Source organism: Streptomyces sp. NPDC005423, assembly GCF_040606415.1.
Taxonomy (GTDB): domain Bacteria; phylum Actinomycetota; class Actinomycetes; order Streptomycetales; family Streptomycetaceae; genus Streptomyces.
In genome coordinates, this window is record NZ_JBEXET010000002.1 from 254,884 (window position 1) to 305,581 (window position 50,698).

The 50,698-nt window shown below is 71.8% G+C and carries 45 protein-coding genes (1 of these 45 cut by a window edge); 17 read left to right on the forward strand and 28 right to left on the reverse strand.

Annotation, left to right across the window (positions count from 1 at the left end; genetic code table 11):
- Positions 1-153, reverse strand: the 5' portion of a protein-coding gene (locus tag ABZT12_RS04990) for a hypothetical protein (protein WP_356377373.1). It extends 54 nt beyond the left edge of the window; only the first 153 of its 207 coding nucleotides appear in the window; it begins with the start codon at positions 151-153; its stop codon lies beyond the left edge, outside the window.
- Between the two features lie 115 nt (positions 154-268).
- On the opposite strand from ABZT12_RS04990, the gene ABZT12_RS04995 reads away from it, so the two are divergent.
- The 7 genes from ABZT12_RS04995 to ABZT12_RS05025 all read left to right on the forward strand — a co-directional run bounded on the left by ABZT12_RS04995 (position 269) and on the right by ABZT12_RS05025 (position 8,202).
- A complete protein-coding gene (locus ABZT12_RS04995; protein ID WP_356377376.1) occupies positions 269-1,102 on the forward strand; it encodes a helix-turn-helix transcriptional regulator in 834 nt (277 codons plus the stop codon).
- The gene (locus ABZT12_RS05000) at positions 1,084-1,437 is read left to right on the forward strand and encodes a DUF397 domain-containing protein (protein WP_356377379.1); all 354 of its coding nucleotides are present in this window, start codon (positions 1,084-1,086) and stop codon (positions 1,435-1,437) included. The genes ABZT12_RS04995 and ABZT12_RS05000 overlap by 19 nt, the downstream gene beginning before the upstream one ends.
- Before the next feature lie 180 nt (positions 1,438-1,617).
- On the forward strand, positions 1,618-3,252 hold the full coding sequence (locus ABZT12_RS05005) for an ABC transporter substrate-binding protein (protein ID WP_356377382.1): 1,635 nt from the start codon (positions 1,618-1,620) through the stop codon (positions 3,250-3,252).
- An 18-nt stretch (positions 3,253-3,270) separates the two neighbouring features.
- Positions 3,271-4,230 carry an ABC transporter permease gene (locus tag ABZT12_RS05010; protein ID WP_356377385.1) on the forward strand — a complete coding sequence of 320 codons (960 nt, stop codon included), beginning with the start codon at positions 3,271-3,273 and terminating at the stop codon, positions 4,228-4,230.
- Entirely contained in the window at positions 4,227-6,254 is a 2,028-nt protein-coding gene (locus tag ABZT12_RS05015; RefSeq protein WP_356377388.1) for a dipeptide/oligopeptide/nickel ABC transporter permease/ATP-binding protein, read from the forward strand. Before ABZT12_RS05010 ends, ABZT12_RS05015 begins: the two co-directional genes overlap by 4 nt.
- Positions 6,251-7,267 (forward strand): ABC transporter ATP-binding protein, encoded by a 1,017-nt coding sequence (locus ABZT12_RS05020; protein WP_356377391.1) that lies wholly within the window; start codon positions 6,251-6,253, stop codon positions 7,265-7,267. The genes ABZT12_RS05015 and ABZT12_RS05020 overlap by 4 nt, the downstream gene beginning before the upstream one ends.
- A complete protein-coding gene (locus tag ABZT12_RS05025; RefSeq protein WP_356377394.1) occupies positions 7,267-8,202 on the forward strand; it encodes a dihydrodipicolinate synthase family protein in 936 nt (311 codons plus the stop codon). The genes ABZT12_RS05020 and ABZT12_RS05025 overlap by 1 nt, the downstream gene beginning before the upstream one ends.
- A gap of 110 nt (positions 8,203-8,312) precedes the next feature.
- On the opposite strand, the gene ABZT12_RS05030 is transcribed toward ABZT12_RS05025, so the two are convergent.
- Positions 8,313-9,026, reverse strand: coding sequence for a TerB family tellurite resistance protein (locus ABZT12_RS05030; RefSeq protein WP_356377397.1), 714 nt, complete (start codon positions 9,024-9,026; stop codon positions 8,313-8,315).
- A gap of 205 nt (positions 9,027-9,231) precedes the next feature.
- Entirely contained in the window at positions 9,232-10,962 is a 1,731-nt protein-coding gene (gene leuA, locus ABZT12_RS05035; RefSeq protein WP_356377400.1) for a 2-isopropylmalate synthase, read from the reverse strand.
- 330 nt (positions 10,963-11,292) lie between these two features.
- Between leuA and ABZT12_RS05040 the strand changes: the two genes are divergently transcribed.
- The 4 genes from ABZT12_RS05040 (at position 11,293) to ABZT12_RS05055 (ending at position 15,354) form a co-directional block, all read left to right on the forward strand.
- Positions 11,293-12,408: a M4 family metallopeptidase gene (locus ABZT12_RS05040; RefSeq protein ID WP_356377403.1), complete on the forward strand. Its 1,116-nt coding sequence runs from the start codon at positions 11,293-11,295 to the stop codon at positions 12,406-12,408.
- Positions 12,409-12,437: 29 nt separating this feature from the next.
- Positions 12,438-12,704, forward strand: coding sequence for a protealysin inhibitor emfourin (locus tag ABZT12_RS05045; RefSeq protein WP_356377406.1), 267 nt, complete (start codon positions 12,438-12,440; stop codon positions 12,702-12,704).
- An 83-nt stretch (positions 12,705-12,787) separates the two neighbouring features.
- A complete protein-coding gene (locus ABZT12_RS05050; RefSeq protein ID WP_356377409.1) occupies positions 12,788-14,101 on the forward strand; it encodes a GH1 family beta-glucosidase in 1,314 nt (437 codons plus the stop codon).
- Positions 14,098-15,354 (forward strand): MFS transporter, encoded by a 1,257-nt coding sequence (locus tag ABZT12_RS05055; protein ID WP_356377412.1) that lies wholly within the window; start codon positions 14,098-14,100, stop codon positions 15,352-15,354. Before ABZT12_RS05050 ends, ABZT12_RS05055 begins: the two co-directional genes overlap by 4 nt.
- A 119-nt stretch (positions 15,355-15,473) precedes the next feature.
- Here the strand turns inward: ABZT12_RS05055 and era are convergent, their stop codons facing one another.
- Positions 15,474-16,433, reverse strand: coding sequence for a GTPase Era (gene era / locus ABZT12_RS05060; RefSeq protein WP_356377415.1), 960 nt, complete (start codon positions 16,431-16,433; stop codon positions 15,474-15,476).
- A gap of 164 nt (positions 16,434-16,597) precedes the next feature.
- Here era and ABZT12_RS05065 point away from each other — a divergent pair, with 164 nt between their 5' ends.
- Positions 16,598-17,914, forward strand: a complete 1,317-nt coding sequence (locus ABZT12_RS05065) for an ammonium transporter (RefSeq protein ID WP_356378103.1) — start codon at positions 16,598-16,600, stop codon at positions 17,912-17,914.
- Positions 17,911-18,249, forward strand: a complete 339-nt coding sequence (locus ABZT12_RS05070) for a P-II family nitrogen regulator (protein WP_356377418.1) — start codon at positions 17,911-17,913, stop codon at positions 18,247-18,249. Before ABZT12_RS05065 ends, ABZT12_RS05070 begins: the two co-directional genes overlap by 4 nt.
- Here ABZT12_RS05070 and ABZT12_RS05075 read toward each other — a convergent pair.
- From ABZT12_RS05075 to ABZT12_RS05125, 11 genes are all read right to left on the reverse strand, one after another.
- Complete coding sequence (locus ABZT12_RS05075; RefSeq protein ID WP_356377421.1) at positions 18,143-19,174, reverse strand: DUF916 domain-containing protein; 1,032 nt, start codon at positions 19,172-19,174, stop codon at positions 18,143-18,145. The two genes, ABZT12_RS05070 and ABZT12_RS05075, sit on opposite strands and share 107 nt — an antisense overlap.
- Positions 19,175-19,292: 118 nt before the next feature.
- Entirely contained in the window at positions 19,293-20,609 is a 1,317-nt protein-coding gene (locus ABZT12_RS05080) for a beta-xylosidase (RefSeq protein ID WP_356377424.1), read from the reverse strand.
- A 163-nt stretch (positions 20,610-20,772) separates the two neighbouring features.
- Positions 20,773-21,246: a hypothetical protein gene (locus ABZT12_RS05085; RefSeq protein ID WP_356377427.1), complete on the reverse strand. Its 474-nt coding sequence runs from the start codon at positions 21,244-21,246 to the stop codon at positions 20,773-20,775.
- 178 nt (positions 21,247-21,424) lie between these two features.
- Complete coding sequence (locus ABZT12_RS05090) at positions 21,425-21,778, reverse strand: cytidine deaminase (protein WP_356377429.1); 354 nt, start codon at positions 21,776-21,778, stop codon at positions 21,425-21,427.
- 73 nt (positions 21,779-21,851) lie between these two features.
- Entirely contained in the window at positions 21,852-22,211 is a 360-nt protein-coding gene (locus ABZT12_RS05095) for an MmcQ/YjbR family DNA-binding protein (protein WP_356377432.1), read from the reverse strand.
- On the reverse strand, positions 22,208-23,524 hold the full coding sequence (locus tag ABZT12_RS05100) for a hemolysin family protein (protein ID WP_356377435.1): 1,317 nt from the start codon (positions 23,522-23,524) through the stop codon (positions 22,208-22,210). The genes ABZT12_RS05095 and ABZT12_RS05100 overlap by 4 nt, the downstream gene beginning before the upstream one ends.
- Before the next feature lie 11 nt (positions 23,525-23,535).
- Entirely contained in the window at positions 23,536-24,033 is a 498-nt protein-coding gene (gene ybeY, locus ABZT12_RS05105; RefSeq protein ID WP_356377438.1) for an rRNA maturation RNase YbeY, read from the reverse strand.
- Positions 24,034-24,045: 12 nt separating this feature from the next.
- The gene (locus ABZT12_RS05110) at positions 24,046-25,101 is read right to left on the reverse strand and encodes a PhoH family protein (protein ID WP_356377441.1); all 1,056 of its coding nucleotides are present in this window, start codon (positions 25,099-25,101) and stop codon (positions 24,046-24,048) included.
- A 146-nt stretch (positions 25,102-25,247) separates the two neighbouring features.
- The gene (locus ABZT12_RS05115) at positions 25,248-26,405 is read right to left on the reverse strand and encodes a PfkB family carbohydrate kinase (RefSeq protein ID WP_356377444.1); all 1,158 of its coding nucleotides are present in this window, start codon (positions 26,403-26,405) and stop codon (positions 25,248-25,250) included.
- 593 nt (positions 26,406-26,998) lie between these two features.
- A complete protein-coding gene (locus ABZT12_RS05120; RefSeq protein WP_356377447.1) occupies positions 26,999-28,288 on the reverse strand; it encodes a glucarate dehydratase family protein in 1,290 nt (429 codons plus the stop codon).
- Positions 28,285-29,235, reverse strand: a complete 951-nt coding sequence (locus ABZT12_RS05125; protein ID WP_356377450.1) for a 5-dehydro-4-deoxyglucarate dehydratase — start codon at positions 29,233-29,235, stop codon at positions 28,285-28,287. The genes ABZT12_RS05120 and ABZT12_RS05125 overlap by 4 nt, the downstream gene beginning before the upstream one ends.
- A gap of 94 nt (positions 29,236-29,329) precedes the next feature.
- Between ABZT12_RS05125 and ABZT12_RS05130 the strand changes: the two genes are divergently transcribed.
- Positions 29,330-30,118, forward strand: a complete 789-nt coding sequence (locus tag ABZT12_RS05130; RefSeq protein WP_356377453.1) for an IclR family transcriptional regulator — start codon at positions 29,330-29,332, stop codon at positions 30,116-30,118.
- 41 nt (positions 30,119-30,159) lie between these two features.
- On the opposite strand, the gene ABZT12_RS05135 is transcribed toward ABZT12_RS05130, so the two are convergent.
- The 9 genes from ABZT12_RS05135 to hrcA all read right to left on the reverse strand — a co-directional run bounded on the left by ABZT12_RS05135 (position 30,160) and on the right by hrcA (position 40,641).
- The gene (locus ABZT12_RS05135; RefSeq protein WP_356377456.1) at positions 30,160-31,149 is read right to left on the reverse strand and encodes an adenosine deaminase; all 990 of its coding nucleotides are present in this window, start codon (positions 31,147-31,149) and stop codon (positions 30,160-30,162) included.
- The gene (locus ABZT12_RS05140) at positions 31,149-32,075 is read right to left on the reverse strand and encodes a ribonuclease Z (RefSeq protein WP_356377459.1); all 927 of its coding nucleotides are present in this window, start codon (positions 32,073-32,075) and stop codon (positions 31,149-31,151) included. The genes ABZT12_RS05135 and ABZT12_RS05140 overlap by 1 nt, the downstream gene beginning before the upstream one ends.
- A gap of 6 nt (positions 32,076-32,081) precedes the next feature.
- Complete coding sequence (locus tag ABZT12_RS05145) at positions 32,082-32,435, reverse strand: histidine triad nucleotide-binding protein (RefSeq protein ID WP_356377462.1); 354 nt, start codon at positions 32,433-32,435, stop codon at positions 32,082-32,084.
- Positions 32,436-32,555: 120 nt separating this feature from the next.
- Positions 32,556-35,717, reverse strand: a complete 3,162-nt coding sequence (locus ABZT12_RS05150; RefSeq protein WP_356378106.1) for a S41 family peptidase — start codon at positions 35,715-35,717, stop codon at positions 32,556-32,558.
- Between the two features lie 147 nt (positions 35,718-35,864).
- Positions 35,865-36,434 carry a hypothetical protein gene (locus tag ABZT12_RS05155; protein ID WP_356377465.1) on the reverse strand — a complete coding sequence of 190 codons (570 nt, stop codon included), beginning with the start codon at positions 36,432-36,434 and terminating at the stop codon, positions 35,865-35,867.
- 97 nt (positions 36,435-36,531) lie between these two features.
- On the reverse strand, positions 36,532-37,290 hold the full coding sequence (locus ABZT12_RS05160; protein ID WP_356377468.1) for a 16S rRNA (uracil(1498)-N(3))-methyltransferase: 759 nt from the start codon (positions 37,288-37,290) through the stop codon (positions 36,532-36,534).
- Positions 37,287-38,414, reverse strand: a complete 1,128-nt coding sequence (locus tag ABZT12_RS05165; protein WP_356377471.1) for a nitronate monooxygenase — start codon at positions 38,412-38,414, stop codon at positions 37,287-37,289. Before ABZT12_RS05165 ends, ABZT12_RS05160 begins: the two co-directional genes overlap by 4 nt.
- Before the next feature lie 76 nt (positions 38,415-38,490).
- On the reverse strand, positions 38,491-39,624 hold the full coding sequence (dnaJ, locus tag ABZT12_RS05170; RefSeq protein ID WP_356377474.1) for a molecular chaperone DnaJ: 1,134 nt from the start codon (positions 39,622-39,624) through the stop codon (positions 38,491-38,493).
- On the reverse strand, positions 39,625-40,641 hold the full coding sequence (gene hrcA / locus ABZT12_RS05175) for a heat-inducible transcriptional repressor HrcA (protein ID WP_356377477.1): 1,017 nt from the start codon (positions 40,639-40,641) through the stop codon (positions 39,625-39,627).
- Between the two features lie 168 nt (positions 40,642-40,809).
- Between hrcA and ABZT12_RS05180 the strand changes: the two genes are divergently transcribed.
- Together ABZT12_RS05180 and ABZT12_RS05185 are read left to right on the forward strand one after the other, a co-directional pair.
- Entirely contained in the window at positions 40,810-41,532 is a 723-nt protein-coding gene (locus tag ABZT12_RS05180; protein ID WP_356377480.1) for an MBL fold metallo-hydrolase, read from the forward strand.
- Positions 41,533-41,566: 34 nt separating this feature from the next.
- Complete coding sequence (locus ABZT12_RS05185) at positions 41,567-42,376, forward strand: DUF3097 domain-containing protein (protein WP_356377483.1); 810 nt, start codon at positions 41,567-41,569, stop codon at positions 42,374-42,376.
- Positions 42,377-42,454: 78 nt separating this feature from the next.
- Here the strand turns inward: ABZT12_RS05185 and hemW are convergent, their stop codons facing one another.
- The 4 genes from hemW to lepA all read right to left on the reverse strand — a co-directional run bounded on the left by hemW (position 42,455) and on the right by lepA (position 49,837).
- The gene (hemW, locus tag ABZT12_RS05190; protein ID WP_356377486.1) at positions 42,455-43,687 is read right to left on the reverse strand and encodes a radical SAM family heme chaperone HemW; all 1,233 of its coding nucleotides are present in this window, start codon (positions 43,685-43,687) and stop codon (positions 42,455-42,457) included.
- A gap of 27 nt (positions 43,688-43,714) precedes the next feature.
- On the reverse strand, positions 43,715-45,634 hold the full coding sequence (locus tag ABZT12_RS05195; RefSeq protein WP_356377489.1) for an ATP-binding SpoIIE family protein phosphatase: 1,920 nt from the start codon (positions 45,632-45,634) through the stop codon (positions 43,715-43,717).
- 219 nt (positions 45,635-45,853) lie between these two features.
- Positions 45,854-47,728 (reverse strand): AMP-dependent synthetase/ligase, encoded by a 1,875-nt coding sequence (locus ABZT12_RS05200; RefSeq protein WP_356377492.1) that lies wholly within the window; start codon positions 47,726-47,728, stop codon positions 45,854-45,856.
- A gap of 234 nt (positions 47,729-47,962) precedes the next feature.
- Positions 47,963-49,837, reverse strand: a complete 1,875-nt coding sequence (gene lepA / locus ABZT12_RS05205) for a translation elongation factor 4 (protein ID WP_356377495.1) — start codon at positions 49,835-49,837, stop codon at positions 47,963-47,965.
- 386 nt (positions 49,838-50,223) lie between these two features.
- On the opposite strand from lepA, the gene rpsT reads away from it, so the two are divergent.
- Complete coding sequence (rpsT, locus tag ABZT12_RS05210) at positions 50,224-50,490, forward strand: 30S ribosomal protein S20 (RefSeq protein ID WP_030601710.1); 267 nt, start codon at positions 50,224-50,226, stop codon at positions 50,488-50,490.
- Positions 50,491-50,698 lie beyond the last annotated feature (208 nt).

The following is a 50,698-nucleotide window of genomic DNA, read 5'->3' on the forward strand; positions in this document are numbered from 1 at the left end:
TTCGATACGCGGACAGGGCGCCTCCCGGGCCAGACTCGCCGGATCGATCCGGAGTGACGGCAGGGCAATTCCGGCCTTCGCGAGTACCGCCCGCAATTCCTTCACCATGTCCTCCGTCTCTTCGACGCAGAACGCCGAGTGGTGTGCCTTCACGTGGTTCCCCTCGCTTTTCGCGTTTCACGCTTTCCGACTACAGAGTGGCGTACGAGCCCTACACTCGGCAGCAGTCCGTCGACTACAAGTGCGGGGCAGCGAAAGGGCATTGGCCATGGTCAACGGTTCACGCCAGGCGGCGTGGGAATTCTTCGGGGCGGAACTCAAGCGCAGACGGGAGGGTGCGGGGCTCACGCAGATGGAACTGGGGGCGCGCGTTTTCGTCTCCGGAGGCTACATCGGTCAATTCGAACAGGCTATTCGTAAGCCGCAGTTGGATGTGGCCCAGCGGATTGACGAGGTACTGCAAACCGACGGTATTTTCGAGCGGCTGTGCCTGCGGCTGATCGACGACAGACGGTACGCGGATTACTTCGCGAAGGCGGCGGAGCTTGAGGCGCTGGCTACGAAGATCTGCGAGTTCGCGCACGCGCTGGTGCCAGGACTACTACAGACTTCCGAGTACGCCCGCGCCGTCACCCTCGCGATGAACCCCCTCGCAGCGGACGAGTTCATCGGGGAAAAGGTCCAGGGACGCATGGAGCGGGCCCTGATCCTCAAGGACGCTACACGGCCCGTGTATTGGGCGATCCTGCACGAGAACGTGCTGCGGGTTCCGGTCGGCGGCGCTGATGCCATGGCCAGGCAACTGGATCACCTTGCAATGCTCGCCAGGCAGCGAACGGTGCTGGTCCAGGTACTGCCGTACGCGGCTGGAGCGTACTCACTGATGAACGGGATGGTCACGCTCATGGAGTTCGAGGACGCCCCGCCAACTGCCTATACAGAAGCCGTGTATTCGGGGAATCTGCTGGACGATCCGGCGGTGGTGAAGCACGCGTACGCGGCATACGATCTGCTGAGGGCCGCCGCGCTGTCGCCGGAGGCGTCCCTGGCCCTGGTCGAATCGGCGGCGGAGGACCACAGACGATGCGCGACTACGACCTGACCAACGCAAACTGGCGGAAGAGCACGCACAGCGACGGCAACGGCGGCAACTGTGTCGAGATCGGCTACGACTTCCCCGGCGCCGCCCGCTGGCGCAAGAGCACCCACAGCAGCGGCGACGCCGGGAAGGAATGCGTCGAGATCGCCTACAACTTCCCCGGCGCCGCCCGCTGGCGGAAAAGCACCTACAGCGACGGCAACGGTGGGAGTTGCGTCGAGATAGCCGACGGAGTCCCCGGTGTCGTCCCCGTGCGGGACAGCAAGGTGGTCGCCGGGGCCGTGGTGCTGGTCGGGTCGGTCGCCTGGGCCCGGTTCATCGGCGGCCTCTGCTCGTGAGGGCGTAAGCCGGTCCAGCTCCGCCTCCCTTCGTCGCCGTCAACTCCAGGCGTACGGCGTGCCATTGGTGCGACCTCTGGCGGCCACGCCATTCGTGTGCGCGCCCTTGACCGTCCTCGCGGTGCTTCCTATGGTCACGCTGACCGCCGGACGTAGGACGTCGTACCTCCTGGAGGAACCGTGCGCGATGACGTGGCCCGCGACGTACCCGCGCCGCACCGCCGGACGTTCCTGAGGTACACCGGCGCGCTGGGTGCGGCGGCGGCCGTCTCCTCGTCGCTGACGGCCTGTTCGTCGGGTCCGCAGTCGACGAACGACACCGGCGACGGGGGCAGCGGCAAGGACCGCACGCTGACCGCCGTGATCGGCTACGGCAACGACGGCAGCTGGGACCCCACCCAGACGGCGTCCGCGTTCTGCATGGCCGCCAACAACCACATCTACGAGGGGCTGCTCGACACCGACCCGATCTCGCGCAAGCCGTACCCGGCGCTGGCGACCGCCGTACCCACCGAACTGACCGGCACCTCGTGGAAGTTCACGCTCCGGCCGGGTGCCACGTTCCACGACGGGCGGCCCGTCACCGCCGACGACGTGGTCTTCGTCTTCGACCGCATCCTCGACCCGAGGACGACCACCCTCGCCCAGGGCTTCTTCGCCGGCTGGCTGAAGGAGGTCCGCAGGACCGACGCGCACGGCGTCGAGCTGATCCTCAAGTTCCCCTTCCCGGAGGGGATTTCGCGGCTCACGCTGGCGAAGATCATGCCGAGGCACGTCTTCTCCCGGCCCGGCGCCTGGGACGACGCGATCAAGGGGCTGGCGGTCGGCTCGGGACCGTACCGGCAGACCGCGCACCACCCCAAGTCCAACACCACCTTCGCCGCGTTCGCCGGATACAACGGCCCGCGCCCGCCCGCCTTCAAGACGATGAACTGGCTGACGATCGTGGACGCGGCGCCCCGGGTCGCCAAGATCTCCGGGTCGAGCGCGGGCGCGCAGATCGCCGACAACATCCCCTACGCCAACATCGAGCGGCTGCGCGGCGGCGGCCTGACCGTCGCCGGGGGCGCCGGGATGAACAACCTGTTCCTGATGTTCAACACCCGGCACAAGCCGTTCGACGACGTACGGGTCCGCCAGGCGCTGCACTACGCGATCGACACCGACAAGATGGTCCAGGTCGCCCTCCGGGGACACGGCAAGCCGTCCTCGTCGTTCCTCGACACGGGCAACCCGGCCTACCGGCGGGCGAAGACGGTCTACGACCACGACCCCGACCGGGCGAAGGCGCTGCTGAAGGCGGCCGGAGTCAGCGGGCTCACGGTGGAGCTCATGGCGGTGAACGTCAGCTGGATCGTCGACTGCCTGCCCACCATCAAGGCGTCCTGGGACGCGATCGGCGTCTCCACGACCCTGGCGCCGCAGGAGACCACGGCCGTCTTCTCCAAGATGGACCAGAAACGGGACTACCAGGTCGTGGCCGCCGCCTCGAACCCGAACCAGTTCGGCCTCGACGCCGACCTGATCCTGCGGTACAACCACGGGCCCCGCAACCTGTGGATGGGGTACGCCCGTTGGGCCGGTGACCCGGTGGCCAAGCGGCTCTTCAGGGACATGGACCAGGCCACCCGGGAGCCGGACGCGGCGAAGAAGAAGACGATGATCCAGGAGTGTGTCGACACCATCGCCGAACAGGCCGTGCTCTACCCGGTCGTCCACAACGAGCTGATGACCGCCTGGGACCCGAGGAAGCTCTCCGGCGTCAGAGCCCAGCCCTACCCCGGCATCAACGTCCTCCAGGCCAAGTGGGTCTGACCGCAGAGGAGTTCGTCCGTGGTCACCGTCGTCAGAATCCTGGCCCGCCGTGTCCTGCTGCTCGTCCCGCTGCTGCTCGGCATCGTCCTCTTCGTGTTCCTGGTGATGCGCTTCTCGGACGTCGACCCGGCGTCGGCGTTCTTCCAGGGCGCCAACCCGACCCCGCGCCAACTGCACGACTTCCGGCAGCGCAACGGGCTGCTCGACCCGCTGCCCGTGCGCTACGTCCATTTCGTGGGCGCCCTGCTCCACGGCGACCTCGGCACCAGCGCGCTGACCCGGGCCCCCGTCGTCGACCAGGTCACCACCGCGCTGCCGCTCACCCTCCAGCTCACCTTCCTGGGGCTGGCCGTCGCGGTGGTGCTGTCGCTGGTGGGCGGGGTGACCGCCGCGATCCACCGCGACCGGCTGCCCGACCAGATCATCCGCGTCGTCTCGCTGACCGGCGTGGCCGCCCCGAGTTTCTGGCTCGCGCTGCTCATGATCCAGTACCTGGCCGTCGGCCGGGGCTGGTTCCCGACCGGCGGCTACGTCAACCCGGCGGACTCCCTCACCGGCTGGCTGAGGACGATGGCGCTGCCCGCGCTGGCGCTGTCGCTCCCGGTGGCGGCCCAACTGACCCGCATCGTCCGGACGTCCGTGGTCGAGGAGCTCGACAAGGACTACGTGCGGACGGCGATCGGCAGCGGGCTGCCGCCGCGGGTCGTGGTCGGCCGCAACGTGCTGCGCAACGCGCTCATCAACCCGCTGACCGTACTGGGCCTGCGCGTCGGCTATCTGCTCGGCGGCGCCGTCGTCATCGAGACCGTCTTCGCGCTGCCCGGCATGGGCAAGCTGATGATCGACGCCGTGCAGAACGGCGACCCGGCCGTCGTGCAGGGCGTGGTACTGGCCACCGCGACCGGCTTCGTCGTCGTGAACCTGGTGATCGACATCCTGTACCTGCTGGTCAACCCCCGGCTGAGGACGGCGAGTTGAGGGTCCCTCGGTTCGGCCGCGCGGAACTCGCCGAGGTGCTGTCCCGGCCGGGGATCCGGCTGCGCGGCCGGCGCCGACTGCCGCTGCCGTCCAGGGTCGCGGTGTGCTTCCTCGCGCTCGTGGTGCTGGTGGCGCTCTGCGCGCCCCTGCTCGCACCGGACGACCCGCTCGACCAGCGACTGCCCGTCGACGGCAGCGGCCACCCCTCGGCCGAGCACTGGATGGGCCAGGACAGCCTGGGCCGCGACCTCCTCAGCAGGCTGATGTACGGCGCCCGTTGGTCGCTGGCGATCGGCCTGGGGGCCACCGCGCTGGCGCTCGTCGCCGGTGCCCTCCTCGGGGCGGTCGCGGCGACCGCCCGCAAGGGTGTCGACGAGACGCTGATGCGCTGCCTGGACGTGGTGATGGCGTTCCCGGGCATCGCCCTCGCCGCCGTCCTGGTCGCCGTGTTCGGCGGCGGGATCACGGTGCTGACCTGCGCGATCGCGTTCCTCTTCACCCCGCCGGTGGCAAGGGTCGTACGGGCCAACGTACTTGACCAGTACGGCGAGGACTACGTGACCGCCGAGCGGGTGATCGGCGCCCGCACCCCGCACATCGTCGCCCGGCACGTGGCCGTCAACTGTGCCGCCCCGGTCCTGGTGTTCTGCACCGTGCAGGTCGCCGAGGCGATCGTCTTCGAGGCGTCGCTCTCCTTCATCGGCGCGGGCGTACGGCCCCCGGACCCGTCCTGGGGCAGCGTCATCGCGGACGGCAAGAACATGGTGCTCACCGGGGGCTGGTGGGCGACCGTCTTCCCGGGACTGCTGATGCTGGTCACCGTCCTGTCGCTGAACATCCTCGCCGAGGGCGTCTCCGACGCGTGGGCCGCGCCCGCGCCGCGCGAGGTGGACGGACGGCAGGCCGTACCGCCGGACGTACGGCAGGACACCGACCCGCTCGCCGACCCGCTCGCCGACCCCCGGCCGGCCAGTGGCGAGGTGCTCCCGCTGCCCGGTCTGGCGGAGGCGGCGCTCCGGCTGCGCTCCCGGGCCCGCCCGCTGCCCGACCCGGACGGGCCGGCGCTGCTCGCGGTCGAGAACCTCGCCATCGGCTTCGAGGGCCACCACCACGGCGTGGACGTCGTCGACGGGATCAGCTTCGAGGTGCGGCCGGGCGAAGTCCTGGGCCTGGTCGGCGAGTCGGGCTGCGGCAAGTCGCTGACCGCGCTCGCCGTGCTGGGCCTGGAACCCAGGGGCGCCCGGGTCAGCGGCGAAGTCCGGTTCGACGGGCGGCGGTTGGCGGGCGAGCCGGCGCGGGTGCGGCGGGCCCTCCTCGGCCACGAGATGGCGATGGTCCACCAGGACGCCCTGTCGTCGCTGAACCCCGCGATGACCGTCCGCGCCCAGCTCAGGCAGGTCCTGCGGCGCGGCGGCCGGCGTACCCCCGAAGAGCTGCTGACGACGGTCGGCCTCGACCCCGGACGCACCCTGCGCAGCTACCCGCACGAGCTCTCCGGCGGCCAGCGCCAGCGCGTCCTGATCGCCATGGCCCTCTCCCGGGACCCCCGGCTGCTCGTCGCCGACGAACCGACGACCGCCCTGGACGTGACCGTACAGGCCCAGGTGATGGAGCTACTGCTGCGGCTGCGCGCGGAGTTGGGCTTCGCCCTGGTCCTCGTCTCGCACGACCTGGCGCTCGTCGCGGACGTCACCGACCGGGTGGCGGTGATGTACGGCGGGCAGATCGTCGAGACGGGCGTGACCGCCGACCTGGTGGAGTCACCGGCCCACCCCTACACGCGCGGCCTGCTCGGCAGCGTGCTGTCCCTGGAGTCGGCGGCCGAACGGCTGACCCAGATCAAGGGAGTCGTCCCCTCCCCCGCCGACTTCCCGGCGGGCTGCCGGTTCGCGGACCGCTGTCCGTCGGCGAGCGACCTCTGCCGTACGACCGCGCCCGCCCTGCGGGGCACCCGCGGCCACCGGGCGGCCTGCCACCACCCCGCGATCGACCTGGTGACGACGGAGAGCGAGCCGGTCCCATGAGCGCGCTGGCCGAACTCCGCGACGCCCATGTCGTCCACCGGGCGCGCAGCGGCGGCCTGTTGAGCCGCGACAGGGTGTACGCCCTGACCGGCGCCGATCTCGTCGTCGCGGCCGGCGAGACGGTCGGCGTGGTCGGCGAGTCCGGCTGCGGCAAGTCGACCCTGGCGAGGGTGCTGGTCGGCGTGGAGCGTCCCACGGCCGGCACGGTGGCCTTCCGGGGCCGCGACCTGTGGACGATGCCGGACGGCGAACGCCGGGCCGCCGTGGGCACCGGCGTCGGCATGGTCTTCCAGGACCCCTCGACCGCCCTGAACCGCCGGCTCACCGTCCGGCGGATCCTGCGCGATCCGCTGGACGTGCACCGCCGGGGCACGCGCGAGGAACGGGAGGCCCGGGTCGTCGAGTTGCTCTCCCTGGTCGGTCTTCCGCGCGCCCTCGCCGACGCCCTGCCCGGACAGCTCTCCGGCGGACAGCGCCAACGCGTCGCCATCGCACGGGCGTTGGCCCTCGACCCGGCGCTGCTGGTGGCCGACGAGCCGACCAGCGCCCTGGACGTGTCGGTCCGCGCCCAGATCCTCAACCTCCTGCTGGACCTGCGCGAACGCCTGGGCCTGGCCATGGTCTTCGTCTCCCACGACATCCAGACGGTACGGCGGATGAGCGACCGTGTGATCACCATGTACCTGGGCCGGATCGTCGAGGAGGCCCCGGCCGGCCGGGTCACCGACAGCGCGCGCCACCCGTACACCCGCGCCCTCTTCTCCGCCACGCCCGGCCTGCTGCACCCGATCGACCCGATCCCGCTGACCGGGCCGGTGCCGTCGGCGACCCGTCCACCGAGCGGCTGCCCGTTCCGCACCCGGTGCTGGCGGGCCGACGAGGTGTGCGCGGCCGTCCTGCCGGACTTCTCGGCCGCGTCGGCGCCGGGGCACCGCTACCGCTGCCACCATCCTGTGGAGGAGGACCTGCCGACCCGCGACCTCGTTCGCCAAAGCCGCCCAAGGGAGCCTTGATGACCTTCCCCGCCCCGCTCACCGGTGTCGTACCGCCCGTCTGCACGCCCCTGACACCGGACCGCGAGGTGGACGTCCGCTCCCTGCTGAGGCTGGTGGACCATCTGGTCGCGGGCGGGGTGCACGGCCTGTTCCTGCTCGGCTCGACCTCGGAGGCGGTGTACCTGACGGACCGGCAGCGCAGGTCGGTGGTCGAGACGGTCGTAGGGCATGTGGGCGGTCAACTCCCGGTGCTGGCAGGGGCGATCGACATGACGACGCCCCGGGTCCTGGACCATGTCGCGTCCGTGACGGCGGCCGGCGCGGACGCGGTCGTGGTGACGGCGCCCTTCTATACCCGCACGCATCCGGCGGAGATCGCCCGCCACTACCGCCTCGTCGCGGCCGGCTCACCGGTCCCCGTGATCGCCTACGACCTTCCGGTCGCCGTGCACACCAAACTGCCCGCCGACGTCGTGCTGGAGCTCGCCGCCGAGGGCGTGCTGGCCGGGCTCAAGGACTCCAGCGGCGACCTGGGCGCCTTCCGCGCGGTCGTCACCGGTGCGCGCGGGCGGCCCGACATCACCGGGTTCAGTGTGCTGACCGGCTCGGAACTGGTCGTCGACTCGGCGCTGGCGCTGGGCGCGGACGGCGCGGTGCCCGGCCTCGCCAACGTCGACCCGCAGGGATACGTCCGTCTCGACCGGCTCTGCCGGGCCGGCGACCAGGACCGCGCCCGCGCCGAACAGGAGCGGCTGGGCGCCCTGTTCGGCATGGTGCACGTCGGTGATCCCGCGCGGATGGGGAGCAGTTCGTCGGCGCTGGGGGCGTTCAAGGCGGCACTGCACCTGCTCGGGGTGATCGACTCTCCTGCCACCGCCGAGCCGCAGGTCCCGCTGACACGGGACGAGGTGGCGGAGGTGGGGAAGTTCCTGGCGGCGGCGGGGCTGCTGTGACGGGCGGGTCCCGGACTCCGACCCGCCGGAACCCGGTCCTCTCCTACGGCCCCGCCGTCCCCGTCCCGTGGAGCACGCCCACCGTCGCGCCCCCTTGCGGGGAGCGTGTCCTACGAGGGGGTGCGGGCCGCCGCCAGCAGCCGGGTCACGTCGTCCGTGCAGAGGGTGAGGGCGGCCCCCACCGTCACCAGGGCGTCGCGTTCGGCCGGGGTGTAGGGGCCGTCGGCGAGGGCGATCCGGGCGCCCTGGAGGAGGATCGCCTCCCGGCCGGCCGGGGCGAGGTGTGGGGCGAGCGGGTCGAGGGCCTCGTGCAGCTCTATCGTCAGGCCGGCCACGCAGGGTTCGCCGAAGACCCGGCCGGTGTCGGCGGCGAGGGCCTCGACGAGGGCGCCGAGCTGCTCCTCGGTGCAGTCCTGGAACCCGGCGGCGCGGACCGTGCCGGCGGCGGTCGCCAGGGACGTACGGGCGCAGGAGCCGCCTGCGGCGAGGACGGCGAGGGCGACCGTGTGGACGGCGTCGCGGAGCATCGCGGAGAAGCGGTTGGTGGTGGGGTGGTCGAGGACGTCGGTGCCGAAGTGCCGCCCGCAGGCGGCGCACTCGACGACCGGGCCGGTCTCGCCGCGCGGCAGCACCGGCAGGCCGAGCAGGGTGAGACGGCGGCGCCCGGTGAGCCGCTGGTAGTTGCGGTCGCCCCCGCACTCGGGGCAGAAGAACTCGCCGTCCCCGACGCTGGTCCACGCGGTACGGATGCCCACAACGCGCGCCGCACGGCCCTCGTGGGCAACTCGGCCGTCCCGGCCGTCTCGTCCGCTGACTGGCAGCACGTCGCACCTCCGTAACCTCGCGGCAACATCGCCACGCAGGCGTGATGTTAGCCACATTGTGGAGCCGGAGTCAGTACCCGGGAAGAGACCTTTCCGTTACCCGCACACGGAATGGCCGAGAAACGACGGGGACGACGGGGCCCCGCCTGCCGGAGTTCGGCGGACGGGGCCCTCGGAACGCGGATAAACCCCCGGTCGGGCTGGTTCAGCGGGCCGCTCGGTTGACGGCCGAGACGACCGCCTTCAGCGACGCACGTGTCGTGTTCGCGTCGATCCCGATTCCCCACAGAACCTTGTCGCCGATGGCGCACTCGATGTAGGAGGCGGCCTGCGCGGAGGCGCCCTCGCTCATCGTGTGCTCCTGGTAGTCCAGCAGCCGTACGTCGATGCCGACCGACTGGAGGGCGTCGAAGAAGGCGGAGATCGGGCCGTTGCCGGAGCCGGTGAGGACCGTGTCCGTGCCGTCGACGGTGGCCTCGACCGTCAGGGTGTCGACGCCGTCCTTGTCCGTGGTCGACTGGCCGTTCTTGACCTGGATACGGCCCCAGGGGTTGCCGGGGTTGGGCAGGTACTCGTCCTGGAACACCGCCCAGATGGCACCGCCGGTGACCTCGCCGCCCTCGGCGTCCGTCTTGGCCTGGATCAGCCGGGAGAACTCGATCTGCATCCGGCGCGGCAGGTCCAGCTTGTGGTCGTTCTTCAGGACGTAGGCGATACCGCCCTTGCCGGACTGGGAGTTGACCCGGATCACGGCCTCGTAGGAGCGGCCCACGTCCTTGGGGTCGATCGGCAGGTACGGCACCGCCCATTCGAGGTCGTCGACCGTGACGCCCCGGGCGGCGGCGTCCGCCTCCATCGCGTCGAAGCCCTTCTTGATCGCGTCCTGGTGCGAACCCGAGAAGGACGTGTAGACCAGATCGCCCACGTACGGGTGGCGCGGGTGGACCTCCATCTGGTTGCAGTACTCCCACACCCGGCGGATCTCGTCGATGTCGGAGAAGTCGATCTGCGGGTCCACGCCCTGCGAGAACAGGTTCATGCCCAGCGTGACCAGGTCCACGTTGCCGGTCCGCTCGCCCTGCCCGAACAGGCACCCCTCCACCCGGTCCGCGCCGGCCATCAGGGCCAGCTCGGCGGCGGCGACGGCCGTACCGCGGTCGTTGTGCGGGTGCACCGACAGGCACACGTACTCCCGGCGGGAGAGGTGCCGGCCCATCCACTCGAACCGGTCCGCGTGCGTCGACGGTGTCGAACGCTCCACCGTGGCGGGCAGGTTGAGGATGATCTCGCGGCCCGGACCCGGCTGCCACACGTCCATCACCGCCTCGCAGACCTCCAGCGCGAAGTCCAGCTCGGTGTCGGTGAAGATCTCGGGGCTGTACTGGTACCCGAACTCCGTCTCCGGGCCCAGCAGCTTCTCCGCGTACTCCATCACCAGCCGGGTGCCGTCGACCGCGATCTGCTTGATCTGCTCCTTGGAGCCGCGGAAGACGACCCGGCGGAAGACGGGAGCGGTGGCGTTGTAGAGGTGCACGGTGGCGCGCCTGGCGCCCTTCAGCGACTCCACGGTCCGCTCGATCAGGTCCTCGCGGGCCTGGGTCAGTACGGAGATCGTGACGTCGTCCGGGATCGCGCCCTCGTCCTCGATGATCGAGCGGACGAAGTCGAAGTCGGTCTGTCCCGACGCCGGGAAGCCGACCTCGATCTCCTTGTAGCCCATCGCGACCAGCTGGTCGAACATCCGCCGCTTGCGCTCCGGCGACATCGGGTCGATCAGCGCCTGGTTGCCGTCGCGCAGATCGGTGGAGAGCCAGCGGGGAGCGGCGGTGATCCGCCGACCGGGCCAGGTGCGGTCGGGGATGTCGACCTGGTCGTAACGGCCGTACTTGTGGACCGGCATGGACGTGGGCTGCTGGCGATTGGCTTGGTGGGCCATGATGCGTGGGCTCCTCGTGGTGTCCTGAAGGACGGCCGACGGCGCAACGCCAGACTCCGCGGGGAGGGGGTCGGCCTCGACTACAGGCCCTCGCCGCGGCAGCTAAGGAGAAGCAGCCCGATACGCATGATGCTCCGCAGCCTAGCGGAGCCGCGCTTCGTGCGGGGGGCCGTATCAGTATGCGGGACCGCTCGGCCGGAAAGTGACCAACCGGGGCAAAGAGCACTCCATACCACGCTGCGTTACGGGAGCGTGACGAATGTCCGCCTATTTCACCAATCATGGTTGCCCCTAGTGACACCGGCGTCACTCGGTGCCAGGGTGCCGGGCATGACGACCAACGGGGGCTTCGAGCCCGTCTTCTGCACGATCGTCCCACCGCACGTCCTCGACAAGCTCGCCCAGCACGAGGACCCGGCCCTCTCCGGCCCCGCCCGCCAGACCCTGGAGCGCGACGCCTACGAGCGCACCCACCGCCGGCTGACCACGGTCATCGGCGCGCCGTCCGTCGCCGCCCCCGCGGGCAGCGACGGCGGAAAGCCGCGGCGCACCATCTACGACGCCCGGCACAAGCAGGACCTGCCGGGCCGCAAGGTCCGCGCCGAGGGCTCCCAGCCCGGCCGGGACGCCAGCGTCAACCGCGCGTACGCCGGCCTCGGCGCCACCTTCGAGCTGTACCTGAAGGCCTACGGCCGCGACTCCATCGACGGCAGCGGCCTGCCGCTCGACGCCTCCGTCCACTACGGCGTCAACTACGACAACGCCTTCTGGAACGGCGAGCAGATGGTGTTCGGCGACGGCGACAACGAGCTGTTCCTCGACTTCACCATCCCGCTCGACGTGATCGGCCACGAACTCACCCACGGCGTCACCCAGTACACCGCCAACCTGACCTACTACGGCCAGTCCGGCGCGCTCAACGAGTCGGTCTCCGACGTCTTCGGCTCGCTCATCAAGCAGTACGCGCTCGGCCAGAGCGCGGCCCAGGCCGACTGGCTGATCGGCGCCGGGCTGCTCGCCCCGCGGGTGCACGGCGTGGCCCTGCGGTCCATGAAGGCCCCGGGCACGGCGTACGACGACCCCGCCCTCGGCAAGGACCCGCAGCCCGCGACGATGAAGGACTACGTCAGGACGGGCCGGGACAACGGCGGGGTGCACCTCAACTCCGGCATCCCCAACCACGCCTTCTACCTCGTCGCCGAGGCCCTCGGCGGCAACGCGTGGGAGCGGGCCGGGCAGGTCTGGTACGACGTGCTCACCGGCGGCCGACTGGAGAAGGACGCCCTCTTCGCGGACTTCGCGCAGCTCACGGTCGAGGCGGCCAAGGCCCGCTACCACGAGGGCGACGAGCTCCAGGCCGTGCTCAAGGCGTGGGAACAGGTCGGCGTGCCGACCGCACCGGCCGCGTCGACCCCGCCGGCCGCGCCCGCCCCGGCCGTCTCGTGAAGACACCGTTTCCGTACTAGACAGGACCCATGCGTATTCAAGTGAGGCGCACGGGCGGGTTCGCGGGCATCGAGCGCCGTGCCGAGGTGGACATCTCGGGGCGGCCGGACGCGCCCGAGTGGCGGGCCCTGGCCGAGCGGGTGATCGCCGCCGGCCGGGGCACGCCTCCGGAAGGTGTCCCGGACGGCTTCAGCTACCGGATCACGGTGGACGGGACGACGGTCTACGCCGCCGACCCCCGGCTCACCGAGGAGCAACGCACGCTCATCTCACGGGTGTTGAAGGAAGGCGCGTGACGGGCCCCGATCCGCCACACCGCGACCACCCCTTCTCGCAGACTGGTTGACACCCCTTACCGCCGGTACGCATGATCCGGCGCATGGCGACTGATGCGGGCGACCCGCTTCCCCGGTTCCCGGCCGGCTTCCTCTGGGGCGTCTCGACCTCGGCCCACCAGATCGAGGGCGCGGCGGACCGGCGCGACCCCTCCGTGTGGGACGCCTTCGAGGCCGCACCGGGACGGGTGAAGGACGGCTCGACGGCGGCGGTGGCCTGCGACCACTTCCACCGCCACCGCGAGGACGTCGCCCTGCTGGCCGGCCTCGGCGTCGACGCGTACCGCTTCTCGGTCTCCTGGCCGCGGGTGAACTCGCCCGGCGGCCTCGACTTCTACGACCGGCTCGTCGACGACCTGTGCGCGGCGGGCGTCCGGCCGGTCCCGACCCTCTTCCACTGGGACCTGCCGGTCACCGAGGACTGGCTCGACCGGGACACCGCGGCGCGGTTCGCGGAGTACGTGTCGGTGGTCGCGGACCGGCTCGGCGACCGGGTACGGAAGTGGATCACCCTCAACGAACCGGCCGAACACACCCTGCTGGGCCACGCGTTGGGCGCCCACGCGCCCGGCAGGAAGCTGCTGTTCGACGCGCTGCCGGTCGCCCACCACCAACTGCTCGCCCACGGCCTCGCCGTACGGGCGCTGCGCGCGGCCGGGGCCGGGGACATCGGGATCGCCAACTCGCACGGACCGACCTGGCCCGCTTCGGACGAGCCGGCGGACACCGAGGCGGCGGACTTCTACGACCTGCTGCTGAACCGGCTCTTCGCCGACCCGCTGCTGCTGGGTGAATACCCGGGCGGACTGGGCGACTTGATGCCCGGCGATGTCGAGGCCGACCTGAAGGTGATCGCGGAACCGATCGACTGGTACGGCGTGAACTACTACGCGCCGACCCGGGTGGGCGCTCCGCAGGGCGCGGAGATCGAGTTCGGCGGACTGACCCTGCCCGCCGAACTCCCCTTCTCGGTACGGGAGATCGAGGGCGTGCCGGTCACCGACTTCGGCTGGCCGGTGGTCCCCGAAGGGCTGACGGAACTCCTCACCGGCTTCCGTGAACGCTACGGCGACCGGCTGCCGCCCGTCGTCGTCACCGAGAACGGCTGCTCCTACGAGGGCCTCGACGACCAGGACCGGATCACCTTCCTGGACGGGCATGTCCGCGCGCTGCACCGGGCGTTGGCGGCGGGCGTGGACGTACGCGGGTACTTCGTGTGGTCGCTGCTCGACAACTTCGAGTGGGCGGAGGGCTACCAGCGGCGGTTCGGGCTCGTGCACGTCGACTACCCGACGCTGAAGCGCACCCCCAAGGCGTCGTACGCGTGGTTCCGGGACATGCTGCGGGCCCAGAGATGACCACGACCGGGCGGGCCGTGGACGCCCTCGCGGAGCCCGTGGAGCGCGTCGGGCGGGGCTGGACGTCGGCGCTCTCGCTCGCCAACGGGGCGATCTGGGTGGGCTGGTACGGCCCCCTGCAGATCCTGCTGGCCTCGCAGGCGGGGGACTTCGCGCCCGGCTCCGGGATGTCGAAGGAGACGATGCTGGCGTGGGTGACCGGCGCGGGCGCGCTGGTGTCGCTGGTCGCCAATCCGCTCTTCGGGGCGCTCTCCGACCGCACGACGGCGCGCCGGGGCCGCCGTACGCCGTGGATCGTGGCCGGGGCGGCGGGCGGCGCGCTGTCGCTGCTGCTGCTCGCGGGAGCGGGCGGGGTCTGGACGATGGCGGCCGGCTGGTGCCTCGTCCAGCTGACCCTGAACGCGGCCTTCGCGGCGGTCACCGCGGCCGTCCCCGACCGGGTGCCCAGACTCCAACGGGGCTCCGTGGGCGGCTGGTTGGGTGCCGCGCAGATCCTCGGCGTGGTCGGCGGGACGGGCCTGGCGACGGCCGCCGGGGGCATCGGGGCCGGCTACGCGGCGTGCGCGGTGTGCACGCTGGCGGGGGTGGTGCCGTACGTCTGGCGCTACCAGGACCTGCGGCTGCCGGCCACGGAAAGCCCGCGGTGGTCCTGGCCGGGCTTCCTGCGCGGCTTCTGGCTGAGTCCACGCCGCCACCCCGACCTGGGCTGGGCGTGGCTGACCCGTTTCCTGATGAACCTGAGCAACGCGCTGGTGCTGCTCTACCTCCTCTACTACCTGCGCGACCGCCTCCATCACGACGACCCAGGTCAGGGCGTGCTCGTCCTGACGGCGGTGAACGGCCTCACCCTGCTCGCCACCGTCGTGGTCGGCGGGGTCTGGTCGGACCGGACGGGCCGCCGCAAACCGTTCGTCATCTGGTCCGGCGTACTGATGGCGGTGGCGACAGCGCTGCTCGCCTGCTGGCAGACCTGGCCGGGCGCGATCGTCGCGGCGGCGGTCCTCGGCGTCGGCTTCGGTGTCTTCACCTCGGTCGATTTCGCCCTGATGACCGACGTACTCCCCAAGGCCCTGGACCGCGGCAAGGACCTCGGCGTCATCAACGTCGCCAACGCCCTGCCGCAGGTCGCCGCCCCCGCCCTGGCCGCGCCGATCGTGACGTACCTGGGCGGCTACCGGACGCTGTACCTGGTGTCGGCGGTGATCGGGCTGGCGGGGGCGCTGCTGGTGCGGCGGATCAGGGGTGTGGAGTAGACCTCACAGCGCCCCGGCGTCCGGCGGCCCACGAAGCCTTCCGTCATCCGCGGGCCGGTCCGCTCGAACCGGACCACCCGGGCCGGAAGCCCGGCCCGGGAGACCCGCCCAGAACTCGCCTAGAACCCGAGCTTCCGCAGCTGCCGGGGGTCCCGCTGCCAGTCCTTCGCCACCTTGACGTGCAGGTCGAGGAAGACCGGGGTGCCCAGCAGCGCCTCGATCTGCTTGCGGGACTTGATGCCGACCTCCTTCAGGCGCTTGCCCTTGGGGCCGATGACGATGCCCTTCTGGCTGGGGCGCTCGATGTAGACGAAGGCGTGGATGTCGAGGAGGGGGCGGTCGGCGGGCCGGTCCTCGCGGGGCAGCATCTCCTCGACGACGACGGCGATGGAGTGCGGCAGCTCGTCGCGGACGCCCTCCAGCGCGGCCTCGCGGATCAGCTCCGCGATCATGACCTGCTCGGGCTCGTCGGTGAGGTCGCCCTCGGGGTAGAGGGGCGGGCCCTCCGGCAGGAGCGGCGCGATCAGGTCGGCCAGCAGGTCCACCTGCTGGTCGGCGACGGCGGAGACCGGCACGATCTCGGCCCACTCGAAGCCGAGTTCCTTGCCGAGCTGGTCGACCGCGATGAGCTGCTCGGCGAGGGTCTTGGAGTCCACCAGGTCGGTCTTGGTCACGATGGCGATCTTCGGCGTCTTCTTGATCGACGCGAGTTCCTTCGCGATGAACCGGTCGCCCGGACCGAGCTTCTCGTTGGCGGGCAGGCAGAAGCCGATCACGTCGACCTCGGCCCAGGTGGTCCGCACGATGTCGTTGAGCCGCTGGCCGAGCAGGGTGCGCGGCTTGTGCAGGCCGGGAGTGTCGACCAGGATCAGCTGGGCGTCGGGCCGGTGCACGATGCCCCGGACGGTGTGCCGCGTGGTCTGCGGCTGGTCCGCGGTGATCGCCACCTTCTGGCCGACCAGAGCGTTCGTGAGGGTGGACTTGCCCGCGTTGGGGCGGCCCACGAAGCAGGCGAAGCCGGCGCGGTGGGAGGCCTCGGACGGCTTGGATGACGGATTACGAACGCTCATGGCGCCCATTGTCCCTGATCCACAAGCCCCCGCCGCACAACAGTCCGCACACACCCCGTCCGGTGAGCTTCCGGTAACCCCCACGCAACGAAACATCGCGGAAACACATCCGTACGCAACCGGAAACGCCGAGCGGTGAACCTTCGTCGAGCCCCCACACCGATGGAGTGACCGTGATCCTGGCCGCCACCCACCTCGACACGGGCGACACCGCCTGGCTGCTCGCCGCCACCGCCCTCGTCCTGCTGATGACCCCGGGCCTGGCCCTCTTCTACGGCGGCATGGTCCGCGCGAAGAGCGTCCTCAACATGCTGATGATGAGTTTCGTCTCCATCGCCCTGGTGACGGTGGTCTGGCTGGTGTGCGGCTACTCCCTCGCCTTCGGCCACGACCTGGGCGGCGGTCTCATCGGCGGCCTGGAACACGCCGGCATGGCGGACCTCGGCCCGCGCAGCGTGCGGGGCAGCGTCCCCACCCTGCTCTTCGCCACCTTCCAGCTCACCTTCGCGATCGTTACCGCCGCCCTGGTCAGCGGCGCGATCGCCGACCGGGCGAAATTCGGCGCGTGGCTGGTCTTCGTGCCGGTCTGGGCGCTGCTCGTATACGTTCCGGTCACCCACTGGGTGTGGGGCCCGGGTGGCTGGATCGCGCACCGGCTCGGCGCCCTCGACTTCGCGGGCGGCCTGCCCGTCGAAATCACCTCGGGCGCCTCGGGACTGGCGCTCTGCCTGGTCCTGGGCCCGCGGCTGGGCTTCAAGAAGGACGCGATGCGTCCGCACAACCTCCCCATGGTCATGCTCGGCGCGGGGCTGCTCTGGTTCGGCTGGTTCGGCTTCAACGCGGGCTCGGCGCTCGGCGCCAACGGCCTGGCCGCCGCCGCGTTCCTCAACACCCTCGCCGCCGGCTGCACCGGCCTGCTCGGCTGGCTCTTCGTCGAGCAGCGCCGCGACGGCCACCCGACGACCCTCGGCGCGGCGTCGGGCGCGGTGGCGGGCCTGGTCGCCATCACCCCGTCCTGCGGCTCGGTCTCCCTGCTGGGCGCGCTGGTCGTCGGCGTCGCCGCCGGCGCGGTCTGCTCGTACGCGGTCGGCTGGAAGTTCCGGCTGAACTACGACGACTCCCTCGACGTCGTCGGCGTCCACCTGGTCGGCGGCGTCATCGGCACCCTGCTGATCGGCGTCTTCGCGGTCCGCGAGATGACCGGCCACAGCGAGGGCCTCCTCTACGGCGGCGGGCTCGCCCAGCTCGGCAGGCAGCTGGCCGCCGTGGCGGCCGTCGGGGCGTACGCCTTCCTCATGACGTACGGCATCGGCAGGCTGCTGCACCGGGTGATGGGCTTCCGCGCGGACGAGGAGCACGAACAGACCGGCCTCGACCTTACGGTGCACGCCGAGTCGGCATACGATCACGGCGTCCTGGGCCACGGAGCCCCGGTCGGCTCTTCCTTCCACTCCGCCTCCACCGCCCAGAAGGTCAACACCCAGGCATGAAGCTCATCACCGCGATCGTCAAGCCGTACCGCCTCGACGAGGTCAAGACGGCGCTCCAGGAGCTCGGCGTGCACGGGCTGACCGTCACCGAGGCCAGCGGCTACGGCCGGCAGCGCGGCCACACCGAGGTGTACCGCGGCGCCGAGTACCGGGTCGACCTGGTCCCCAAGGTGCGGATCGAGGTCGTCGTCGAGGACGCGGACTCGGACGCCGTGATCGACACGATCGTCAAGGCCGCGCAGACGGGGAAGATCGGGGACGGGAAGGTGTGGTCCGTGCCGGTCGAGACAGTCGTACGGGTACGGACGGGTGAGCGCGGGCCCGACGCGCTCTGAACGCCCTGACCGCCAGCGTCCCGCCGACGCCCGCGGCGGCCAGCAGCACCACGGCCGCCAGCCACGGCAGCGCGAAGAACGACGCGCTCGACGACTCCTTGGTGCCCTGCGCGCTGGCGGTCAACGTAACGTCCCCCCAGTCGAGTTGGGGTGCTCCTCGCCATGGCTCGCTGAGCCGTACGCGCTGTCCCGGCAGCAGCTCGGCGGGGATCCGGGTCAGACCGCGCGACAGGAGCGTACGGCCGAAGAGGCCTTCCGCCTTCAGGGTCACCTTCGGGTCGACGGTGACGTTGCCGGTGTTGTGCAGGGTGTACGAGATGGTCGCCACGCTGTCGCCGGTGCCCGGGACGAGCGGCTGGTGGTGGACGACCCGGACGTGTTCGACGGCGAGCGCCGGGAGCGTGGGCCCGCTCACCCGCAGGTAGACCCGGGCGCCCACGGCCCGCCGTACGCCGAGGGCGAGTGATCCGGAACCGGGGTCGATTCGTTCGTCGAGGGCCACCAACGCGCCCGGGTGGTCGCCCGGTTCGGCGCCCTCGGGCAGCCGCAGGGTGAACGGGACCGTGACCGACCGGTGCGCGGGGACGGTGACCCGTGACCGCGCGGGCGTGGCCCAGGCGCCGACGCCCCGCATCCGCTCCTTGATCGTGCGCACCGCGAAGCCGCCGTCGCGCGCGGTGTTGTAGGCGTCGGCCGCGTACAGCCGGAAGGTGAGCGGCTTCGCCGTCTTGTTGGCGAGGACGACCTTGTCCCGGATGGTCTGGCCGGGGTCGGCGGAGAGGTAGAAGTAGGGCCGGGCGGCGATCCGCGAGGCCGCCGGGTAGACCGACCAACTGCCGTTGTCGGCCGCGTGGGACGGGGTCGCGAGGGGCCCGAGGAAGAGGCCGAGGAGGAGGCTCAGGAGGAGGACGGACGGCTTGCGCATGGGTGCGGACCCCCCACGGGCGAGGTCGGGGTGGTCGGGCGGGTGCGGTCCCCGTACGGGGCGCCCGGCCACCGGAAGGCGAGTCGAACGGTCAGGTGCGTCAGGTGCGTCGAGTGCGTCAGGTGAGCGTGAGCGTGAGCACACCGGAGTACGAGCCCGGAGGCGTGAACGCCGGTACGTCCAGGGACAGTCCGGCATCGACGGTGAACTCGCCGCCGGTGGCCGTACCGTCCGGGGTGGAGGCGAGGGTTGCTCCCGAACCGCCCACCGCGCCGCTGGAACCGGCCTGGCAGGTGGAGGGGCTGCCCGCCTTGGTGGCACAGGCCGGGGCCCAACTCAGCCGCCCCGCATCGATCTTGGCGCCCGGTCCGGTGAAGTCGGTGACCTTGCCGGTCAGGGACCAGCCCGCGGGTCCGCCGCGGAAGTCCTTGACCGTCACCGTTTGGAGCGCGCCCGTGGAGGCCCCGCCCTGGCCGAAGTCGACCGCCGACAGCGCGACGGTGTCACCGGCCTGCGTCATGGACAGGGTGCCCGCCTTGACGGAGGTCGTCAGTTTCTGACTTCCGGGCGGGACGGGCGTGGTGTCGTTCACGACGTAGGCGGCCGGTCCCGCGCCGAGATCCGCGCTCCAGGCGCTTCCCTCGTACGCCACGATCCCGGTCGTCGTCTTGTCGTTGACGGTGAGCGAACCGCTGAAGGTGCCGTCGGTGCCCACTGTGGCGGTCGCCGTGTCCGCGGTCTGCGCGGTCCCGGAGCGGCCGGCCAGGGTGACCGGGGCGCCCGGTGTGAAGTTGCTGCCGCTGACGGTGACGCTGTCACCGGCGTTTCCGGAGGCCGAACCCAGGCTGATGGCACGGGTGTTGACGGGGGTGCCGGCGGTCGCGGTGATCGTCTCGGAGACCGGGGCCGGCGGGTCGGTGACCGAGCAGGGAGTGTCCAGCTCCAGGATGTAACTGGTGTGGATGTTGTAGTCACCGGGCGAGAGGGTGATCGCGCCGGGGTCGGTGACGGTGAAGGTGCCGGTCATCGAGAAGGACGGGAAGGTGCCGTTGCCCGGCACCGGGTCGTTCTTCTTCGGCCCCGCGACCGTGAAGCTGCCGGTCTGGGCACCGCCGAGGGTGACCTTTCCGGTGGGCGTCATGATGTCGGCCGGCAGGTCGAGGGCGGTCGGGTTGTTGGCGGCGGGCTTGACCACCGTGTAGGTCACGGTGACCGTGTCGCCGACCTTCGGGCTGGTGTTGTCCACCGCGATGCTCGCGGTGGTGGTGCCGTCGATCGGCGGGAGGCCCGCGATCGCGGGCGGGATGCAGTGCGTGGCGAAGTCCACGTTCGTGGACGCGCCCGCCGGACAGGCCAGCGCACCGCCCGCGGTGACCGCGAGCGCGGTCACCCCGAGCAACGATGCCCATCGGCGTCTTCGGATTGTCGAAGCCATGGTGTGCCCCCTCCTCCTGAGGACTGTGGGCGCAGCGGCTCGTCTGCGCCGACAGGGGGCATTGATGTGGGGATCGCGCGAGAAGTCAATGGAGACGCCCAAACAAACTGATGGGCCGTCAGTTCTCCGCGACTGCGGGAACTGACGGCCCACTTGGGGATGCTCAGCTGAACACGAACGGCCCCGGCGACTGTGCCGCGGTCGGCGTACAGGTGACCAGGACACCGAAGATGGTCATCTTCAGCGAGCCGCCGTACGCCTGGAGGCTGTCGCCCGAGGCCACGGTGCCGCTGAGCGGACCGACGGTGACAGCGGCGCCCGTCGCCATCGCCGGGTTCTTGGTACCGCTGAACACGGTCGTGCCGCCGCTCGCCTTCACGAACGTGAACGTCGACGCGATGGAGTCCTTCGCCAGGGCGATCGGCGCCTTGATGGAGGACGTGACGGTGATGGTGGCCGAGGTACCGCTCTGGGTGGCCGTGAGGGTGGCGGCACCGCCGCCGAAGATGCCGCAGTTGGCGTTGATCGTCGCCGTCAGTGGGGTGACGGCGGCCGCACTCGGCGCGAACGCCAGCGCGGTGGCCGCGAGGACCCCCGTCGCCATTGCCGCACCTGTTCCGATTCGCTTCGCCTTCATGGAGATTCCGGCTCCCTTCCCGTGTCTGGGAATGCCATGTGGGGATGGACCGATTCGGCTCACGGACGCGGTGCGGTGCGCCACGCGAGCTAGTATCTGACGGCCCGTCGGAACTTACGTTTTCAATTGATGCGCGGACAGGACACCCACGGCAAGGGGCAATCCGGCCCTGCGGGATTCAGCCAGCGGTGACCGTCGCGCGGACCACCCCGTCGGCACCGGCGACCAGCACCGGCGTCCCCGGCCCGCCCAGATCCCGTACGGCCGCCCGGTCCTCCGCCGGCACCGACTCCGCCTCCGTCACCACCGCCGCCGCCTCCAGCGACGTCGCCCCGGACGCCACCGCCATCGCCACCGCCGTCCGCAACGCGCTGAGCCGCAGCGACTCCAAGGCAACGGTCCCGGCGACGTACGTCCGGCCGGTCTCGTCCCGCACGGCCGCCCCCTCGGGCACACCGTTGCGGGCCCGCGCGGAACGGGCCAGGGTGACGATCTTGCGGTCCTCGGGGTCGAGCGCGCTGCTGTCGGTCATACCCCGAGCATACGGAGGAGCCAGGCGCCCCGGTCGCTCAGGGACTCCTCCGGGGCAGCTCGCAGACAGCGGCTCAGGGGCGGTCGAGCCGGAGCCGGTCGGCACGCGGCAGCCCCGCCACCACCAGGTCGTAGGAGTCCTCGACCAGCTCCCGCACCAGCCGGTCCGGGAGGCGGCCGTCGACCGTCACCGTGTTCCAGTGCCGCTTGTTCATGTGGTAGCCGGGGATGATCAGCCCCTCGTACTCCCCCCGCAGCCGGACCGCGTCCTCCGGCCCGCACTTGAGGTTGACCGTGAGGGGCAGCGCGGACAGGTTGGTCAGGGCGAACAGCTTGCCCAGGACCTTGAAGACGGACGTCTCCGGGTTGAACGGGAACTCCTCCACCGCCGCGTTGAAGGAGAGACAGAAACCGCGCAGTTCCTCCGGACTCACTCCGCCCTCGTCCCCTCCTCCGGCGAGACCCCCGCGCCCACGGGCTCCACCGGCTCCACCAGCACCGTCACGATCTTGTTCCGGCGGCCCGCCGAGGACTCCGCCGTCAGCCGCAGCTCGCGCCCGTCGGGCAGCTCCACCACGGAGGAGGCGCCGGCGATCGGCACCCGGCCGAGGGCCTTCGCGAGCAGCCCGCCGACCGTCTCCACATCCTCGTCGTCGTACGCCTCGAAGCCGTACAGCTCGCCCAGGTCACCGATGTCCAGGCGGGCGGTGACCCGGTAGCGGTCGTCGCCCAACTCCTCGACCGGCGGCAGTTCACGGTCGTACTCGTCGGTGATCTCGCCGACGATCTCCTCCAGGATGTCCTCGATGGTGACGATGCCGGCCGTACCGCCGTACTCGTCGATGACGACCGCCACGTGGTTGCGCTCCTGCTGCATCTCGCGCAGCAGATCGCCCGCGTTCTTGGTGTCCGGCACGAACGCGGCCGGCCGCATCGCCGTCGACACCAGCTCCGACTCGGCGTCCCGGCTGATGTGCGTCTTGCGGACCAGGTCCTTCAGATACACGATCCCGACGATGTCGTCCTCGCTCTCCCCGCTGACCGGGATACGCGAGAACCCCGACCGCAGCGCCAGGGTGAGGGCCTGCCGGATCGTCTTGAAGCGCTCGATGACGACGAGGTCGGTCCTCGGCACCATCACCTCACGGACCAGGGTGTCGCCCAGCTCGAAAACGGAGTGCACCATACGGCGCTCGTCGTCCTCGATCAGCGACTCCTTCTCGGCGAGGTCCACCAGCGCCCGCAGCTCCGCCTCGGAGGCGAACGGCCCCCGGCGGAAACCCTTGCCGGGAGTCAGCGCGTTGCCGATGAGGATCAGCAGCGAGGGGACCGGTCCCATGATCCGGGCCAGCGGCACCAGCACGTACGCCGCCGCCGTCGCCGTGTTCAGCGGATGCTGGCGCCCGATGGTGCGCGGGGAGACCCCGACGGCGACGTAGGAGACGAGGACCATGACGCCGATCGCGGCGAGCAGGGCCGGAGCCGTCCCGTGGATCCCGCGCAGGCACTCGTAGGTGACCAGCGCCGCCGCCGCCATCTCGCAGACGACCCGCACCAGCAGCGCGACGTTGAGATAGCGGGTCGGGTCGGCGGCGACCCGTTCGAGCTTGGCGCTGCCGCGCCGGCCGGACCGTACGGCCTCCTCGGCGCGGAAGCTGGAGACACGGGCGAGGCCCGCCTCGGCACAGGCGGCGAGCCAGGCGACGACGACCAGGGCGACGGCCCCGAGGACGATCTGCACACTCATGAGGTACGTGCCTACGAGACCGTCGGGGCCGGCGAGGGGCCGGTGAGGCCCTTCTCCGCGCGCCAGCCGTCCACGATGGCCGCCTGGAGACCGAACATCTCGGCCTTCTCGTCGGGCTCGTCGTGGTCGTAGCCCAGCAGATGCAGCACACCGTGGACGGTGAGCAGGTGGAGCTCCTCGTCCATGGTGTGCTGCGTCTCGGCCTCCGCCCCCTGCTTGGCGGCGACCTCCGGGCAGAGCACGATGTCACCGAGCAGCCCCTGCGGCGGCTCGGCGTCGTCCTTGCTCGGCGGACGCAGCTCGTCCATCGGGAAGGACATGACATCGGTCGGCCCGGGCAGGTCCATCCACTGCATGTGCAGCTGCTCCATGGCGTCGGCGTCCACGACGATCACCGAGAGCTCGGAGAGCGGGTGGATGCGCATCCGCGCGAGGGCGTAGCGGGCGATGTCGAGGATCGCCTGCTCGTCGACCTCGGTTCCGGACTCGTTGTTGACGTCGATCGACATGGTGGTGCTGGTCTACTTCCGCTTGTCACGGGCGCCCTTGTGGGTGCCGTTCTCCGTACCGTTCTCACTGTCGTACTTCTCGTACGCGTCGACGATACGGCCGACCAGCTTGTGCCGTACGACGTCCTGGGACGACAGGCGGGAGAAGTGCACGTCGTCGAGGCCCTCCAGGATGTCCTGCACCTGCCTGAGCCCCGACTTCGTCCCGCTCGGCAGGTCGACCTGAGTCACGTCACCGGTGATCACGATCTTCGACTCGAAGCCGAGCCGGGTGAGGAACATCTTCATCTGCTCGGGACTGGTGTTCTGCGCCTCGTCCAGGATGATGAAAGCATCATTAAGAGTGCGGCCCCTCATGTAGGCCAGCGGGGCCACCTCGATCGTGCCCGCCGCCATCAGTTTGGGGATCGACTCCGGGTCCAGCATGTCGTGCAGGGCGTCGTAGAGCGGGCGCAGGTAGGGGTCGATCTTCTCGTACAGGGTGCCGGGGAGGAAGCCGAGGCGTTCGCCGGCCTCGACCGCCGGGCGGGTCAGGATGATGCGGGTGACCTGCTTGGACTGCAGGGCCTGCACGGCCTTGGCCATGGCGAGGTAGGTCTTGCCGGTGCCGGCGGGGCCGATGCCGAAGACGATCGTGTGCTTGTCGATGGCGTCGACGTAGCGCTTCTGGTTGAGGGTCTTGGGGCGGATGGTGCGGCCTCGCGAGGAGAGGATGTTCTGCGTCAGCACCTCGGCCGGCGTCTCCTGCGAACCATCCCCGTTCTCGCTCGCCCTGAGCATGGCGATCGAGCGTTCCACTGCGTCCTCCGTCATCGGCTGCCCCGCGCGGAGCACCAGCATCATCTCGTCGAACAGGCGCTGGACCAGGACGACTTCACCTGCGTCACCGACCGCGCTGATCTCATTGCCCCGGACGTGGATGTCGGCCGCCGGGAAGGCCTTCTCGATCACGCGCAGGAGGGAGTCGCCGGAACCCAGCACGGTCACCATGGGATGGTGGTCGGGGACGGTGAACTCTGCTCTGGCCTGCTCCTGCGCGGGGGTGTGAGCTGTGGGTGTCTGAGTCATGGGCCGGCTCTGAAGGCCTTGCTCGTCCTCCTCGAAACGACTCGCCCGCCACAAGGGCGGCCTGGTGGTTCCCAGGGTACGCCGGGGCACTGACATCGCCGTAGGTCTTTTCGGCGTGCACTTGTCACGGTGGCCGCGCGCTCGCCCTACGCCGAGCGGCCGAAGCCGATGGTGGGGACCGCGCGGCGCAGCGGCCACGGCCGGTCCTGCTCGCGGGGGACGAGGCCGGCGAGGAACGCGTACCGCTCCAGGGCGGCCGGGTCCTGGCCCTCGACCGACTGGACCCGGCGCCACCAGGCGCCGATCTCGGACCAGCCGGGGGCGGAGAGGGAGCCGCCGAACTCCTGGACGGAGAGGGCGGCGGTCAGGCCCGCGAAGGCCAGCCGGTCGGCGAGCGGCCAGCCGGCCAGGGTGCCGGCCACGAAGCCGGCCACGAAGACGTCTCCGGCGCCGGTCGGGTCCAGGGCTTCCACGGCGATCGCGGGGACCTCGGCGGCCTCCCCGGTGCGCCGGTCTACGGCGTAGGCGCCGTCCGCGCCGAGGGTGACGACGGCCAGCGGCACGTGCTCGGTGAGGGCGTGCGCGGCGGCGCGGGGGCAGCCGGCGCCGGTGTAGCGCATGGCCTCCTCCGCGTTCGGCAGGAACGCCTCGCAGTACGCGAGGTCGGTGAGCCCGGCGAGATCCCAGGCGCCGGTGTCGTCCCAGCCGACGTCGGCGAAGACGCGGGTGCCCCGGCCGGCGGCCTCGGCGATCCAGGGGGCGGGCCGGCCGGGTGTGAGAGCGGCGACGGCGGCACGCGCGCGGGGGGACCGGTCGGGGGCGACCTCGTCGGTGAACGGGGCCTCGGCGGGCGGCTCGTGGCCGTGCGAGACCATCGTGCGCTCGCCCTCGTACGCCATGGAGACGGTGACCGGGGAGTGCCAGCCGGGGACCGTGCGGGAGGCGGAGAGGTCGATGCCCTCGCCCTGACGCAGGGCGTCCCAGCAGTAGTCGCCGTAGTGGTCGTCGCCGAAGGCCGCCGCGAGGGAGGTCCGCAGGCCGAGCCGGGCGAGCGCGGTCGCCATGTTCGCGACGCCGCCGGGGCTGGACCCCATGCCGCGCGCCCAGGACTCCGTTCCGCGCACCGGGGCGGTGTCGAGTCCGGTGAAGACGATGTCGAGGAAGACGGTGCCGGTCAGATACACGTCCCAGGGCGGGTCGTCCGGCGCGCGCAGCCCCGCCAGCGGGTCGACGTCGGTCGGGCGGGCTCGTCCCTGCCGGTCGGGCGACGGCCCCTTTCCGGTGGACGTGGTGGACGCGGTCACGGTGGGCTCCCTGGCGTGATGCGGATCAGGCCAGTGTGCACCACGGCACCGACAACGGGTCGGCGCGCCCGCCGGTGGTCCGCGCCGCGCGGGGGGCGGGGCGCCGCAGGTCCCGGGTGTGCGGGCCGGGCCGCGTCCGGTGCGGGCCCGGTCGGCGTGGCCGGGCACGGGGGACGGGACGGGTTTTGGCCGTGGCGGTGTGGCGCCGTGGCGGGTGACGGGTGGCGGGTGACGGGTGGCGGGTGACGCCGTAGCGGTATCGCGGCCGTCGCGCCGTAGCGGCCGTAGCGCCGTGGTGGCCGTGGTGGCCATCGCCGGGCGCCGGATACCGGTCAGCAGGCACCGGGCGCGGGTGGACTTCGAGGGCGACCGGGAGTCCGGCGGCGGCCGGACCGGCGATGCCGCCGCGCGAATTCGCCTGCGGTGAGCGGGAGTTGATGACGGTGTGTCAGCGGGCCGCCGTGCGTTCGTTTGCCGCAAGGCGGAGTTGACGGTGACGTACCGGCAGGCCCCCGTGTATTTGCCTGCCCTGAAGAGGAGTTGACGGCGGCGTACCGGCGGGCCGCCGTCGGTTCGCCTGCGATGAGACGGAGTTACCAGCGGGGTACCGGCGGGGTGACCCACTGGGGGTCGGCGACGCGCATCGCGGCGGCGTCGTCGCGTTCGCGCAGTGAGCCGTCGTCGTCGAGCCAGCGCCGGTGCAGCGACGCCAGCCTGTCTCGGTCGAGTTCGACGCCGAGGCCGGGCGCGTCGGAGACGGCGAGCGTGCCGTCGGCGAAGGCGAGGCGTTCGGTGAGGACGTCCTCGGACTGCCACGGGTAGTGCGAGTCGCAGGCGTGGTGGAGGTCGGGGACCGTGGCGGCGACATGGGTCATCGCGGCGAGGCTGATCCCGAGGTGGGTGTTGGAGTGCATGGAGATCCCGACGCCGAACGTGCGGCAGATCGCGGCCAGTTGCTGGGTGTTGCGCAGTCCGCCCCAGTAGTGGTGGTCGGAGAGGACCACCTGTACGGCGTCCTTGGTGAACGCCTCCCTGATCTCGGCGAACGTCGTCACGCACATGTTGGTGGCGAGCGGTACGCCGGTGCCGGCGGAGACCTCGGCCATGGCGGGGGTGCCGAGCGCGGGGTCCTCCAGGTATTCGAGGACGTCCCCCAGTTCCTCCGCCACCTTCAGCGAAGTCTCCACGGACCAGGCGCCGTTGGGGTCCAGGCGCAGCGGGTGTCCGGGGAAGGCCGCGGCGAGCGCGCGGACGGCGGCGATCTCCTCGTCGGGCGGGAAGACACCGCCTTTGAGCTTGAAGGAGGTGAAGCCGTAGCGCTCCTTGAACCGGCGGGCCTGTTCGACGACTCCGGCCGGGTCGAGCGCCGCGCCCCAGTCGTCCTGTTCGCAGGCGACGCCGTCGGGGTGGGCCGCCCACTTGTAGAAGAGGTAGGCGCTGTACTCGACGGCGTCGCGCACCTTGCCGCCGAGCAGGGCGTGCACGGGCAGTCCGAGGGCCTTGCCGAGCGCGTCGAGGCAGGCGACCTCGAAGGCGGAGACGACGGAGAGCCGGAGCTTGTCGGCGGTCTGGACCCCGCGCAGTCCGCCCACGTCCACCTGTCCGGAGATCCGGGAGGCGGCGACGGCGACCTCGTCGGCGAGGGTGAAGAGGCCGTTGAGGTCCGATACTTGACGGCCCATCAGCTTGGTGGCGTAGGGCCGGGCCAGTTCCAGGTACTTGGTGTCGCCGTAGGTCTCGCCGAGTCCGGTGATCCCGTCGGCCGTCTCGATCTCGACGATCAGGCGGGGGGTGTAGGGCTGGTGGACGCCCTGGGTGTTCAGCAGCGGCGGGTCGGCGACCAGGATGGGGGTCAGCCGCACGTCGGTGATGGTGAGGTTCACAGGGCGGCTCCTACGAGGTCGAGTCCGGTGGTGAGCAGGGCGGTGAGGTCGGCCAGGTCGGCGGCCGAGGGGTCGGTGAGCGGGGCGCGCACGGGGCCGACCGGGCGCCCGCGCAGCCGGGCCGCCGCCTTGACCAGCGAGACGGCGTATCCCGGTACCCGGTCGCGGAGTTCGACGAGCGGGACGTAGAAGTCACGCAGCAGTTTGTCGACCGTTCCGTCGTCTCCGGTGCGCAGGGCGGTGAAGAAGGCGTCGGCGATCTCGGGGGCGAAGGCGTGCACGGCGGAGGAGTAGGCGGGGACGCCGACGGTGGCGTAGGCGCGGGCCTGGATCTCCGCGGTGGAGGCGCCGTTGAAGAAGAGGAAGCCCTCGGGGGCGGCGAGGGTGAGGCGTTGCAGCCGGTCGAGGTCGCTGTGGCCGTCCTTGAGGCCGATGACTCCGGGGATCCGCGCGATCCGTCGCAACGAGGCGGCGCTGTAGGCGACTTGGCCGCGCTGGTAGGCGATGAGCGGCAGCCGGACGCGGGCGGCGATCTGCTCCAGTTGGGCCACCAGGCCGTCCTGCGGGGCGGCGACGAGGTAGTGCGGCAGGACGAGCAGCGCGTCGGCGCCGGCCTCCTCGGCGATGCGCGCGAACCGTGCGGCCTGCGCCCAGCCGTAGCCGATGCCCGCCACGACGGGGACCCGGCCGGCCGCCTCCTCCACGGTGACGGTGACGACCTGGCGGTACTCGTCCTCGTCGAGGGAGAAGAACTCGCCGGTGCCGCAGGCGGGGAAGACGGCGCCGGGGGCGGTGGCGATCTGGGTCGCGACGTGGGTGCGGAAGCCCTCGGGGTCGAGGGAGCCGTCGTCGTGGAAGGAGGTGAGCGGGAAGGACAGCACGCCGTGTGCCATTCCGTCGCGCAGCCTCCGCACCACGGTCTCCGTTTCGGCGTTCACCTGAGCCATCTCCCTATGTAGACCTCATCCACGTATGAAGACAGAGATTAGGTACACGAACACCGGCCGTCAATGGGGCCGCCGCCGTGGCTACCATCGGCGCATGTCGGAGACCGGTGGCGTGCGCGAGGTGAAGTCCGCCGCGCGTACGGTCGAGCTGCTGGAGCTGCTCGCCGCGCGCGGCGACCGCCCGGCGCGACTACAGGAGCTGGCGGACGAGCTGGGCGTGCCGCGCAGCTCGATGTACGCGCTGCTGCAGACCCTGATCTCGCGCGGCTGGGTCCGCACCGACGTCACCGGCTCCCTCTACGGCACGGGCATCCGCGCCCTGCTCACCGGCACCAGCTACCTCGACTCCGACCCGCGCGTCCGCGTCGTACGCCCCTACCTCGACGAGGCCTCCGAGGCGCTCGGCGAGACGATCCACCTGGGGCGGCTGGACGGGTGGGACGTGGCGTACCTGGCGACCCGGGAGTCGCACGAGTACCTGCGCACGATCAGCCGGGTCGGGCGGCGGCTGCCGGCGCACGTCGGCGCCCTCGGCAAGGCGCTGCTCGCCGAACGGGACGACACCGAGCTGCCCGAGGGGCCCTACGAGGCCGCGACGCCCCACACGCACACCGGCCGGGCGGCGCTCGCCGCCGATCTCGCCGGGGTGCGGGCGCGCGGGTACTCGATCGACCGCGAGGAGGGCGTCCTCGGGATCGTCGGCTTCGGGTTCGCGCTGCGCTACGAGGCGGGGGCGCCGGCACCGGACGCGATCAGCTGCTCGGTGCCGGTGGCCCGGCTGACGGCGGAGCACGAGGAGCGGATCGTGGCGGTGATGCGGGAGATCCGGGCGAAGATCGAGGCGACTGCGCCCGCGGCGGGCGGCGCGGTGCGGTGGCGGTAGGCAGCAGGCGATGAGGCGGCGGGCGGGCGCCGGCGGGGCCGCTAGAAGACGTACGCCTCGACCTCGGCGAGGTAGCGCGCGCGCCGCTCCTCGTCGTCCTCCAGGAAGGACGCGGTGAAGGAGTTGCGGGCCAGGTCGCGCAGCCGCTCCTCGGTCAGGCCGAGGGCCTCGCGGACGGCGTCGTAGTTGTCGCCCGCGTAGCCGCCGAAGTAGGCCGGGTCGTCGGAGTTGACCGTGCACAGCAGACCCGCGTCCAGCATCGCGGGGAGCGGGTGGTCGGCGAGGACGTCCACCGTGCGCAGCCGTACGTTGGAGAGCGGGCAGAGGGTCAGCGGCACCCGGTCCCGGACCAGGCGGGCGACCAGCTCCGGGTCCTCCACGCAGCGCAGCCCGTGGTCTATCCGCTCCACGCCGAGCACGTCGAGCGCCTCGGTGACGTAGGCGGGCGGCCCCTCCTCGCCGGCATGCGCGACCCGTCGCAGCCCGAGGGCGGCGGCGGCCTCGTAGACCTCGCGGAACTTCGCCGGCGGGTGCCCGACCTCGGCCGAGTCCAGGCCGATGCCGGTGATCCGGTCGAGATACGGCTTCGCCGCGTCCAGGGTCTCCATCGCGGACTCGGCGGACTCGTCGCGCAGGAAGCACATGATCAGCCGCGTCGAGACGCCGTGCCGCCGCTCGCTCTCCCCCAGCGCCCGCCACAGCCCCTCGACGACCGTCTCCATCGGCACGCCCCGGGCGAGGTGCGCCTGCGGGTCGAAGAAGATCTCCGCGTGCCGGACGCCCTGAGCGGCGGCGCGGGCCAGGTACGCGTCGGCGAGGTCCTCGAAGTCCCGCTCGGTGCGCAGGACGGCCATCAGCTCGTAGTACAGGTCGAGGAAGGACTGGAGGTCCGCGAAGAGGTAGGCCTCGCGCAGCTTCTCGGTGTCCGCGTACGGCAGCTCGACGCCGTTGCGGCCGGCGAGGGCGAAGGCCAGCTCCGGCTCCAGGGTGCCTTCGATATGGAGGTGCAGTTCGGCTTTGGGGAGGGGCATCAAAGTATCGTAAGGGGGTTTTGTCTGCGCTTCGCAACCGGCACTCTCAGTAGATCGTGCGCCACCGTCAGCTCCCCCGTGAAGCCCGCGGCCCGCGCCTGCCGCGCGAACGCGTCCGGGTCGGAGTAGCGCTGGCTGAAGTGGGTCAGCACGAGCTGCCGCACCCCCGCGTCGCGGGCCACCCGGGCCGCCTGCCCGGCGGTCAAGTGACCGTGATCGGCGGCGAGTTGCTCGTCCTCGTCGAGGAACGTCGACTCGATGACGAGCATGTCGCAGCCGTCCGCGAGGGCGTACACCCCCGCACAGAGCCGGGTGTCCATCACGAACGCGAACCGCTGCCCGCGCCGCGCCTCGCTGACCTCGTCGAGCCGCACGCCGCCCAGGGTGCCCTCGCGCTGGATACGGCCCACGTCGGGCCCCTCGATGCCGTGCGCGGCCAGCCGTTCGGGCACCATGCGGCGGCCGTCGGGTTCGACGAGCCGGTAGCCGTAGGACTCGACGGGATGCGAGAGCCGGCGCGCCTCCAGACGGTAGGAGGGCGTCACCGCGATCGTGCCGTCGGCGGCCACCGGCGCCTCGGTGAGGGCGACCGTCTCGTGGTAGGCGGTGGCGTGCCGCAGACGGTCGTAGAAGCGCTGCCCGGACTCGGGGTAGTGGGCGGTGATCTCGTGCGGGACCCGGTCCAGGTTGATCCGCTGGATCACGCCGGCGAGGCCGAGCGAGTGGTCGCCGTGGAAGTGGGTGACGCAGATCCGGTTCAGGTCGTACGCGGCGACCCCGGCGCGCAGCAGCTGCCGCTGGGTGCCCTCGCCGGGGTCGAAGAGGATGCACTCGGCGTCCCAGCGCAGCAGATAGCCGTTGTGGTTGCGGTGCCGGGTGGGGACCTGGCTGGCGGTGCCGAGGACGACCAACTCGCGTACGGACACGGGTGGTTACCCGGGAGGCCAGTGCAGGCCCCGGCCGCCCAGGAGGTGGGCGTGGGCGTGGAACACCGTCTGGCCGGCGCCGCTGCCGGTGTTGAACACGACGCGGTAGCCCTCCAGTTTCTCCTCGGCGGCGATCTCGCCGGCCTCGCGGAGCACGTCCGCGGCGATCGCCGGTTCGGCGGCGGCGAGGGAGGCGGCGTCCGGGTGGTGCACCCGGGGGATCACCAGGACGTGCGTCGGCGCCTGGGGGTTGATGTCCCGGAAGGCGACGGTGGTCTCCGTCTCGCGGACGATGGTCGCCGGGATCTGCCCCCGGACGATCTTGCAGAACAGGCAGTCGTCCTGCGGTTCCCCTGCCATGGCCCCTCCGGGGTGCTCGTTGCTCGTTTACTCGTTGCTCGTTGCTCGTTGCTCGTTGCTCGGTCGCGGGCATCGTACCGTCGTCGGGTGCGGGTGCACGGGGGCCGGTCCCGTGCCCCCTCATCCGGTGGGCAGGGGCGGCGGGGTCTTCGCCGGAGCGGCCTCCAGCGCCTCCAGGGCGACCCGGATCGCCTCGTCCAGCTGGACGTCCCGGCCGGCCGCGTGGTCCTGCGGGCGCTGCACCGCCTCCACGTCGGGATCGACGCCGTGGTTCTCCACGCCCCAGCCGTAACCCTCCAGCCAGAAGGCGTACTTGGGCTGGGTGATCAGGGTGCCGTCGACCAGTCGGTAGCGGCTGTCGATGCCGATGACACCGCCCCAGGTGCGGGTGCCGACGACCGGCCCGACCCCGAGGGCCTTGATCGCCGCGTTGACGATGTCGCCGTCGGAGCCGGAGAACTCGTTGGCCACGGCGACGACGGGACCGCGCGGCGCGTCCTGCGGATAGCTGTAGGCGCGCGTGCCGCGCGGCAGCGTCCAGCCGACGATCCGCCGGGCCAGTTTCTCGACGACCAGCTGGGAGGTGTGGCCGCCCCGGTTCTCCCGCACGTCCACCACCAGGCCCTCGCGGGCCACCTCGACGCGCAGGTCACGATGGATCTGCGCCCAGCCGGGCGCCTGCATGTCCGGCACGTGGAGGTAGCCGAGCCGCCCGCCGGACCGCTCGTGGACGTAGGCGCGCCGGTCGGCGACCCAGGCGTGGTAGCGCAGCGGCTCCTCGTCGGCGGTGGGGACGACCACGGCGTGCCGGGGATCGCCGCCGCCGGAGGGGGAGATGGTCAGCTCGACCGGCTTGCCCGCCGTACCGACCAGCAGCGGTCCGGGCCCGGTCACCGGGTCGACGGGCTGTCCGGCGACCGCGACGATCGCGTCCCCGGCCCGCACCGCGACACCGGGTGCGGCGAGCGGGGACCGGGCGTCGGGGTCGGAGGTCTCCGCCGGCAGGATCCGGTCGATACGCCAACTGCCGTCCTGGTGACGGGAGATGTCGGCGCCGAGCAGGCCCTGCCGGTCGCCGTGGCCGCCGTGGCCGTGCGGGGTGACGTAGGCGTGGGAGGTGCCGAGTTCGCCGTGCACCTCCCACAGGAGGTCGACGAGGTCGTCGTGGGTGGCGACGCGGTCGAGGAGCGGGCGGTAGCGGTCGAGGACGCCGGTCCAGTCGACGCCGCTCATGTCCGGCCGCCAGAAGTGGTCGCGCATGATGCGGCCGGTCTCCTCGTACATCTGCCGCCACTCGGCCGCCGGGTCGGCCAATTGCCGGATCCGGCCGAGATCGACGGAGATGTTGGAGTCGCTGTGCTCGTCGTCGGAGGCGCGCCGGTCGCTGGGGACGACCCGCAGCCCGCCGTCGGACCGGAGCAGGACGCGCTTGCCGTCGCCGCTGACCCGGAAGTGGTCGACGTCGGCGGCGAGGTGCTCGATGCGCTGCTGGGCGAGGTCGTAGCGCTCCAGGGCGGTCTTGGGGTCGGGGTCGTCGGGGGTGGCGCGGGAGGCGCCGAGGACACCGCGCACGGGGTGGCGCAGCCAGAGCACGCCGTCCTTGGCGGCCCGCAGGGCGGAGTAGCGGCCCGCCTCGACGGGGAACGGCACGATCCGGTCGGCGAGCCCTTCGAGGTCGATCCGGGTGGCGGGCCTGCCCTCGCTGTCGGGCGTCTCCTCCTTGTCGGGCGCCTCGAAGGGGCGGCCGTGCCGCTGCGGCCCGAACGGGGAGGGAGTGGTCGCGGCCAGGGTGATCAGGTGCGGCCGGTCGCCGACCACGAAGGCGAGGTCGAAGACGTGCTCGTCGTAGACCGGGTCGAAGGAGCGGGTGGAGAGGAAGACGAGGTGCTTGCCGTCCAGGGTGAAGGCGGGCGCGTAGTCCCGGAAGCGCAGCGGGGTCGCCTCGGTGACGGTCAGGTCGGTGGTGTCCGCGAGGCGGAGCTGGCGCAGCGGGCGCGGGCCCGGGTGGGACCAGGCGAGCCAGGCGGAGTCGGGCGAGAAGGCGAGCCCGGAGACCTCGCCGTCCTCACTGCGGTCCACCTCGCGCACCTCGCCGGTCTCCCGCTCGACGAGGAGCAGCCGTCCGTCGTGCGAGGCCACGGCGGCCCGGCTGCCGTCGGGTGCCATGGTGAGGGAGAGGACGCGGCCGAGCCGTCCGGCGGCGAGCCGGCGCGGGGCGGCGCCGGGGGCGAGTCCGGTGGCGGGCGCGAACTCCAGGGCGTCGTCGCCCTCGGCGTCCGTCACCCACACCACCCACTCCTCGCCGTCCGCGCGGAAGGTGCGCGGCAGCCGGGCCCGGACGCCGGGCTCGGCGGCCAGCGCGCGGGTGGGGCCCAGCCGGTGGGTGACCCAGTGGACGGCGCCGCGCACGGCGACCGCGCTGCCGCGCCCGGTGTGGTCCGGGACGGCGGCACCGAACCAGCGGGCCGCGTTCACCGGGAACGGCTGCTGGTCGGTGCGCTGTCCGCCGAGCCGGATCTCCAGCCGGCGCGGCTCGGCGCCGTCCAGGTCGTCCAGCAGCCACAGTTCGCCGGCGCAGGCGTAGACGACCCGGGTGCCGTCGCCGGCGGCGTGCCGGGCGTAGAAACCGTCGAGGGGGGTGTGCCGGCGCAGGTCGGAGCCGTCGGCGAGGGAGGAGTAGAGGGCGCCGGTGCCCTCGTGGTCGGAGAGGAACGCGATCCGGTCCCCCGCCCACACCGGGTACTCCAGGTTTCCGTCCAACTCCTCGTGCAGGCGCGCGAATTGGCCGTCGCCCTCGCGGTCGATCCACAACTTGCCCGCCGTGCCGCCCCGGTACCGCTTCCACCAGGCGGCCTCGCGGCCCATGGGCGCGGAGAGCAGGACGGTGGCCGGGCCGTGGGCGACATGGCCGACGGGTCCGTACGGAAGGGTGGTGGCGGGGCCGCCGTCGAGCGGGATCGCGCGGGCCCAGCTGCGGCGCACCCCGGCCTGGCCCTGGGTGCTGATCGCCAGGACCTGTCCGTCGGGCGTCCAGCCGCGCACCTGGGTACGCCAACTGCCCCAGTAGGTGAGGCGTTTGGCGGGTCCCCCGGCGGCGGGGGCGAGGTGCGCCTCGGGGGCGCCGTCCCGGAAGGAGGTCCAGGCGACGGTGGTGCCGTCGGGCGAGATGCGGGGGTGGGTCACCGGCACGTTGTCGGCGCTGACCCGCCAGGCCCGGCCGCCGTCGAGGGGGGCGAGCCACACGTCGTCCTCGGCGGTGAAGGCGACCGACTCACCGTGCAGGTGCGGGAATCGGAGATACGTGGCAGCGGCGGGCGGGGCCGGCGCGGCGGACGGGGAGGAGGCGGAGGACGCGGCGGCTGCGGAGGACGCGGGCTGAGTCACCTGATCAGGGTATGCAGCCGGGCCTGGCGCCGACACCGGTTCCGATCACTTGCCCACCGCGGACCGGCAGGTGGGGTCGCCCGGGCACCAGACGGTCCGGGTGACGGTCACCGTGGGGCCTGGACCGCCGTAGGTGGGTCGGCGGGTGACGGGCGGGGTGTACGGGGAGGAGCGCGGCACGGCGGTGCAGTCGCCGAGCCCGCTCACGTGGAAGACCCGCCGGCCGGCCACCTCGGCGAGAAGGTCACCGCGGACGCAGGCGCCGTCGACGGCGCGGGTGACCCGGCCGGTGACGGTGATGTCCCGGTCGTCGTCCGTCTTCCCCTGGCAGTCCACGGAGACCATGGCGGTCGCCGTGGGCGAGGGGCTCCTCCCCGGGGTGTACGCCTTGCCGTGCTCCCCGTAGTCGCCCGTGCAGGTCAGCCAACTGACGCTCACGTGCTGCCGTTCCAGCTCAGCGGTCGCCGTCCTGTCGGTCGTGTACGCCACCGTGGTGGAGCTGACATCACCGGGTTGGCACGCGACCGCCCCGCCCACGGCGAGCACCACCAGTCCGGTCGCGGCCACCGCCCGCCGGCCGCGCGGCCGACACCGAAAACGCCTCAATTCCCCCATGGACGGCAGCCTGCCACTCCCGCGCCGCACACGGTAGAGCGCATACGGCCACCCGAGCGCCCCTCGACTGCTGCCCCAGGGCGCCCCTTCCGGGTGGTCAGGACCAGCGTCCGGTGCGGCCCAGGAGCAGGGCCGTGGCGGCGGTACCGGCGGTCGACGTACGCAGCACGGTCCGCCCGAGGACGTACGGCCGGGCACCTGCCTCCTTGAACACCGCCAACTCCTCGGGGGAGACGCCCCCTTCGGGTCCGACGACCAGCACGATCTCGCCCTCGGCGGGGAGTTCGGCGGTGGCGAGCGGGTCGCTGCCGTGCTCGAAGTCCGAGTGGAGGACGGCGGCGAAGTCGGCTCTGGCCAGAAGTGCCGCAACCTGTCGGGTCGTTGCCGCGTCCGCGACCTCCGGGAAGCGAACCCGGCGCGACTGCTTGCCGGCCTCGCGGGCGGTGGCCCGCCACTTGGCGAGCGCCTTCTGGCCCCGGTCGCCCTTCCACTGCGTGACGCAACGGGACGCCGCCCAGGGGACGATGGCGTCCACGCCGGTCTCGGTCATGGTCTCCACGGCGAGTTCGCCGCGGTCGCCCTTGGGCAGCGCCTGGACGACGGTGACGCGGGGCTGTTCCGGGGGCTCGTCGGTGCAGTCGCCGACGCCCGTGACGACCAGCCGGTCCCTGCCCTCGGCGGCCTTGACGACCCCTTCCGTCCAGCGCCCGCGCCCGTCGGTGAGGACGACGTCCTCACCGGCCCGCATCCGCCGCACGGAGACCGCGTGCCGCCCCTCGGGGCCGTCGAGGACGTACTCGCCGCCGCAGAGGTCCGGCGGGACCAGGGGGTCGAGGACGAACACCGGTGCCGTCATCGGCCGCCGCCTCCCGCCGGGAACGCCGACAACGCGGTCGCCGCCGCGTCGGCCTCGGCGGCCAGCACCTCCACGAGCCGGCCGGCGGGCAGTTCCCTGGCCATCCGGTGGCCCTGGCCCGCCCACAGCGCCATGCCCTGCGGGTCGCCCGCGGCGGCGGCCTGCTTGCGCAGCGGCGCGGTGAGGTGGTGGATCTCCGGGTACGCGACCGGGGCGTACGGGCCGTGCTCGCGCAGGAACCGGTTGACCAGGGCGCGGGCGGGCCGGCCGGAGAAGGCGCGGGTCAGCTCCGTACGGACGAACAGGGGGTTGGTGAGCGCCTGCTTGTGCAGGAGGTGGGCGCCGGACTCGGGGGTGGCGAGGAAGGCCGTGCCGAGCTGGGCGGCGCAGGCGCCCGCGGCGAGGGCGGCGGCGATCTGGCTGCCGCGCATCAGCCCGCCGGCGGCGACGATCGGAAGGGAGACGGTCTCGCGGATCTGGGCGATCAGGGAGAGCAGCCCGATGCCCGAGCCGTCGGTCTCCGGAACGTCGCGGTGGGTGCCCTGGTGGCCGCCGGCCTCGATGCCCTGCGCGATCACCGCGTCGGCGCCGGCCCGCTCCACGACGAGGGCCTCCTCGACGGTGGTGGCGGTGACCAGGGTGAACGTGCCGGAGCGGCGCAGTTTCTCCAGGACCTCGGGGGCGGGCACACCGAAGTGGAAGGAGACGACCGGCACCGGGTTGTCGAGGAGTACGGCGAGTTTGGCCTCGTAGCCGTCGTCGCGACCGCTGTCGGGGTCGCCCAGCTCCGTCTCGTACCAGGAGGCCTCGCCGGCCAGCTGGTGGGCGTAGACGTCGACGGCGGCCCGGTAAGGGAGCGCCCCGCCGACCACCGCGGAGCCGGTGCCCCCGCCGGGATACTCCGGCTGCGGGAGGAAGACGTTCATCCCGAAGGGCCGGCCGGTCAGGCTCCGCAGCTGCTTGATCTCCTGGTACATCCCGTCGGCGGTCTTGTACCCGGCGGCGAGGAACCCCAGCCCGCCGGCCTCGGACACGGCCGCCGCGAGCCGCGGTACGGAGACACCGCCCGCCATGGGGGCCTGCACGATCGGGTGCGGGAAGAGAGCGGTCAGCGCGGAGGACATGACGGCATGTTGTCACGTCCTCCGAACAAGTCCGAATCCGGCCTTACCCATGGCACATGCCCGGAGCGGCCCGCGTTCAGCGGCCGTTGAAGGCGTCCTTCAGCCGCGAGAACAGCCCTTGCTGGCCCGGTTGGAACTGGCCTATCGAGCGTTCCTCGCCGCGCAGTTGCGCCAGTTCGCGCAGGACGCGTTCCTGCTCGGGGTCGAGCTTGGTGGGGGTGGTGACCTCAACGTGCACGATGAGGTCGCCCCGGCCGCCGCCGCGCAGGTGGGTGATGCCCCGGCCGTGCAGCGGGATCGACTGGCCGGACTGGGTGCCCGGCCGGATGTCGACCTCTTCGAGACCGTCCAGCGTCTCCAGCGGCACCTTGGTACCGAGGGAGGCCGCCGTCATCGGCAGGGTGACCGTGCAGTGCAGGTCGTCCCCGCGCCGCTGGAACATCGCGTGCGGCAGCTCGTGGATCTCGACGTACAGGTCGCCGGCCGGACCGCCGCCGGGGCCGACCTCGCCCTCGCCCGCGAGCTGGATGCGGGTGCCGTTGTCGACGCCCGCCGGGATCTTGACGGTGAGCGTGCGGCGCGAGCGGACCCGGCCGTCACCGGCGCACTCCGGACACGGCGTGGGCACGACCGTGCCGAAGCCCTGGCACTGGGGGCAGGGCCGGGACGTCATGACCTGGCCCAGGAAGGACCGGGTGACCTGCGAGACCTCGCCGCGTCCGCGGCACATGTCACAGGTCTGCGCGGAGGTGCCGGGGGCCGCGCCCTCGCCGTTGCAGGTGTTGCAGACGACGGCCGTGTCGACCTGGATGTCCTTGGTCGTCCCGAAGGCCGCCTCGTCCAGCTCGATCTCCAGCCGGATCATGGCGTCCTGGCCCCGGCGGGTACGCGAGCGCGGTCCGCGCTGCGACGCCGTGCCGAAGAAGGCGTCCATGATGTCCGAGAAGTTCCCGAAGCCGCCCGCGCCGAAGCCGCCGGCCCCCGCGCCCGCCTGCGAGAGCGGGTCGCCGCCGAGGTCGTAGACCTGCTTCTTCTGCGGGTCGGAGAGCACCTCGTAGGCGGCGTTGATCTCCTTGAACCGCTCCTGGGTCTTCGGGTCCGGATTGACGTCCGGGTGCAGCTCGCGCGCGAGCCGGCGGAAGGCCTTCTTGATCTCATCCTGCGACGCGTCGCGACGCACGCCGAGAACGGCGTAGTAGTCCGTGGCCACTTAGGACTCCGCCAGGATCTGTCCGACGTACCGTGCCACTGCGCGTACCGCTCCCATCGTTCCCGGGTAATCCATGCGGGTCGGTCCGACCACGCCGAGCTTGGCGACTGCCTCGCCGCCCGAACCGTAGCCGACCGACACCACGGACGTGGAGTTGAGTCCCTCGTAGGCGTTCTCGTGACCGATCCGTACGGTCATGCCCGAATCCCCCGTCTCACCAAGCAACTTGAGGAGCACGACCTGCTCCTCCAGGGCTTCGAGGACGGGCCGGATCGTGAGAGGGAAGTCATGGACGAAGCGGGTGAGATTGGCGGTGCCGCCGATCATCAGCCGCTCCTCGGTCTCCTCGACGAGGGTCTCCAGCAAGGTGGAGAGCACCGTCGTGACCGTGCCGCGGTCCTCGGACTCGAAGGCCTCCGGCAGGTCCTGCACCAGCTGCGGGACGTCCGCGAAACGGCGGCCCGCGATCCGGCTGTTGAGCCGCGCGCGCAGATCCGCCAGGGACACCTCGCCGAACGGCGCCGGGCAGTCGATCATGCGCTGCTCGACCCGCCCGGTGTCCGTGATCAGCACCAGCATCACGCGCGCCGGGGCGAGCGACAGCAGCTCCACGTGCCGCACCGTCGACCGGGTCAGCGAGGGGTACTGCACGACGGCGACCTGCCGGGTCAGCTGCGCGAGCAGCCGTACCGTACGGCCCACGACGTCGTCGAGGTCCACGGCGCCGTCGAGGAAGTTCTGGATCGCGCGCCGCTCGGGACCGGTCATCGGCTTGACGCCGGCGAGCTTGTCGACGAACAGGCGGTAGCCCTTGTCGGTGGGGATGCGCCCGGCGCTGGTGTGCGGCTGGGCGATGTACCCCTCGTCCTCCAGGGCCGCCATGTCGTTGCGCACGGTCGCCGGGGAGACGCCCAGGCTGTGCCGCTCGGTGAGCGCCTTGGAACCCACCGGTTCCTCGGTGCCGACATAGTCCTGGACGATGGCGCGCAGCACTGCGAGCCTGCGTTCGCTGAGCATCGCGCACACCTCCAGCCTTCGTCCGCCCGGTCGCCCGGTGGTGTCTCCTGGCACTCTGAGCGCGCGAGTGCCAACGTTCCCCCGCCCAGTGTACGGCTGTGAGGTACACCCCCGGCAAGGCCGGTCCCGTGAGGTGCCGGCACGGGGTGCCCCCGCTAGCGTCGCCGTATGACGCTGACTTGGGAAGAGCTGGGGTGGGAACGGCTGGCCGACGGGGTGGGGCGGTGCCGGCTGCCCGGCTGGGACTGCACGGCGGGGCTGGTCGTGGGGCCGGAGTCGGTGCTGATGGTGGACGCGGGGTCGAGCCTCGCGGAGGGCGTGCGGCTGCGGGCGAGGGCACGGGAACTCACCGGCCGCGATGTGACCCATCTCGCGCTCACCCACGCCCACTTCGACCATGTCCTCGGTGCCGCGGCGTTCGGGGACGCGGAGGTGTTCGGCGCCGCGGGCCTGGACGGTGCCCTGGACCGGGGGCGGGCCGCGCTGCGGGCGGACGCGGTGGCCAACGGGCTGGACCCGCGGGCGGCGGACGAGGCGGTGGCGGCCCTGGTGCGCCCCGGCCACCCCGTCACCGGTGAGCGGGCCCTCCCGCTGGGCGGCGGCCGCCGGGTGGTGCTCGCGGACGTGGGCCCCGGCCACACCGCGCACGATCTGGCGGTCCTGGTGCCGGGCTCCCCCGCGGTGGTCTTCTGCGGCGACCTGGTCGAGGAGTCCGGCGAACCCCAGGCGGGCCCGGACGCCGTACCGGCGCGCTGGCCGGCCGCCCTCGACCGGCTGCTCGCCCTGGGCGGTGCGGACGCGCTGTACGTGCCCGGTCACGGAGCGGTGGTGGACGCGGGTTTCGTGCGGGCGCAGCGGGACGCGCTGGCGGCGCGTTCCGGCGTGTCGTGAGGAGGCGGGGGCCGGTTCTCCTATCGTCATCCGAATGCGCCAGTACTCCGCCGACCTGACCCCGCCGTGGAAGAAGCCCAAGGCCGCCCCGGAGGTCCCGGCCGAACCGGGGCTGGTGGTCGAGGAGCCCGGGACCGGTTTCTGCGGGGCGGTGATCCGCTGCGAGGCCGGCACGGTGACCCTGGAGGACCGCTTCGGCAAGCACCGCGTCTTCCCGCTGGAACCGCGCGGCTTCCTCCTGGAGGGCCGCGTGGTGACCCTGGTGAAGCCCGCGCCGGGTCCGCGGCGGCCCGCCCGTACGGCATCCGGTTCGGTGGCCGTCCCCGGGGCACGCGCGCGGGTGGCCCGCGCCGGGCGCATCTACGTCGAGGGCCGGCACGACGCCGAACTCGTCGAGAAGGTGTGGGGCGACGACCTGCGCGTCGAGGGCGTGGTCGTGGAGTACCTGGGGGGAGTCGACGATCTCCCGGCGATCGTCGAGGAGTTCGGCCCCGGGCCCGACGCCCGCCTCGGTGTCCTGGTGGACCACCTGCTCCCCGGCACCAAGGAGTGGCGCATCGCCCAGTCGGTGACCAGCGAGCACGCCCTCGTGGTGGGACACCCCTACATCGACATCTGGGAGGCCGTGAAACCGGCCTGTGTGGGCATCGAGGCGTGGCCCCGGGTGCCGCACGGCCAGGACTGGAAGACGGGGGTGTGCCGGGCCGTCGGCTGGCCGGAGAACACCGGCGCGGTGTGGCAGGCGATCCTGGCCCGGGTCGCCTCCTACAAGGACCTGGAACCCGAACTGCTGGGCCGCGTCGAGGAGTTGATCGATTTCGTCACGGCCAGCGGGGCGGCCTGACCTCCTCGCAGGTGGCGAACTCACTGGTGTCCGGACGGACGGACCAGGAGTCCCGCACCGCTTCACTCCCTAGAGGAATCAGTCCACCAGGTCCCTGACCACCGCGTCGGCCAGCAGCCGTCCCCGCAGGGTGAGTACCGCGCGTCCCTCCTCGAACGGAGCCCCCTCCAGCAGTCCGTCCGTGCGGGCCCGGCGGGAGGCGGCGAGGCCCTCCGGCCGCAGCAGGTCCAGCGGGGCGCCCTCGCGCAGGCGCAGCTCCAGCAGGATGCGCTCCACCCGCCGGTCCTCCTCGTTGAGGATCTCCCGGCCCGCGCCCGGTGAGCGGCCCGCGGCGAGAGCTGCCGCGTACGCCCCGGGGTGCTTCACGTTCCACCAGCGCACGCCGCCCACGTGGGAGTGCGCGCCGGGGCCCGCGCCCCACCAGTCGGCGCCGCGCCAGTACAGCTCGTTGTGCAGGCAGCGGGCGGCGGGCGAGGTGGCCCAGTTGGACACCTCGTACCAGTCGAAGCCCGCCGCCGCCAGCACCTCGTCCGCGATCAGGTAGCGGTCCGCGTGCGCGTCGTCGTCGGTCATCGGGACCTCGCCGCGGCGGATGCGGCGGGCCAGCTGGGTGCCTTCCTCGACGATCAGGGCGTAGGCGCTGATGTGGTCGGGGCCCGCGCCGAGCGCCGCGTCCAGGGAGGCCCGCCAGTCGTCGTCGGACTCGCCGGGGGTGCCGTAGATCAGGTCCAGGTTGACGTGCTCGAAGCCGGCCGCGCGGGCCTCCGCCACGCAGGCCTCCGGACGGCCGGGGGTGTGGGTGCGGTCGAGGATGCGCAGGACGTGCTGCCTGGCGCTCTGCATGCCGAAGGAGATCCGGTTGAAGCCGCCCTCCCGCAGGGCCGCCAGGTAGACGGGGTCCACCGACTCCGGGTTCGCCTCGGTGGTGACCTCCGCGTCCGGCGCCAGACCGAACTCGTCCCGGACCGCGCGCAGCATCCGTACGAGATCGCCCGCGGCCAGCAGGGTCGGCGTGCCGCCGCCGACGAAGACCGTACGGACCGGGCGCGGGTCGTCGCCGAGGACCTTGCGGGCCAGGCGGACCTCGTCGACCAGGGTGTCCGCGTAGTTGTCGCGGGAGGCGAGCACCCCGCCCGTCGAGCGCAGTTCGGTCGCCGTGTAGGTGTTGAAGTCGCAGTAGCCGCAGCGGGTCGCGCAGTACGGGACGTGCAGGTAGAACCCGAGGGGCCGCTCGGCGGCGCCGGTGAGCGCCTGCGCGGGCAGGGCGCCGTCGTCGGGGACGGGTTCGCCGTCGGGGAGTGCGGAAGGCATGCCCTCCATTGTCCAGCACCGGCGGCCCTACTCCGCCTGGAGCACCAGCAGCGCCAGATCGTCCTCCGGCGGGCGCTCGCCGAACTCGTGCACCAGCCGCCTGATCCGCTCCGCGATCAGCTCGGCGTCGAGCCCAGCGCAGCCCGCCAGCGCCCGCGCCAGCCCGTCGGTGTCGTCGAACTGGCGGGAGCCGGAGCGCCGCTCGGTCACCCCGTCCGTGACGCACAGCAGACTCTCGCCGGGCCGCAGCTCGAAGGTCTCACTGATGTACGTGGCGTCCTCGACGACCCCCAGGAGGGTCTGCGGGCGGGCGGCCGTACGGACGCTGCCGTCGGCGCCGAGCAGCAGCGGCAGCGGATGTCCGGCGGAGGCCAGGGTGCAGCGGACCCCTCCGTCGAACGGCACGAGTTCGCCGTAGAGGAGGGAGAGGAAGCGGGTCTGCGGGCCGTCGTCGGGGCGGCCGCCGGCCGCCACCAGGGCGCGGGCCGCCGCGTCGGCGGCCTCCGTCGCGTCGTCGAGGAGGAGCTGGTTGAGGCGGTCGAGACAGTCCGCGACCCGGTAACCCTCGCGGGCCAGGAGACGCAGCCAGGGACGGGCGAGGCCGATCACCACGGCCGCCTCCGGCCCCTTGCCCTGCACGTCGCCGAGGGCGAAGCCCCAGTGGCCCTCACCGGCCGGGAACAGGTCGTAGAAGTCGCCGCTGGGGCCGCCCTTGTCGCACGGCTCGTAGACGAGGGCGCTGTGCACGCCGGGGATCTCGGCGACCGCGCCGGGCAGCAGTCCGCGCTGGAGGACGCGGCTGATGGTGGCCTGGCGGGCGTACTGGCGGGCCGCCCCGACGGCGAGCGCCACCCGGCGGCTGAGGTCCTCGACCAGCCCGGTGACCTCCTCGGGGAAACACGGCAGCCCGGCCCGGCCGATGACCAGCGTGCCCAGCGGCCGGCCGCCCGCGATCAGCCGGTAGGCGAGCGCCGCGCCGTGCGGCCCGCCCGCGCCGAGGGCGTCGCCTGGCCACCCGTACGGCACCGGCCGCAGGGTGTCCGGGCGGGGCGGCGGGTCCTTCTCCAGGGCGCGGCGCAGCTCCTCGGTCCGGTTCTCGCTGCCGTGCCAGACCCGGGCCAGCCGCGGCCCCGCCCCGTCGCCCCAGCCGCCGCCCCGGACCGTCGACTCGTCCTCCAGCCATACGGCGCACCAGTCGGCGAGCCGGGGCACCAGCAGCTGTCCGGTCAGCGCGGCGACCAGGTCCTCGTCCAGTTGTCCGGCGAGCAGGTCGGAGGCCTCGGCGAGGAACGCCAGGGCGCCGCGCCCCAGCCACTCCGGGTCGCGTACGGAACGCTCGGGTCCGGGGGCGGGCGGTACGGCGGTCCCGGGGGCGCCTGCGAGGGCGCGCTCTCCGTCGTACGCCCCGCTCGCGCTGCTCTCGCCGGTCTCGCCGGGCTCACCGGCCGCGCCCGGCCCGGCGGGCAGCCGCGCCCACACGGTCTTGGCGCCGGTGCGGTAGGTGATGCCCCAGGTGTCGGCGAGCGTGCTGACGAGCCGCAGGCCGCGCCCGAACTCCGTTGTGCCGTGCGCCGGTTCGACGCCGGGTTCGCGCGGGGAGCGGGAGGGGTGGTGGTCGCAGACCTCGACGAGGAGGGCGCCCGTCTCCTCCGCCAGCGTGCACGCCAGCTCGACATCGGTACCAGCGTGCACGACGGCGTTGGTGACCAGTTCACTGACCACGACCAGTGCGTCGTCGGACTGCCGGTCGGTGAGCAACTCCGTTCCCGGTAGGCCGAGTTCGGACCACTCCCGCAGGGCGGCACGGACCAGCGCCCGGGCCGTGCCCGGCGCGAGCGGACTGCCGGGCAGCGCCGCGTGGGTGGTCGCGGGCCGGGGTGCGCCGGGGTACGCGGGCGCCTTCGGGGTGCGCGCACCGGTCTCCCGTTGCAGGGGAAAGGCCCCCATGGACAGCTCCCCCAGCGGTTCGGACGCATACGCCTCGGTCGGTCGGTCCGGACAGAGTGACAGACCGACCGCGCCCGTAATCACCGAGTCAGCGAAGTACGCCACCGCGAGGGAGAACAGTGGTATGCGGGTGCCCGGTCACCTTCCGTCCTCCCGACCGGCGACCCCGCGCGCGCACCTCGCGCCACCGCCCCCGAGCGGCGGCGGCGCCCCGCGGCGCTACGCCTCGCGCGTCCCCGCGTACATCTCGTCGATCAGATACCGGTACTCCCGCTCCACCACCGGGCGCTTCAGCTTCAGACTCGGCGTGATCTCGCCGTGCTCCACATCGAGATCGCGCGGCAGCAGGCGGAACTTCTTGATGGTCTGCCAGCGCTGGAGGCCCTCGTTGAGCTCCTTGACGTACCCCTCGACGAGGGCGACCGTGACCGGCGCCGCGACGACGTCGGCGTAGGACCTGCCCGCGAGGCCGTTGCCCTCCGCCCACTCCAGGATGGACGGCTCGTCGAGCGCGATCAGCGCGGTGCAGAAGTTCCGGTCGGCGCCGTGCACCAGGATGTTGGAGACGTACGGACACACCGCCTTGAACTGACCCTCGACCTCGGCCGGCGCGATGTACTTGCCGCCGGACGTCTTGATGAGGTCCTTCTTGCGGTCCGTGATGCGCAGATAGCCGTCGGGAGACAGCTCGCCGATGTCACCGGTGTGGAACCAGCCGTCCGCCTCCAGCACCTCGGCGGTCTTCTCGGGCAGCCCGTGGTAGCCCTCCATGATGCCGGGGCCGCGCAGCAGGATCTCGCCGTCGTCCGCGATCCGCACCTCCGTGCCGGGCAGCGGCTTGCCGACCGTGCCGGTGCGGTAGGCCTCACCGGGGTTGACGAAGGAGGCCGCGGAGGACTCGGTGAGGCCGTACCCCTCCAGGACGTGGATGCCGGCACCCGCGAAGAAGTAGCCGATCTCCGGCGCGAGCGCCGCCGAACCCGAGACACAGGCGCGCAGGTTGCCGCCGAACGCCTCACGGATCTTGGCGAAGACCAGCGTGTCGGCGACCTTGTGCCGGGCCGCCAGCCCGAAGGGGGCGCCCGCGGTACCGGTGCGACGGAAGTTGTCCTGGCTGACCTTGGCGTACTCGCGGGCGACCTCCGCCGCCCACTGGAAGATCTTGTACTTGGCACCGCCGCCCGCCCGCGCCTTCGCCGCGACCCCGTTGTAGACCTTCTCGAAGATGCGCGGCACGGCCGCCATGTACGTCGGCCGCACCACCGGCAGATTCTCGATGATCTTGTCGACACGGCCGTCGACCGCGGTGACGTGCCCGACCTCGATCTGCCCCGACGTCAGCACCTTGCCGAAGACATGAGCGAGCGGCAGCCACAGGTACTGCACGTCGTCCGCCCCGACCAGCCCGGTCGCGGCGATCGCCTTCGCCATGTACGACCAGTTGTCGTGCGGCAGCCGGACACCCTTGGGGCGGCCCGTGGTACCCGAGGTGTAGATCAGGGTCGCCAGCTGGTCCCGCTCGATCGCCCCGACCCGCTCCCGGATCAGCTCCGGGTTCTTCTCCAGATACACGGCCCCGCGCCGCTCCAGCTCGGCGAGGGTCAGCACCCCGTCGCCGCTCTCCACACCCGCCGGATCGATCACGACCACATGCGTCAGCTCGGGCAGCTCGGCCCGCCGCTCCACCGCCTTGGCCAGCTGCGCCGCGTCCTCCGCGATCAGCACCTGGCTGCCGGAGTCGGAGAGGATGAACGCGGACTCCTCGGCCTTGGTCTGCGGATAGACGGTGGTCGTCGCCGCGCCGGCGCACATGATGCCCAGGTCGGCGAGGATCCACTCCAGGCGGGTGGAGGAGGCCAGGGCGACCCGCTGCTCGGGCTGGACACCGAGTTCGATCAGACCGGCCCCGATCGCGTAGACCCGCTCGGCGGCCTGCGCCCAGGTCAGCGACTTCCACTCGTCCGGGCCCTCGCCCGCAGCAGGCGCCACCGGGTAGCGGTAGGCCTCGGCGTCCGGCGTGGCGGCCACGCGCTCCAGGAAGAGGCTCGCCACGGACGGCGGACGGTTCTCGATCAAGGTCTGTGTGTCGCTCACGACATCCTCCGGGGCCCGCGACGGTGCGGCTGGCTCAGCTGCGACTGTTGTTTAACTCACGAGTAACTATGGAGCAGTGATCAGAGTAAGCCGCGACCGGCCGGTGCGTAAGAGGCCATCGACGGTCACTTCCACCGGAGCACCACGGAACGAGAAGAAACGAAAAGAAGGGGCCCGCCACGCGAAAGCGCGACGGACCCCCCGTACCGCCCGGAAACCAGGCGCTCGGCGTCCCTACTTCTTGCCCTTGCCGGAACCGCTGTTCTCATCGCTGGAGAGCACCGCGATGAACGCCTCCTGCGGAACCTCCACGGAACCCACCATCTTCATCCGCTTCTTGCCCTCCTTCTGCTTCTCCAGCAGCTTCCGCTTCCGGGAGATGTCACCGCCGTAGCACTTGGCGAGGACGTCCTTGCGGATGGCGCGGATGGTCTCGCGGGCGATGACCCGGGAGCCGATGGCCGCCTGGATGGGCACCTCGAACGCCTGCCGCGGGATCAGCTCGCGCAGCTTGGCGACGAGCCGCACGCCGTACGCGTACGCCGCGTCCCGGTGCGTGATCGCCGAGAAGGCGTCCACCTTGTCGCCGTGCAGCAGGATGTCCACCTTGACCAGGGTGGACGTCTGCTCACCCGTGGGCTCGTAGTCCAGCGAGGCATAACCCCTGGTCTTCGACTTCAGCTGGTCGAAGAAGTCGAAGACGATCTCCGCCAGCGGCAGCGTGTAACGGATCTCGACCCGGTCCGCGGAGAGGTAGTCCATGCCGAGCAGCGTGCCGCGCCGGGTCTGGCACAACTCCATGATCGAGCCGATGAACTCCGACGGCGCGAGAATCGTCGCGCGCACGACGGGCTCGAAGACCTTGTCGATCTTCCCCTCGGGGAACTCGCTCGGGTTGGTGACGATGTGCTCGCTGCCGTCCTCCATGTCGACCCGGTACACCACGTTCGGCGCGGTCGCGATGAGGTCGAGCCCGAACTCCCGCTCCAGCCGCTCCCGGATCACGTCCAGGTGCAGCAGCCCGAGGAAACCGACACGGAAACCGAAGCCCAGCGCCGCCGACGTCTCCGGCTCGTAGACGAGCGCGGCATCGTTGAGCTGAAGCCTGTCGAGGGCCTCGCGCAGCTCCGGGTAGTCCGAACCGTCCAGCGGATACAGCCCGGAGAAGACCATCGGCTTGGGGTCCTTGTAACCACCGAGCGCCTCGGTCGCGCCCTTGTGCAAGGTGGTGATCGTGTCACCCACCTTGGACTGGCGGACGTCCTTCACACCCGTGATCAGATAGCCCACCTCGCCGACACCCAGCCCGTCGGCACCGAGCATCTCCGGCGAGTTCGTACCGATCTCCAGCAGCTCGTGCGTGGCACCCGTGGACATCATCCGGATCCGCTCACGCTTGGTGAGCTGCCCGTCGATGACCCTGATGTACGTCACGACACCGCGGTAGGAGTCGTAGACCGAGTCGAAGATCATGGCCCGGGCGGGCGCGTCCGCGTTCCCGACCGGCGCCGGGATCTCCTTGACCACCTTGTTGAGCAGCGCGTCGACGCCGACACCGGTCTTGGCGGAGACCCGCAGCACGTCGTCGGGCTCACACCCGACGAGATTGGCCAGCTCCTCCGCGAACTTCTCCGGCTGCGCGGCCGGCAGGTCGATCTTGTTCAGTACGGGGATGATCGTGAGGTCGTTCTCCATCGCCAGGTAGAGGTTGGCGAGGGTCTGCGCCTCGATGCCCTGGGCGGCGTCCACGAGCAGCACGGTGCCCTCGCAGGCGGCGAGCGACCGCGACACCTCGTACGTGAAGTCGACGTGTCCCGGAGTGTCGATCATGTTGAGGATGTGGGTACTGCCCTGACTCTCCCCGAGGGTCGGGGCCCACGGCAGCCGCACCGCCTGGGACTTGATCGTGATGCCACGCTCGCGCTCGATGTCCATGCGGTCGAGGTACTGAGCACGCATCTGCCGCTGGTCGACCACACCGGTCAGCTGGAGCATCCGGTCGGCGAGCGTGGACTTGCCGTGGTCGATGTGCGCGATGATGCAGAAATTGCGGATCAGCGCCGGGTCGGTACGGCTCGGCTCGGGCACATGGCTAGGGATCGCGGGCACGCAGGGTCCTGATTCTTGAGGCGTCCGCAGTGTCTGCGGTCTCGGGTCGGATCTATACGTAGGCTCCATGGTCCCACGCGCGAGAGGCGGGGGCCGATTTGCCCCGGTGCGATCCCCGATCCGATCCCCGTGCGATCTCCGATGCATCTCCGATCGATCCCGGTGCGATCCCCGATTCGATCGCGCGCGATCTCCAGCGTGGGCGCGGGGCCGACGGCCCTCAGGGACAGGTGGTTTCCGGGCGGCCGGTGGACGGTTTGGGCGGTCCGGCGGTGGCTGGTAGCGTGGGTGGCTGTGTCTCTTGCCTCTCAGTACGAGGCACACCCAAGAAAATCATCGGCGCGGGACCCTTGCGGCCCCGTGCCAGAACCTGAAAAGGCTCATTCGTGGCGAACATCAAGTCCCAGATCAAGCGGATCAAGACCAACGAGAAGGCCCGGCTGCGCAACAAGGCCGTCAAGTCCTCCCTGAAGACCGCGATCCGCAAGGCCCGCGAGGCCGCTGCCGCGGGTGACGTCGAGAAGGCCACCGAGTACCAGCGCGCTGCCGCGCGTCAGCTCGACAAGGCCGTCTCGAAGGGCGTCATCCACAAGAACCAGGCCGCCAACAAGAAGTCGGCGCTTGCTTCCAAGGTCACCACGCTCAAGGGCTGATCCTCCCGCACTTGACTCGGCCCGCCTCCGCGGGCCGGAGCAGTAGCAATCCACCGTGAGGACACATCGAGCCCTCTACCTCGATTCACGGACAGACACCGTGGTCGCCACGCCACGTACAGTGCCCCCGGACCCACTTCGGGGGCATTGCTGTGTGTGTGGGGGGCCTTGCGGGGTGCGGGTTGGGTCACAGGGGTGGGGGGCTCGA

Excerpts from the sequence above, each read along its gene's own strand:
- ABZT12_RS04995 (WP_356377376.1), top strand. The coding sequence starts at position 269 with ATGGTCAACGGTTCACGCCAGGCGGCGTGGGAATTCTTCGGGGCGGAA.
- ABZT12_RS05000 (WP_356377379.1), top strand. The coding sequence starts at position 1,084 with ATGCGCGACTACGACCTGACCAACGCAAACTGGCGGAAGAGCACGCAC.
- ABZT12_RS05020 (WP_356377391.1), top strand. The coding sequence starts at position 6,251 with ATGAGCGCGCTGGCCGAACTCCGCGACGCCCATGTCGTCCACCGGGCG.
- ABZT12_RS05025 (WP_356377394.1), top strand. The coding sequence starts at position 7,267 with ATGACCTTCCCCGCCCCGCTCACCGGTGTCGTACCGCCCGTCTGCACG.
- leuA (WP_356377400.1), bottom strand. The coding sequence starts at position 10,962 with ATGGCCCACCAAGCCAATCGCCAGCAGCCCACGTCCATGCCGGTCCAC.
- ABZT12_RS05040 (WP_356377403.1), top strand. The coding sequence starts at position 11,293 with ATGACGACCAACGGGGGCTTCGAGCCCGTCTTCTGCACGATCGTCCCA.
- ABZT12_RS05045 (WP_356377406.1), top strand. The coding sequence starts at position 12,438 with ATGCGTATTCAAGTGAGGCGCACGGGCGGGTTCGCGGGCATCGAGCGC.
- ABZT12_RS05050 (WP_356377409.1), top strand. The coding sequence starts at position 12,788 with ATGGCGACTGATGCGGGCGACCCGCTTCCCCGGTTCCCGGCCGGCTTC.
- ABZT12_RS05055 (WP_356377412.1), top strand. The coding sequence starts at position 14,098 with ATGACCACGACCGGGCGGGCCGTGGACGCCCTCGCGGAGCCCGTGGAG.
- era (WP_356377415.1), bottom strand. The coding sequence starts at position 16,433 with ATGGGCGCCATGAGCGTTCGTAATCCGTCATCCAAGCCGTCCGAGGCC.
- ABZT12_RS05070 (WP_356377418.1), top strand. The coding sequence starts at position 17,911 with ATGAAGCTCATCACCGCGATCGTCAAGCCGTACCGCCTCGACGAGGTC.
- ABZT12_RS05075 (WP_356377421.1), bottom strand. The coding sequence starts at position 19,174 with ATGCGCAAGCCGTCCGTCCTCCTCCTGAGCCTCCTCCTCGGCCTCTTC.
- ABZT12_RS05080 (WP_356377424.1), bottom strand. The coding sequence starts at position 20,609 with ATGGCTTCGACAATCCGAAGACGCCGATGGGCATCGTTGCTCGGGGTG.
- ABZT12_RS05085 (WP_356377427.1), bottom strand. The coding sequence starts at position 21,246 with ATGAAGGCGAAGCGAATCGGAACAGGTGCGGCAATGGCGACGGGGGTC.
- ABZT12_RS05090 (WP_356377429.1), bottom strand. The coding sequence starts at position 21,778 with ATGACCGACAGCAGCGCGCTCGACCCCGAGGACCGCAAGATCGTCACC.
- ABZT12_RS05100 (WP_356377435.1), bottom strand. The coding sequence starts at position 23,524 with ATGAGTGTGCAGATCGTCCTCGGGGCCGTCGCCCTGGTCGTCGTCGCC.
- ybeY (WP_356377438.1), bottom strand. The coding sequence starts at position 24,033 with ATGTCGATCGACGTCAACAACGAGTCCGGAACCGAGGTCGACGAGCAG.
- ABZT12_RS05110 (WP_356377441.1), bottom strand. The coding sequence starts at position 25,101 with ATGACTCAGACACCCACAGCTCACACCCCCGCGCAGGAGCAGGCCAGA.
- ABZT12_RS05125 (WP_356377450.1), bottom strand. The coding sequence starts at position 29,235 with ATGGCTCAGGTGAACGCCGAAACGGAGACCGTGGTGCGGAGGCTGCGC.
- ABZT12_RS05130 (WP_356377453.1), top strand. The coding sequence starts at position 29,330 with ATGTCGGAGACCGGTGGCGTGCGCGAGGTGAAGTCCGCCGCGCGTACG.
- ABZT12_RS05135 (WP_356377456.1), bottom strand. The coding sequence starts at position 31,149 with ATGCCCCTCCCCAAAGCCGAACTGCACCTCCATATCGAAGGCACCCTG.
- ABZT12_RS05145 (WP_356377462.1), bottom strand. The coding sequence starts at position 32,435 with ATGGCAGGGGAACCGCAGGACGACTGCCTGTTCTGCAAGATCGTCCGG.
- ABZT12_RS05155 (WP_356377465.1), bottom strand. The coding sequence starts at position 36,434 with ATGGGGGAATTGAGGCGTTTTCGGTGTCGGCCGCGCGGCCGGCGGGCG.
- ABZT12_RS05160 (WP_356377468.1), bottom strand. The coding sequence starts at position 37,290 with ATGACGGCACCGGTGTTCGTCCTCGACCCCCTGGTCCCGCCGGACCTC.
- ABZT12_RS05165 (WP_356377471.1), bottom strand. The coding sequence starts at position 38,414 with ATGTCCTCCGCGCTGACCGCTCTCTTCCCGCACCCGATCGTGCAGGCC.
- hrcA (WP_356377477.1), bottom strand. The coding sequence starts at position 40,641 with ATGCTCAGCGAACGCAGGCTCGCAGTGCTGCGCGCCATCGTCCAGGAC.
- ABZT12_RS05180 (WP_356377480.1), top strand. The coding sequence starts at position 40,810 with ATGACGCTGACTTGGGAAGAGCTGGGGTGGGAACGGCTGGCCGACGGG.
- ABZT12_RS05185 (WP_356377483.1), top strand. The coding sequence starts at position 41,567 with ATGCGCCAGTACTCCGCCGACCTGACCCCGCCGTGGAAGAAGCCCAAG.
- hemW (WP_356377486.1), bottom strand. The coding sequence starts at position 43,687 with ATGCCTTCCGCACTCCCCGACGGCGAACCCGTCCCCGACGACGGCGCC.
- ABZT12_RS05195 (WP_356377489.1), bottom strand. The coding sequence starts at position 45,634 with ATGGGGGCCTTTCCCCTGCAACGGGAGACCGGTGCGCGCACCCCGAAG.